The 57,671-nt window shown below is 62.0% G+C and carries 51 protein-coding genes and 2 pseudogenes (2 of these 53 cut by a window edge); 26 read left to right on the top strand and 27 right to left on the bottom strand.

Annotation, left to right across the window (positions count from 1 at the left end):
• The 6 genes in view from PFU01S_RS12095 to PFU01S_RS12070 are tightly spaced (at most 48 nt apart) and all read right to left on the bottom strand, a layout consistent with a single transcriptional unit that may run on beyond the window.
• Positions 1 to 19, bottom strand: partial view of a chemotaxis protein CheW gene (locus PFU01S_RS12095; protein ID WP_028687251.1) — the start only. 464 nt of this gene lie to the left of the window's left edge; only the first 19 of its 483 coding nucleotides appear in the window; its start codon is at positions 17 to 19; the stop codon falls past the left edge of the window.
• Entirely contained in the window at positions 12 to 4,961 is a 4,950-nt protein-coding gene (locus PFU01S_RS12090; RefSeq protein WP_028687252.1) for a hybrid sensor histidine kinase/response regulator, read from the bottom strand. Before PFU01S_RS12090 ends, PFU01S_RS12095 begins: the two co-directional genes overlap by 8 nt.
• Positions 4,962 to 4,970: 9 nt before the next feature.
• Positions 4,971 to 6,995, bottom strand: coding sequence for a methyl-accepting chemotaxis protein (locus tag PFU01S_RS12085; protein WP_225806697.1), 2,025 nt, complete (start codon positions 6,993 to 6,995; stop codon positions 4,971 to 4,973).
• Positions 6,996 to 7,043: 48 nt separating this feature from the next.
• Positions 7,044 to 7,595: a chemotaxis protein CheW gene (locus tag PFU01S_RS12080; protein ID WP_027914034.1), complete on the bottom strand. Its 552-nt coding sequence runs from the start codon at positions 7,593 to 7,595 to the stop codon at positions 7,044 to 7,046.
• On the bottom strand, positions 7,592 to 7,957 hold the full coding sequence (gene pilH / locus PFU01S_RS12075) for a twitching motility response regulator PilH (RefSeq protein WP_027914035.1): 366 nt from the start codon (positions 7,955 to 7,957) through the stop codon (positions 7,592 to 7,594). Before pilH ends, PFU01S_RS12080 begins: the two co-directional genes overlap by 4 nt.
• Before the next feature lie 48 nt (positions 7,958 to 8,005).
• A complete protein-coding gene (locus tag PFU01S_RS12070) occupies positions 8,006 to 8,407 on the bottom strand; it encodes a response regulator (RefSeq protein ID WP_027914036.1) in 402 nt (133 codons plus the stop codon).
• Between the two features lie 239 nt (positions 8,408 to 8,646).
• Here PFU01S_RS12070 and gshB point away from each other — a divergent pair, with 239 nt between their 5' ends.
• The 7 genes from gshB (at position 8,647) to PFU01S_RS12035 (ending at position 14,545) form a co-directional block, all read left to right on the top strand.
• Positions 8,647 to 9,600, top strand: coding sequence for a glutathione synthase (gene gshB / locus PFU01S_RS12065; RefSeq protein ID WP_027914037.1), 954 nt, complete (start codon positions 8,647 to 8,649; stop codon positions 9,598 to 9,600).
• A 139-nt stretch (positions 9,601 to 9,739) separates the two neighbouring features.
• On the top strand, positions 9,740 to 10,639 hold the full coding sequence (locus PFU01S_RS12060; protein ID WP_027914038.1) for an energy transducer TonB: 900 nt from the start codon (positions 9,740 to 9,742) through the stop codon (positions 10,637 to 10,639).
• Positions 10,640 to 10,685: 46 nt separating this feature from the next.
• Positions 10,686 to 11,255, top strand: coding sequence for a YqgE/AlgH family protein (locus PFU01S_RS12055; RefSeq protein ID WP_027914039.1), 570 nt, complete (start codon positions 10,686 to 10,688; stop codon positions 11,253 to 11,255).
• Positions 11,255 to 11,692, top strand: a complete 438-nt coding sequence (gene ruvX / locus PFU01S_RS12050) for a Holliday junction resolvase RuvX (RefSeq protein ID WP_028687253.1) — start codon at positions 11,255 to 11,257, stop codon at positions 11,690 to 11,692. Before PFU01S_RS12055 ends, ruvX begins: the two co-directional genes overlap by 1 nt.
• Positions 11,693 to 11,741: 49 nt before the next feature.
• A complete protein-coding gene (gene pyrR, locus PFU01S_RS12045) occupies positions 11,742 to 12,260 on the top strand; it encodes a bifunctional pyr operon transcriptional regulator/uracil phosphoribosyltransferase PyrR (RefSeq protein ID WP_023533003.1) in 519 nt (172 codons plus the stop codon).
• 12 nt (positions 12,261 to 12,272) lie between these two features.
• Positions 12,273 to 13,277 (top strand): aspartate carbamoyltransferase catalytic subunit, encoded by a 1,005-nt coding sequence (locus PFU01S_RS12040; RefSeq protein ID WP_027914040.1) that lies wholly within the window; start codon positions 12,273 to 12,275, stop codon positions 13,275 to 13,277.
• Positions 13,274 to 14,545, top strand: coding sequence for a dihydroorotase (locus PFU01S_RS12035; protein ID WP_027914041.1), 1,272 nt, complete (start codon positions 13,274 to 13,276; stop codon positions 14,543 to 14,545). Before PFU01S_RS12040 ends, PFU01S_RS12035 begins: the two co-directional genes overlap by 4 nt.
• A gap of 16 nt (positions 14,546 to 14,561) precedes the next feature.
• On the opposite strand, the gene PFU01S_RS21795 is transcribed toward PFU01S_RS12035, so the two are convergent.
• The 9 genes from PFU01S_RS21795 to PFU01S_RS12000 form a co-directional block, all read right to left on the bottom strand.
• Positions 14,562 to 14,804 (bottom strand): rubredoxin, encoded by a 243-nt coding sequence (locus PFU01S_RS21795; protein WP_081783945.1) that lies wholly within the window; start codon positions 14,802 to 14,804, stop codon positions 14,562 to 14,564.
• A 27-nt stretch (positions 14,805 to 14,831) separates the two neighbouring features.
• Positions 14,832 to 15,767, bottom strand: coding sequence for a LysR family transcriptional regulator (locus PFU01S_RS21790; RefSeq protein ID WP_042139519.1), 936 nt, complete (start codon positions 15,765 to 15,767; stop codon positions 14,832 to 14,834).
• A gap of 107 nt (positions 15,768 to 15,874) precedes the next feature.
• A complete protein-coding gene (locus PFU01S_RS12025) occupies positions 15,875 to 16,744 on the bottom strand; it encodes a DMT family transporter (RefSeq protein ID WP_028687255.1) in 870 nt (289 codons plus the stop codon).
• A 65-nt stretch (positions 16,745 to 16,809) separates the two neighbouring features.
• Positions 16,810 to 18,060: a cation:proton antiporter gene (locus PFU01S_RS12020; RefSeq protein ID WP_028687256.1), complete on the bottom strand. Its 1,251-nt coding sequence runs from the start codon at positions 18,058 to 18,060 to the stop codon at positions 16,810 to 16,812.
• A gap of 39 nt (positions 18,061 to 18,099) precedes the next feature.
• Positions 18,100 to 19,332 (bottom strand): ATP-grasp domain-containing protein, encoded by a 1,233-nt coding sequence (locus tag PFU01S_RS12015; protein ID WP_028687257.1) that lies wholly within the window; start codon positions 19,330 to 19,332, stop codon positions 18,100 to 18,102.
• On the bottom strand, positions 19,329 to 20,204 hold the full coding sequence (locus PFU01S_RS12010; protein WP_042139517.1) for an iron-containing redox enzyme family protein: 876 nt from the start codon (positions 20,202 to 20,204) through the stop codon (positions 19,329 to 19,331). The genes PFU01S_RS12015 and PFU01S_RS12010 overlap by 4 nt, the downstream gene beginning before the upstream one ends.
• A gap of 10 nt (positions 20,205 to 20,214) precedes the next feature.
• The gene (locus PFU01S_RS12005) at positions 20,215 to 20,661 is read right to left on the bottom strand and encodes a DUF3291 domain-containing protein (protein ID WP_028687258.1); all 447 of its coding nucleotides are present in this window, start codon (positions 20,659 to 20,661) and stop codon (positions 20,215 to 20,217) included.
• The gene (locus tag PFU01S_RS21785; protein WP_081783947.1) at positions 20,658 to 21,116 is read right to left on the bottom strand and encodes a VOC family protein; all 459 of its coding nucleotides are present in this window, start codon (positions 21,114 to 21,116) and stop codon (positions 20,658 to 20,660) included. The genes PFU01S_RS12005 and PFU01S_RS21785 overlap by 4 nt, the downstream gene beginning before the upstream one ends.
• 16 nt (positions 21,117 to 21,132) lie before the next feature.
• The gene (locus PFU01S_RS12000; RefSeq protein ID WP_028687259.1) at positions 21,133 to 21,882 is read right to left on the bottom strand and encodes a HalD/BesD family halogenase; all 750 of its coding nucleotides are present in this window, start codon (positions 21,880 to 21,882) and stop codon (positions 21,133 to 21,135) included.
• Positions 21,883 to 22,458: 576 nt separating this feature from the next.
• Between PFU01S_RS12000 and hslV the strand changes: the two genes are divergently transcribed.
• The 5 genes from hslV to phaZ all read left to right on the top strand — a co-directional run bounded on the left by hslV (position 22,459) and on the right by phaZ (position 27,731).
• Positions 22,459 to 22,989: an ATP-dependent protease subunit HslV gene (gene hslV, locus PFU01S_RS11995; RefSeq protein ID WP_023533032.1), complete on the top strand. Its 531-nt coding sequence runs from the start codon at positions 22,459 to 22,461 to the stop codon at positions 22,987 to 22,989.
• Between the two features lie 75 nt (positions 22,990 to 23,064).
• Complete coding sequence (gene hslU, locus PFU01S_RS11990) at positions 23,065 to 24,408, top strand: ATP-dependent protease ATPase subunit HslU (RefSeq protein WP_023533050.1); 1,344 nt, start codon at positions 23,065 to 23,067, stop codon at positions 24,406 to 24,408.
• 134 nt (positions 24,409 to 24,542) lie between these two features.
• Complete coding sequence (locus tag PFU01S_RS11985; RefSeq protein ID WP_028687260.1) at positions 24,543 to 24,920, top strand: gamma-butyrobetaine hydroxylase family protein; 378 nt, start codon at positions 24,543 to 24,545, stop codon at positions 24,918 to 24,920.
• A gap of 259 nt (positions 24,921 to 25,179) precedes the next feature.
• Positions 25,180 to 26,856, top strand: a complete 1,677-nt coding sequence (gene phaC / locus PFU01S_RS11980) for a class II poly(R)-hydroxyalkanoic acid synthase (protein WP_027914042.1) — start codon at positions 25,180 to 25,182, stop codon at positions 26,854 to 26,856.
• A 62-nt stretch (positions 26,857 to 26,918) separates the two neighbouring features.
• Complete coding sequence (gene phaZ / locus PFU01S_RS11975; RefSeq protein WP_042139516.1) at positions 26,919 to 27,731, top strand: poly(3-hydroxyalkanoate) depolymerase; 813 nt, start codon at positions 26,919 to 26,921, stop codon at positions 27,729 to 27,731.
• A gap of 54 nt (positions 27,732 to 27,785) precedes the next feature.
• Here the strand turns inward: phaZ and PFU01S_RS11970 are convergent, their stop codons facing one another.
• The gene (locus tag PFU01S_RS11970; RefSeq protein ID WP_023533042.1) at positions 27,786 to 28,061 is read right to left on the bottom strand and encodes a polyhydroxyalkanoic acid system family protein; all 276 of its coding nucleotides are present in this window, start codon (positions 28,059 to 28,061) and stop codon (positions 27,786 to 27,788) included.
• A gap of 124 nt (positions 28,062 to 28,185) precedes the next feature.
• Here PFU01S_RS11970 and ubiE point away from each other — a divergent pair, with 124 nt between their 5' ends.
• The 13 genes and pseudogenes from ubiE (at position 28,186) to PFU01S_RS22905 (ending at position 38,411) form a co-directional block, all read left to right on the top strand.
• Complete coding sequence (gene ubiE / locus PFU01S_RS11965; RefSeq protein WP_027914043.1) at positions 28,186 to 28,956, top strand: bifunctional demethylmenaquinone methyltransferase/2-methoxy-6-polyprenyl-1,4-benzoquinol methylase UbiE; 771 nt, start codon at positions 28,186 to 28,188, stop codon at positions 28,954 to 28,956.
• Entirely contained in the window at positions 28,956 to 29,579 is a 624-nt protein-coding gene (locus PFU01S_RS11960) for a ubiquinone biosynthesis accessory factor UbiJ (protein ID WP_027914044.1), read from the top strand. The genes ubiE and PFU01S_RS11960 overlap by 1 nt, the downstream gene beginning before the upstream one ends.
• Entirely contained in the window at positions 29,576 to 31,192 is a 1,617-nt protein-coding gene (gene ubiB / locus PFU01S_RS11955) for a ubiquinone biosynthesis regulatory protein kinase UbiB (RefSeq protein WP_027914045.1), read from the top strand. Before PFU01S_RS11960 ends, ubiB begins: the two co-directional genes overlap by 4 nt.
• 72 nt (positions 31,193 to 31,264) lie before the next feature.
• Positions 31,265 to 31,657, top strand: a complete 393-nt coding sequence (gene hisI, locus PFU01S_RS11950; RefSeq protein WP_023533064.1) for a phosphoribosyl-AMP cyclohydrolase — start codon at positions 31,265 to 31,267, stop codon at positions 31,655 to 31,657.
• A 1-nt stretch (position 31,658) separates the two neighbouring features.
• On the top strand, positions 31,659 to 31,994 hold the full coding sequence (locus tag PFU01S_RS11945) for a phosphoribosyl-ATP diphosphatase (RefSeq protein WP_023532983.1): 336 nt from the start codon (positions 31,659 to 31,661) through the stop codon (positions 31,992 to 31,994).
• A 54-nt stretch (positions 31,995 to 32,048) separates the two neighbouring features.
• A complete protein-coding gene (locus tag PFU01S_RS11940) occupies positions 32,049 to 32,330 on the top strand; it encodes a twin-arginine translocase TatA/TatE family subunit (protein ID WP_027914046.1) in 282 nt (93 codons plus the stop codon).
• A gap of 3 nt (positions 32,331 to 32,333) precedes the next feature.
• The gene (tatB, locus tag PFU01S_RS11935) at positions 32,334 to 32,711 is read left to right on the top strand and encodes a Sec-independent protein translocase protein TatB (protein ID WP_027914047.1); all 378 of its coding nucleotides are present in this window, start codon (positions 32,334 to 32,336) and stop codon (positions 32,709 to 32,711) included.
• Positions 32,708 to 33,493: a twin-arginine translocase subunit TatC gene (gene tatC, locus PFU01S_RS11930; RefSeq protein WP_027914048.1), complete on the top strand. Its 786-nt coding sequence runs from the start codon at positions 32,708 to 32,710 to the stop codon at positions 33,491 to 33,493. Before tatB ends, tatC begins: the two co-directional genes overlap by 4 nt.
• Positions 33,490 to 34,197 (top strand): 16S rRNA (uracil(1498)-N(3))-methyltransferase, encoded by a 708-nt coding sequence (locus PFU01S_RS11925; RefSeq protein WP_028687261.1) that lies wholly within the window; start codon positions 33,490 to 33,492, stop codon positions 34,195 to 34,197. The genes tatC and PFU01S_RS11925 overlap by 4 nt, the downstream gene beginning before the upstream one ends.
• A 97-nt stretch (positions 34,198 to 34,294) precedes the next feature.
• Positions 34,295 to 35,356: pseudogene (locus PFU01S_RS22920) on the top strand (methyl-accepting chemotaxis protein); the annotation flags it as partial.
• Positions 35,339 to 36,211: a methyl-accepting chemotaxis protein gene (locus PFU01S_RS22915; protein WP_371920202.1), complete on the top strand. Its 873-nt coding sequence runs from the start codon at positions 35,339 to 35,341 to the stop codon at positions 36,209 to 36,211. The pseudogene PFU01S_RS22920 and the gene PFU01S_RS22915, both read left to right, overlap by 18 nt.
• 199 nt (positions 36,212 to 36,410) lie before the next feature.
• Positions 36,411 to 37,508, top strand: a pseudogene (locus PFU01S_RS22910) (methyl-accepting chemotaxis protein); the annotation flags it as partial.
• A 9-nt stretch (positions 37,509 to 37,517) separates the two neighbouring features.
• Positions 37,518 to 38,411 (top strand): methyl-accepting chemotaxis protein, encoded by an 894-nt coding sequence (locus PFU01S_RS22905; protein WP_371923610.1) that lies wholly within the window; start codon positions 37,518 to 37,520, stop codon positions 38,409 to 38,411.
• Between the two features lie 69 nt (positions 38,412 to 38,480).
• Here PFU01S_RS22905 and PFU01S_RS11910 read toward each other — a convergent pair whose 3' ends face one another.
• The 7 genes from PFU01S_RS11910 to pip form a co-directional block, all read right to left on the bottom strand.
• On the bottom strand, positions 38,481 to 39,215 hold the full coding sequence (locus PFU01S_RS11910; protein ID WP_027914052.1) for an amino acid ABC transporter ATP-binding protein: 735 nt from the start codon (positions 39,213 to 39,215) through the stop codon (positions 38,481 to 38,483).
• On the bottom strand, positions 39,208 to 40,170 hold the full coding sequence (locus tag PFU01S_RS11905) for an amino acid ABC transporter permease (protein WP_027914053.1): 963 nt from the start codon (positions 40,168 to 40,170) through the stop codon (positions 39,208 to 39,210). The genes PFU01S_RS11910 and PFU01S_RS11905 overlap by 8 nt, the downstream gene beginning before the upstream one ends.
• 111 nt (positions 40,171 to 40,281) lie before the next feature.
• The gene (locus tag PFU01S_RS11900) at positions 40,282 to 41,082 is read right to left on the bottom strand and encodes a transporter substrate-binding domain-containing protein (protein ID WP_028687264.1); all 801 of its coding nucleotides are present in this window, start codon (positions 41,080 to 41,082) and stop codon (positions 40,282 to 40,284) included.
• A gap of 242 nt (positions 41,083 to 41,324) precedes the next feature.
• Positions 41,325 to 43,898: a glucans biosynthesis glucosyltransferase MdoH gene (gene mdoH / locus PFU01S_RS11895; RefSeq protein WP_027914054.1), complete on the bottom strand. Its 2,574-nt coding sequence runs from the start codon at positions 43,896 to 43,898 to the stop codon at positions 41,325 to 41,327.
• Complete coding sequence (locus PFU01S_RS11890) at positions 43,891 to 45,612, bottom strand: glucan biosynthesis protein G (protein ID WP_201870985.1); 1,722 nt, start codon at positions 45,610 to 45,612, stop codon at positions 43,891 to 43,893. The genes mdoH and PFU01S_RS11890 overlap by 8 nt, the downstream gene beginning before the upstream one ends.
• Before the next feature lie 264 nt (positions 45,613 to 45,876).
• Positions 45,877 to 46,314: a D-aminoacyl-tRNA deacylase gene (dtd, locus tag PFU01S_RS11885; protein WP_028687265.1), complete on the bottom strand. Its 438-nt coding sequence runs from the start codon at positions 46,312 to 46,314 to the stop codon at positions 45,877 to 45,879.
• A complete protein-coding gene (gene pip / locus PFU01S_RS11880) occupies positions 46,311 to 47,282 on the bottom strand; it encodes a prolyl aminopeptidase (protein WP_027914057.1) in 972 nt (323 codons plus the stop codon). Before pip ends, dtd begins: the two co-directional genes overlap by 4 nt.
• Positions 47,283 to 47,463: 181 nt before the next feature.
• Here pip and PFU01S_RS11875 point away from each other — a divergent pair, with 181 nt between their 5' ends.
• Positions 47,464 to 52,983 (top strand): dermonecrotic toxin domain-containing protein, encoded by a 5,520-nt coding sequence (locus PFU01S_RS11875; RefSeq protein ID WP_028687266.1) that lies wholly within the window; start codon positions 47,464 to 47,466, stop codon positions 52,981 to 52,983.
• Positions 52,984 to 53,031: 48 nt separating this feature from the next.
• Here PFU01S_RS11875 and hutG read toward each other — a convergent pair whose 3' ends face one another.
• The 4 genes from hutG to hutH all read right to left on the bottom strand — a co-directional run.
• Positions 53,032 to 53,835 (bottom strand): N-formylglutamate deformylase, encoded by an 804-nt coding sequence (gene hutG / locus PFU01S_RS11870; RefSeq protein ID WP_027914059.1) that lies wholly within the window; start codon positions 53,833 to 53,835, stop codon positions 53,032 to 53,034.
• Positions 53,836 to 53,845: 10 nt separating this feature from the next.
• The gene (hutI, locus tag PFU01S_RS11865; protein ID WP_028687267.1) at positions 53,846 to 55,051 is read right to left on the bottom strand and encodes an imidazolonepropionase; all 1,206 of its coding nucleotides are present in this window, start codon (positions 55,049 to 55,051) and stop codon (positions 53,846 to 53,848) included.
• Positions 55,052 to 55,066: 15 nt separating this feature from the next.
• Complete coding sequence (locus tag PFU01S_RS11860) at positions 55,067 to 56,470, bottom strand: amino acid permease (RefSeq protein WP_028687268.1); 1,404 nt, start codon at positions 56,468 to 56,470, stop codon at positions 55,067 to 55,069.
• Positions 56,471 to 56,537: 67 nt separating this feature from the next.
• On the bottom strand, positions 56,538 to 57,671 hold the 3' portion of the coding sequence (gene hutH, locus PFU01S_RS11855) for a histidine ammonia-lyase (RefSeq protein WP_028687269.1). Its footprint extends 399 nt past the window's final position; only the last 1,134 of its 1,533 coding nucleotides appear in the window; its start codon lies off the right edge, out of view; the stop codon is at positions 56,538 to 56,540.

The raw sequence follows: 57,671 nt of genomic DNA, 5'->3' as shown, positions 1-57,671 counted from the left end.
CGGCTATCAGTTCAAGCATGGGACTGGCTCCACCGGAGGATGCTGTGCAGCAAGACCGACTCCTGATAAGGCTTGCCGAGGTATTCGTTGACCCCGATGGCCATGGCTCGGTCGCGGTGCTTGTGCCCCGTACGCGAGGTGATCATGATGATGGGCAGCGCCTTGAGGCGGGCGTCCTGGCGAATGCGGGTCGCCACTTCGAAACCGTCCATGCGCGGCATTTCGATATCCAGCAGCAACACATCGGGCCGGTGCCCTTCCAGCACCGCCATGGCATCCACCCCGTCCTTGGCGGTGATCACGCTCATGCCATGGCGCTCAAGCAGGCGGCTGGTGACCTTGCGCACCGTGACCGAATCGTCTACCACCATCACCAGCAAGGTGCGGTCCGGGGTCGCTGCCGGCAGCAACCCACGCGGCGTGCCTCCAGGCAAACGAGCAAGCCGCCGTTGCTGGCCACGCAATTGCCCCAACAGGTCGAGAATCAACACGACGCGCCCATCCCCCAGCAGCGTTGCACCCGACAGGCCGGCAACGGCCGCAAACTGCGGGCCCAGGCTTTTGACCACGATCTCCCGGCTGGGCGACAGGCTGTCGACCTGAATGGCGAACGACTGCTCCTGTGAATGCACCAGCAACAAGGGCAGCGGCACGCTCTGGCCCAGCAGCGTAGGACGCGGCGCGCCCTGCACCAGCTCGCCCAGGTAGCGCAGCTGGTACTGATGGCCTCCGTAGGTGTAGCGCGGCGGCTCCTGCTCGTAGCAACCTGCCAGCTCAGCGGGCGGTACCCTCACGATGCCTTCGATGGTGTTGAGCGGGATGGCGTACTGCTCGTCGCCCAGGTGCACCATCAGCGCGCGGTTGATCGACACCGTGAACGGCAGGCGAATCTGAAAACGCGCCCCTTTGCCCTGGGCCGACTCGATGGTCATCGAGCCGCCCAACTGCTTGACCTCCTCGTGGACCACGTCCATGCCCAGGCCTCGCCCTGAGATCTGCGTGATCTTTTCGGCCGTGGAAAAGCCCGGCCTGAGGATGAACTGCAGTATCTCGTGGTCGCTCAGCTGTGCCTGCGGGTCGAGCAGGCCGCGCTTGATCGCCTTGAGTCGGACGGCTTGTAGGGGTACGCCGGCGCCATCGTCGGTCATCTCGATGACGATGTCCGCCCCCTCGTGCAGCAGGTTTAGGTGGATCGTGCCCTGCTCAGGCTTACCCGCAGCCAATCGGGCTTCGCGGCTTTCCAGGCCATGGTCGACGGCATTGCGCAACATGTGTTCAAGCGGCGCCACCATGCGTTCCAGCACACTGCGGTCCAGCTCGCCCTCGGCGTTGCCCACCACCAGCTCGACCTGCTTGCCCAGCTCGCTCGCCACCTGCCGCACCACGCGCTGCAAGCGCGGCACCAGGCGTTCGAAAGGCACCATCAACGTTGCCGTCAGGCCCTCCTGCAACTGGCTGTTGACCCGCGCCTGCTGCTGGAGCAGGCCGTAGGCTTCCTGGGCGCGCTGGGCCATGGTTTCCTTCAGGTCCAGCAGGTCCGAGGCCGACTCGAACAGCGCCCGCGACAACTGCTGCAGCTGGGAGTGACGGTCCATTTCCAGTGGGTCGAAGTCTTCATAGACATCGCCCTCCAGCTGCTGGCGGCTGGAGATCCGCCCCTGAGTTTCGATATCCAGGCGCAGCAGCTGGTCACGCATGCGCTCGAGCGTGGTTTCCATTTCGTTGAGGGTGAACTGGGCGTCATTGACCTGCTGCTCGATGCGTCCACGGATGATCGAGTGCTCACCGGCCAGGTTGCCCAGGTCGTCCAGCAATTCGGCATCGACCTTGACCATGTCCCCCGGCACTCGCTCGGGGGTTACTGCCGGACCTTCGCTGGCGGCAGTTTCGACCGGGCTGGTGCCGGCCGCGCTGTCGGTCAGGCCTGCGCTGCTGAAGTTGCGGATGTAATCGATCAGCGCCGTGGCGGCGTGCAGCGGTTGCCCCAGGCGCACCGCATCGAGCATGTGCGCCAGGCGGTCGTGGCAGTTCTGCAACAGCGAGAACAGGGCCCCGCTCGGTGGCAGGCGCCCTGCCGCGAGCAACTCGTACAAAAATTCCAGCTCATGGGCCAGGTCACCGATGGGGCCGATTTCGACCATGCGTGCCACCCCTTTGAGGGTGTGCAGGTCGCGCATCAGGTTGTCCACCTCCACCGTGCTGCGCGGGTCGGCCTGCCATCGCGCCAGCGCTGCAGCGGCGCTCTCGACGATGTCCGAGCTTTCTTCGAGGAAAACCTCCATCAGCTCTTCCCCGGCGCTTTCCGGAGCTTGTGACGGCGGCACTGGCGCGGGGTCGAGGGCCAGGTCTGGGGCTGGCGTGTCGATCAGTGGCACGTCCATGTCCGGGTGCAGCGGTGTGACGCTGTCGAGGCCCACGCGCCCGGTGGCATCGGGTGCAAGCCCTTGCCCCTGAAGTTCGCGCAGGCGAGCCACCAGCGGCGTACGCGGGACGACGTCCTGGCCGGCGGCCAGCTCGTCGAGCATGTCCAGCAGCGCCTCGTGGGCGTGCTGGGCATGGGTGAAGAACTGCGCATCGGCAGGCAGGCTGCCCTCCTCCACGGCACCGTACAGGTCCAGCAAGGCTTCGCACACCTCATCGACCTGCCACAGATCGGCCGAATGGGCGGCATGGGCAAGCTCGGTCATGTCATCGAGCAGTGTCTCCAAGGCCGCCCGTTGAGCCGGGCGCCGCTGCCAGTCGGCCAGCAACGACTCGGCGTCCAGCAAACGATCCATGGCTTGCGACAGGAAAGCTGCGACCTGTTGCGGGTCGCGGGCGTTGCCGGTCGAGGCATGCGCATCGCCGCCCAGGGCGGCGATGCGCATATCGATGGCCAACTCGACCTGCTCGATCAATTGGGCCGCACCAGGCAGTGGCTCGAACGGGGTGGTGGATAACTGCGCCAGGCCCTGCCCGAACATCGAGGCGGCGGACTTGAGCCAGTGCAGCTCCGTTTCATCGAGCAGCAGGTCGTGCGCCTTGTACTCGCGCACCAGTCGGTCGAACACGGTGGCAAGTTCGGCGATGGGCACAACTCCGGCCATGGCCGCACTGCCCTTGAGGGTGTGCAAGGCCCGCTGCAGGGCGTCGTCTACAGGGACGCCGTGCTGGGCATTTGCCAGGAACCCGTCGAGGCTGGCCAGGTGGCCTTGGGCCTCGCCACGGAAGATGTCCAGTAACTGCGGGTCGAGCCCCTGCGCGCTGGCCGCGGCTGGCAGGTCGCGCTCGGCAAGGGCATGCAGGTGGCCCACCAGTTGCTGTACAGCGCTCACATGCGGCAGGTGCCCCGCGGCGAAGTCGGCGAGCACCTCGGGCAGTTGCGCGAACGCTTGCTCAAGCGCCATCTGCCCGTCCGCACCAAGCACGTTGCGGCCGGCAAGCACACGGTTGAGCAAGTGCTCGGCGGCCCAGGCCAGCTCTGCCAACGCCTGGGCATGCACCAGGCGGCCTGCGCCCTTGAGCGTATGCAATGCCCTATGCACTTCGATCAGCGCGTTGTGCTGCTGGTGGTCGGCACGCCAAGTCAACCAGTGCCGCTCAATGTCCTGAAGCAATGCTTGGGCTTCTTCGATGAATACGCCACGCAATTCGTCCTGAAGGCCGTCCGCCTCTTCCAGATCGGCATGCTCTTCAACGGTGGAACAGTGCACGCCCAACGCCCCCAGGCGCTCGCGAGCCATGACGATGAAGCGCTGAGCGTCGGCCAGCGGGTCGGCCACGCGCCATTGCAGATAGCATTCGCCAGCGCTCAAGGCTTCGGCCAGCAGCGTCAGTTCCTCGGACGAGGGGTCGGCCTGCGCCTGTTGTACCCAGCCCTGGACAAACACCGTGCAGCGCGCGAACACCTCGGCAGCGGCCGGCAACATCAGCATGGCCAGGGCGCCGCGCACCTGCTGGAGCAAGCCTGGCAAGGCCTGCAGGTGCTGACGGGGCCAGCCCGACTCCAGGCAATCGCCCATCAGGTCCTTGGCCTGCTGCAACACGTTCAGCGACTCTCGCAGCACGACCAGGCGAATCTCGGCGACATCGGCGCCCGGCAGGCCTGGCTCCCCCCCTTCTTCGAGTGGTCCGACCATGCCGTTGAGCGTGGCTTCCACGTACAACAAGGCCCCCGCCACATCCATCAGCACCGCGTCATCCACGGCCCGATCGCCCTCGGCCAGCCCTTGCAGCGTCATCACTTGATCGATGATGACCCGACGCGGCTGCTGGAAACCCAGCACGGCCAGGGTATCGGCCACGTGGCGCAGGGGCGCGAGCAACACCTCCAGTTGTTCATTGTGCTGCCGGTCGCTGCGCACGAACTGGTCCAGGCGGTCCTTGATGCGCATGAGGTCGTCACACAATGCCGCCACTACCGACCTTAGCGCGTCGCGGCCCTCCCCAGCCTGCAACTGCTCGCGCCAGTTGCCCAATGACACGTCAAGGTTCGCCAGGTCCTGGGCACCTGCCAGACGCTGGCCTGCATTGCCGAGCAGGCGGCCATGAACCACCGGTTCCGCGCCCCGGCAGGCACGTAGCTGGTTCAGGAGCGGCAACATCACCAGTGGCAAGTCATGGCGTGCACCGCGCAGACGTTCCAGGTAGGAAGGCAACAGCTCCAGGCCCTTGAACAACGCGCCCAGGCAGTCGCCTCGCGGGGTGACCTTACCGTTGGCCAGGTCGGTCACGAGCATCTCCAGCTCCTGGGCAAGGCGCGTTGCCCCAGGCAACTCCAGCATCACCAGGCAACCGTGCACCTGGTGCAGGTTGTCCGCCACGAAGGTGAGTAGCGACAGGTCTTCAGGCTCGCCAGCAAAGCGTTCCAGCGCCTGGCGCCCCTGCCCCAGGCAATCGAGCAGGGCAGCCTTGGTCCAGGCCAGGCCCACGGTATCGTGGCGGGCGGGGCCAGCAATGGGGCCGGGCATGGGCGTGGACATGGGCATTTCTCAATGGGGCTCGGCAGGTGCCGGCAGGGTGAATCCGGAGACCGAGCGGCGCATCTCGCTGGCCATGCGCGCCAGGTGACGAATGCTGTCGGCGGTGGCGCTGGAGCCTGCGGACGTCTGGGCGGTGATCTGCTGGATGACGGCCATGGTGTGTGAGATCTGGCCCGCCGAGGACGTCTGCAATTGGGCCGCATCGGAAATGCTGTGGATAAGGTCGGCAAGGTTCTGCGAAACCCCTTCGATCTCAGCCAGCGCCACGCCGGCGTCCTGCGCCAGCCTGGCGCCGCGCACGACTTCGGCCGTGGTCTGTTCCATGGAAATGACCGCTTCGTTGGTGTCGGCCTGAATGGTCCGCACCAGGGCTTCGATCTGCCGCGTGGCAGAGGACGAGCGCTCGGCCAGGCGCTGGACCTCGTCCGCGACCACGGCGAACCCCCGCCCTGCCTCACCGGCCAGCGAGGCCTGGATCGCGGCGTTCAAGGCCAGGATATTGGTCTGGTCGGCAATGTCGTCGATCAGGCTCACGATATCGCCGATCTCCTGGGACGATTCGCCCAGGCGCTTGATGCGCTTGGCGGTGTCCTGGATCTGCTCGCGAATGTTGTTCATGCCGTCGATGGTGTTGTGCACCACCTCATTGCCTTTGTTGGCAATGGCCACGGACCGCTCGGCGACCTTGGCCGACTCGTAGGCATGGGCCGAAACACGGTCGATCGACTCGACCATGTCCCCGACTGCCTCGGAGGCCTCGCTGATCTGCTCGGCCTGTTGCTCGGATGCCTTGGCCAACTGGCGGGCCGTGTTCTGCGTATCCTGCACCGCCGAGGCGACCTGCACCGCGCTGTGGTTGATGGTGGCGACCAGGTCGCGCAATTGGTCGACGGAATAGTTGATGGAGTCGGCAATGGCGCCGGTGAAGTCTTCGGTCACCGACACGGTCACCGTCAGGTCGCCATCTGCCAACTCTTCGATTTCATCGAGCAGGCGCATGATCGCCTGCTGGTTGCGTTCGTTCTTTTCGGCGGTCTCACGCAACTGACGGTTGGTGGTGCGCACCATGACCAGGCCGATGAGGATGATCGAGGCCAGCGCCAACAAGCCCAGTGCATACCCCCCAACGGTATCGAGCGTGCGCCCGCTGGCCAGGTTTTCGAACCCGTTGGCCAGGTGCGAGGCTTCCTCGAGCAAGGTCTGCGACAGGCTGAAGATGCTGCCGGCCGCCTCCCGCACCCGGAACAGCTCCGGCGAGGTTTCGAGAATTTCATCGACCGAGCCGGCCACGAACTGGAACAGCTCGGCGATTTCCGCCAGCCGCGCCCTGGCATCGGCGTCCTCGACACGGGTAACGCCAATGCCAGCGTCGCCCTTGAGCATGCCCTCGAGCACCTGGCCGAAGCGGCCGGCATCACGGCCGAAGGCATCGGCGGCCTGCGCCGCCGCCGCATCGCCGGCCAGTACGGTATTGACCGACCCCAGGATACGTTCGGCCAACAGCAGTTGGCGCTGAGCCACGGCGACCTGGCTGGCCGGGGCGCCACTTTGCAGCAGAATTTCGACCACTTTTTCGTATTCGACCTGCAACTGCGGGACGGTTTCGGCCAGGGTTGCCGCCACCTGGTGCAAGGACAGCACGGTCTGTTCGCTGGCCAGGATGGTGTCGGTGCTCTTGCGCAGGCTCTCCCAGTCATCGCGCACCGCTTCCATTTCTTCGCGCACCGAGGGTGGCGCTGCGGGCAGGCCAGTGGCCTTGTCGCCTTCGCGCAGGTAGCCCCAGCGACGCTCGAAGTCGTTGCGCGCATCGGACAGCAGCCTGAAGGCCACACCCTTGCCGGCAGCCGCTTCAGTGGCGTTCTTGGCAATGCGCTGGGACAGCACGCGCAGCTCGCCGGCATGGCCGATGTACTGCTTGTCGTAGTTGGACTGGGTGTTGAGGTAGGCGAAATTGGCGAACAGCAGAATGATCGAGAGGATCAGGATCAGGAACAGCACGGTGATCTGCGCAATGCTGCGGGTGCGGGGGCTCACGGTGGTGGCGGTGACGGGGGGAGCAGGCTGGTTCACGTTTGCAAGGTCCTATAACGCCACATCGAGAAAGCCCGGTGCCTGGGCCAGGGCAAAGGGGCTGAAGATCGCCCAGTAGTCGTGGTCGCGTTCGAAGCGCCCCTGAACGAAGGGCCCGGCAGCATCGGTCACTGGCAGCGCAGGTTGCAGGCTGTCGATAGCAAAGTGCTGCAGGCCCACCACTTCGTCCACCAGCAGACCAACGAAAAGCGCCTCGTGATCGAGCACCAGGACGCGGCGCTGCTTGCCTGGCACGGCACTGCCCAGGCCGAGGAAACGGCCCAGGTCCATCACGGGCAGTAGCCGGCCACGCAGATTGGCCACCCCGCATACCCAGGGTTGTACACCGGGTACTCGGCTACTGCGGGGCTCACGCAGCACTTCGGCCACCTCGCCCATGGGGGCGACGAACCATTGCCCGGCTACACGAAAACCGATGCCGCTCCACTGCTGCAACCTGTCACCCGAAGCTGGCTGGTCGGCCACCAGCAGCCGGCAGCGGCGATCGATATCCAGCAACAGTTCGAAGGCGGTCAGCGACGCCCCCTGCGGGCGTGTGGTCAAGCCCCCAGCACCTCTTGGAGCTTTTGCACCAGCGCATCTTCTTCCACGGGCTTGGTCAGGAAGTCACGTGCGCCCTGGCGCGTCGCCCAGATGCGGTCGGTCTCCTGGTCCTTGGTGGTCACCACAATGACCGGAATGGCCTTGGTCTCCGGGTCCTTGCTGAGCTGGCGAGTGGCCTGGAAGCCGTTCATGCCTGGCATCACGATGTCCATGAGCACTGCATCCGGCTTCTCTTGCCGGGCAAGGGCCACGCCATCGGCGCCGTTATTGGCCTTGAGTACCTCGTGCCCGTGCTTTTCCAGCCATTGGGTCAACTTATACATTTCTGTCGGCGAATCGTCGACAATCAGAACGCGGGCCATACTGGTTCCCCATCAGGATTCGTAAGACCGTGCCAGGGCAGGGCACGGTCAGGGTGCTGTTTGTTGGGCTGTGGCAAACCCAGGCACATGGGCCTGTATTGCCTCGATCAGTTCTTCCTTGGTAAACGGCTTGGTCAGAAACTGATCAGAACCGACCACACGCCCGCGGGCCTTGTCGAACAAACCGTCGCGCGACGACAACAGAATCACCGGGACGTCCTTGAAGGTGCTGTTCTGCTTGATCACCGCGCACGTCTGGTAGCCGTCCAGGCGCGGCATCAAGACATCGACGAAGATCACGGCCGGGTTGTGATCGACGATCTTGGCCAGGGCATCGAAGCCATCGCTGGCAGTGATGACCTCGCAGCCCACCTCACTGAGCAGCATCTGCGCCGTGCGGCGAATGGTGCGTGAATCGTCGATCACCATCACTTTCAGGGGTTGTTCCATAGACGCCTACCCGGGGGAATTGAGCTGCATGGTGCAAGCGGCACGCGACAGGAAAGCCCCATGGGCCCATGGCCGCTTTTCGCTTGAGGCGTGTAGCCAAAGGCTTGAAGCTGCATTTTTAGCACAGTCCGGGTAGCCATTCCATCTGCCGCGCCCCTTGACCGGCGGCGTTGGCGGCGCCACCCTGAGCCACTTTTCTTTCGATCCATCGCGGCCACGCCGCCAAGAGGAACCACCCCATGAGCGTTCGCCTCGGCATTGTCATGGACCCTATTGCGTCCATCTCCTACAAGAAGGACAGTTCGCTGGCCATGCTGCTGGCTGCCCAGGCACGCGGCTGGAGCCTGTTCTACATGGAGCAGCGCGACCTGTATCAAGGCGAAGGCAAGGCCCGTGCGCGCATGCGCCCATTGACGGTGTTCGCAGACCCGGCCCGCTGGTTCGAGCTGGGCGAGGAGCAGGACAGCGCCCTGGCCGAACTGGACGTGATCCTGATGCGCAAGGACCCGCCTTTCGACCTGGAATTCGTCTACAGCACCTACCTGCTCGAACAGGCCGAAAGCGAAGGCGTGCTGGTGGTCAACCGCCCCCAGAGCCTGCGTGACTGCAACGAAAAGCTGTTCGCCACGCTGTTCCCGCAGTGCACCCCGCCTACCCTGGTCAGCCGCCGCCCGGACATCATCCGCGCATTCGCCGCCGAGCATGGCGATGTGATCCTCAAGCCCCTGGATGGCATGGGCGGCACGTCGATCTTCCGTCACCGGGCGGGCGACCCAAACCTGTCGGTGATCCTCGAAACCCTGACCCTGCTGGGCACTCAACAGATCATGGCCCAGGCCTACCTGCCGGCGATCAAGGACGGTGACAAACGCATCCTGATGATCGACGGCGAGCCGATCGACTACTGCCTGGCCCGTATTCCGGCCAGCGGCGAAACCCGTGGCAACCTGGCAGCCGGTGGTCGCGGCGAGGCACGCCCCTTGAGCGAGCGCGACCGCTGGATCGCGGCCCAGGTGGGCCCGACACTGCGCGAGAAAGGCCTGCTGTTCGTCGGCCTGGACGTGATCGGCGACTACCTCACCGAAATCAACGTGACCAGCCCCACCTGCATCCGCGAAATCGACGCCGCCTACGGCACCGACATCGGCGGCCAGCTGATGGATGCCATTGATCGCCAGCTCAAGGCGCGTTGACCACGGACATTCGGTAACGGGCTGGCGTGGGGTATCATGCTCACCCGCAAGCGACAGGCTGCAAGCCCGGCACGGCCGCCCCGTGCTTCTGCTGACTGTCGCGTGCCGTTTGTAGCTCGACGATGCCCCTGGATACCTGATGACGCTGCCCGCTGACATCCCCGCCGACCTGTTGCCGCCCCGCGTTCGCCCGGTGGACAGGCTGGGCTTCACGCTGTTTCTGGCGGCGCTGGTGCACCTGGCGTTGATCCTCGGAGTGGGCTTTACCGTGGTCAAGCCGGCGCAGATCAGCCGCACCATGGACATCACCCTGGCCACGTTCAAGAGCGAAAAGCCGCCGGAAAAGGCTGATTTCCAGGCGCAGGACAACCAGCAAGGCAGCGGCACCCTGGACAAGAAGGCCGTGCCCAAGACCACCGAGCTTGCGCCTTTCCAGGACACCAAGATCAACAAGATCACGCCGCCTCCTGCCGCCAGGCCCGAGGTACCGCCGCCTCCACAGAAGTCGGCGGTCGCGACCAAGGCCCCCAAGGCCCAGAAGGTCGAGCCCAAGCCCCGGGAAAGCAAGCCCCAGCCCAAGCCGAGCACGCCCGTGCGGGAGTTCGACAGCTCGCAGCTGTCCAGCCAGATCGCCAGCCTTGAAGCCGAGCTTGCCAATGAGCAGCAGCAATATGCCAAGCGCCCGCGTATCCATCGCCTGAATGCGGCCTCGACCATGCGCGACAAGGGCGCCTGGTACAAGGAGGAGTGGCGCAAGAAAGTCGAACGCGTGGGCAACCTGAACTACCCGGACGAGGCACGCCGGCAGCAGATCTACGGCAACCTGCGCATGATGGTCTCGATCAACCGCGACGGGTCACTCTACGAAGTGCTGGTGCTCGAATCCTCCGGTCAGCCCGTGCTGGACCAGGCGGCCCAGCGCATTGTGCGCCTGGCTGCACCGTTCGCACCGTTCACCGGTGACCTGGCCGAGTACGACCGGTTGGAAATCATCCGCACCTGGCGCTTCGCCAGAGGCGATCGGTTGTCCAGCAACTGAGCCGGCACGCTTGCAGCTGTGGCCGGGTGGCGCCACACTATCCCCCATGAAGAACCTCACGCCGAGCTACCTCAAGCACCAGTTCCTGATCGCCATGCCGCACATGGCCGACCCGAACTTCGCCCAGACCCTCACGTACATCGTCGAGCACAATGCTCATGGCGCGATGGGGCTTGTGGTGAACAAGCCGCAGGAACTGAACCTGGCCGACATCCTCGAGCAGTTGCGCCCGGACGAAACCCCGTCGGCCAGCACCCTGCAGGTGCCCATCTACCAAGGCGGCCCGGTGCAGACCGACCGCGGCTTCGTGCTGCACACCAGCGAGTGCAGCTACCAGGCCACGGTGGAACTCCAGGGCCTCTCGCTCTCCACGTCCCAGGACGTGCTGTTCGCCATCGCGGAAGGCGTGGGCCCGGAAAAGAGCCTGATCACCTTGGGCTACGCCGGCTGGGAAGCGGGCCAGCTGGAGGCCGAACTGGCCGATAACGCCTGGCTCAACTGTGCGTTCGACCCGGATATCCTGTTTGCCATGACCAGCGAGCTGCGCCTGGAAGCGGCGGCCGCAAGCCTTGGCATCAACCTTCACCTGCTGACCAGCCAAGCGGGCCACGCCTGATGGCCGACGCACTTGCCGCACCCCGGCTGCTGCTGGGCTTCGACTATGGCACCAAGCAGATTGGCGTTGCCGTCGGCCAGGCGGTCACCGGCCAGGCCCGTGAACTGTGTACGCTGCGCGCCCAGAATGGCGTGCCGGATTGGGCCCAGGTCGAGCGCCTGATCGCCGAATGGAAACCTGACGCCATTGTCGTCGGCCTGCCGCTGAACATGGACGGCACCCCCAGCGACATGAGCGCCCGCGCCGAAAAATTCGCCCGCCGCCTCAATGGGCGCTTCAACCTGCCGGTGCATACCCATGACGAACGCCTGACCACGTTCGAGGCCAAGGGTGAGCGCATGGCCCGTGGCGGCCAGCGCGGCACGTACCGGGACAACCCGGTCGACGCTATCGCCGCCGCCCTGCTGCTGCAAAGCTGGCTGGAGGCCAATACCTGATCATCTTCGCGGCCGGATGCCTCCGGCGCACCCTTCCGAGGAACCTGCAATGAGCCTACCTGATCCTGCCGCGCTGATCCGGCAGATGGCTGTCGACCTTCGCGCCCATCTGGCCCGCCGCGCCATCGCCGAGCCACGCTACATCGGCATTCGCACCGGCGGTGTGTGGGTGGCCCAGGCGTTGCAACAGGCCATGGACGACACCAGCCCCATGGGTACGCTTGACGTGTCGTTCTATCGAGACGACTTCAGCCAGAATGGCCTGCACCCGCAGGTGCGCCCCTCGGAGCTGCCGTTCGAAATCGAAGGCCAGCACCTGGTGCTGGTAGACGACGTGCTGATGAGCGGTCGAACCATTCGTGCCGCCCTCAACGAACTGTTCGACTATGGCCGTCCGGCCAGCGTCACCCTGGTCTGCCTGCTGGACCTGGATGCAGGCGAGCTGCCCATCCGCCCGAATGTGCTCGGCGCCACCTTGTCATTGGCGGCCCATGAACGGGTAAAATTGACCGGACCCACGCCGCTCGCCCTCGAGCGCCAGGACCTCGCCCCCGCTACCGCCCTTTAAGAGTCCCCCGCGATGACGCCAATCGACGCCAAGCGCCCGCTGCAGCTCAATGATCAGGGCCAGCTGCGCCATTTCCTTTCGCTTGACGGTTTGCCCCGCGAACTGCTGACCGAAATTCTCGACACTGCCGATTCCTTCCTGGAAGTCGGCGCCCGCGCCGTGAAGAAAGTGCCGCTGCTGCGTGGCAAGACGGTGTGCAACGTCTTCTTCGAGAACTCGACCCGAACCCGGACCACGTTCGAGCTGGCCGCCCAGCGCCTGTCGGCCGACGTGATCAGCCTGAACGTGTCGACCTCCTCGACCAGCAAGGGCGAGACGCTGTTCGATACCTTGCGCAACCTTGAAGCCATGGCGGCCGACATGTTCGTGGTGCGCCACTCGGATTCGGGCGCGGCGCACTTCATTGCCGAGCACGTGTGCCCGGAGGTTGCCGTGATCAACGGCGGTGATGGCCGCCATGCGCACCCGACCCAGGGCATGCTCGACATGCTCACCATTCGCCGTCACAAGGGCGGCTTCGAGAACCTATCGGTTGCCATCGTCGGCGATATCCTTCATTCGCGCGTGGCGCGTTCGGACATGCTGGCGCTCAAGGCGCTGGGTTGCCCGGACATTCGCGTGATCGGCCCCAAAACCCTGATCCCCGTCGGCATCGAGCAGTATGGCGTGAAGGTGTACACCGACCTGGCAGAAGGCCTCAAGGATGTGGACGTGGTGATCATGCTACGCCTGCAACGTGAGCGCATGACCGGTGGCCTGCTGCCCAGCGAAGGCGAGTTCTACCGTCTGTTCGGCCTGACCACCGCCCGCCTGGCAGGCGCCAAGCCGGACGCCATCGTCATGCATCCCGGCCCGATCAACCGTGGGGTGGAAATCGAATCGGCCGTGGCCGATGGCAAGCATTCGGTGATCCTGAACCAGGTTACCTACGGGATCGCCGTGCGCATGGCCGTGTTGTCCATGGCCATGAGCGGGCAAAACGTACAACGTCAACTCGACCAGGAGATCGCCCAGTGAGCATCAGCATTCTTGGCGCCCGGGTCATCGACCCTCAAAGCGGCCTTGACCAGGTCACCGACCTGCACCTGGAGGGTGGCCGCATTGCCGCCATGGGCGCCGCGCCCGCTGGCTTTGCTGCTAGCCGCACCCTTCAGGCCGATGGCCTGGTCGTCGCCCCTGGCCTGGTGGACCTGGGCGTGTCGCTGCGCGAGCCCGGCTACAGCCGCAAAGGCACCATCGCCAGCGAGACCCGCGCGGCCGTGGCCGGTGGCGTGACCAGCCTGTGCTGCCCGCCGCAGACCCGCCCGGCCCTGGACACTTCGGCAGTGGCCGAGCTGATCCTGGACCGCGCCCGCGAGGCGGGCAACAGCAAGGTCTACCCGATCGGTGCGCTGACCAAGGGCCTGGAGGGGGAGCAGCTGGCCGAACTGGTAGGCCTGCGCGACACCGGCTGCGTCGCTTTTGGCAATGGCCTTAAGGAAATACCCAACAACCGCACTTTGGCCCGTGCGCTGGAGTACGCCGCCACGTTCGACCTGACGGTGGTGTTCCACTCCCAGGACCGCGACCTGGCCCAGGGCGGCCTTGCCCACGAAGGGGCCATGGCCAGCTTCCTGGGTTTGCCCGGCATCCCTGAAACTGCCGAAACCGTGGCCTTGGCGCGCAACCTGCTGCTGGTGGAGCAGACAGGTGTTCGCGCTCACTTCACCCAGATCACCAGCGCCCGTGGCGCCCGGTTGATCGCCCAGGCGCAAAGCCTTGGCCTGCCGGTGACTGCCGATGTCGCGTTGTACCAGCTGATCCTGACCGACGAATCGCTGCGTGAATTTTCCAGCCTGTACCACGTGCAACCGCCACTGCGTAGCGCTGCCGACCGCGATGGCCTGCGCGAGGCGGTGAAAACCGGCGTGATCCAGGCGATCGCCAGCCATCACCAGCCTCATGAGCGCGATGCCAAGCTGGCCCCGTTCGGCGCCACGGAGCCGGGTATCAGCAGCGTGGAAGTGTTGCTGCCATTGGCCATGACGCTGGTACAGGATGGCTTGCTCGACCTGCCCACGTTGCTGGCGCGCCTGACCTGCGGTCCTGCTGGAGCGATGCGGCTGCCGGCTGGCCAGTTGCAGGTGGGGGCAGCGGCTGACCTGGTGGTATTCGATCCACAGGCCTCGACCGTGGCGGGTGAGCATTGGTACTCCCGTGGCGACAACTGCCCGTTCATCGGGCACTGCCTGCCGGGTGCTGTGCGCTATACGTTGGTCGATGGGCGCGTCTGTCACGAGGCGTGAGCCAGGGGCCGGCCGATCAATGAGTTGTGTAGCGGTTTAGGGTTTCAGCTTTACAGCTTGTAGCGTTGGGGCCGCTGTGCGGCCCATCGCTCCTGAGGACGAAAGCCTCCTTGCTCAGGCCACAATCGGGACAGCGCCACTGCTGCGGAATGTCTTCGAATACCGTACCCGGCTTGATGCCATGTTCCGGATCGCCTTGTGCAGGATCGTATACATACCAACATTTTTCACAATAGTATCCGGCTATCGTTGTCGTCATCACGCCCCCTCCAAACCCTGTGATCCCTTATGCTCGACCTGTACTTCGTAATGCGCCGACCAAGTAATCGACCATCACCTTGATCTTCTGTGATACATGCCGCCCAGGTTGATGGAGGATCCAAGCCATCCCCTGCAACGCCCCCACGTACTTCCACTCGGGCAGCACTTCCACCAGGTCGTTGGCGGCAATTGCTTCACCGGCAAGGCTGGCAGGCAGACAGGAAATACCAAGACCCGAGAGGGTGGCATTCAGCACAGCTTCTGGACTGTCTGAAACGTAGCGTCCTGAAACACTGACTTCATAAACCCCTTGCACCGATGCCAACTTCCAGGTTTGGATCTCGCTGGTATCGGAAAAAGGTATACAACTGTGCTCCACCAACGCTGAAGGGTGGACCGGACGACCGTACTTTTCCAGGTAGCTATCTGCAGCGCAGACCACAAAGTCGACAGGGAACAACTTACGCGCTACCAACCCCAGCGGTGGAGCGTCGGTAATCCTGATGCCGATGTCGATGCTTTCCGCGATGAAGTCCAACGCACCCTCATTGGAAATGAGCTGAACATTGATATCCGGATATTGCTCTAGAAAACCTGGGATTAGTTGATGACATCTTCCATACAATGAGCGCGGCACCGCGATACGAATAAGCCCTTGCGGGCTTTCGAGAAAGCTTTCCTTCAACCTAAATACATTGGCCGAAGATTCCAGCAACTCTTTACAGTGCGAATATATTTGCGCGCCCTCGGCATTAACCTTCAACCTACGCGTACTGCGTTCCAGCAATCGAATCGAAAGGGCGCTCTCAAGCTTGGACACTTGTTTGCTGACTGCTGACGCGGTCAAACCTAGACGGGCTGATGCATGAACAAAACTCCCCGTTTCTACAACAACTGCAAAAGCCGCCATGCAGGGCAACATATCCACATGGCTTTTCGGAAGGTAGCCTCGATAGTCCATTATTATGACCACTCATATCTACAGACCAACAACGAAAACATAAGCCCTTGGCATTGGGCCCCCAAAAGTCCAAAAATCGCCGCAATCGTCTGTATCGTCGAAAAATCTCAACCATAAAGATGTAGAAGCACAGCCCCTAACAACACCAGACTGATCCCGCCAAGCTGAATGGCCGACAGCCGCTCGCGGTAAAAGAAATACCCCAGAACCGCGGCAATCCCGCCCGACAGGGTGCTGATCACGGTAACAACAGAAACCGAACCACTGAGTGCTCCCCAGGAAAAAGCGGAGAATCCCCCTAGGTTGAACAGGCTGGCGCCACATAGGGAGCCAAAGGTCTTGAACCTGATCGTTGCGCGGTGCCGCAGCAGCCTGAAAGCCTCAGGAATGAGGAACATGACCCCCACTGCATAGCCCAGCGCCAGCATGTTCACAGGGCCCAGAACCGGCAAGGCGAACTTGCCCTGAATCCAGAAGCTCATGCCGTAAAGCATGGCCGCCAGCAAAGCGAACCCTACTGAGGTCGTGCTGGTGGTCTTGCGTTCGAAATCACCTCCATGATCACTGCGACTGGCCAGTAAAACCCCAAAGAAGCAAACGAAGATACCACTCACCTGCCAGACTGACAGGGCATCACCGCTCAGCCACGCCAACAGTGTGGTGAAAACGCCATAGGAGGTGACCAAAGGTGCTACAACCGCAGTTTTGCCGATAGCAAAAGATTTCGACAGCGCGAGTGCTCCCACCACAGTACACAAAGAAGCAACTACCCCCATCCCTATCGCACGCCAGGGCGCAGAAATGAGCTTCTCCCACTGACTGGCTGAAATTACAACAATCATGCCCATTAATAAAAGCCCTAAACACTGCCCGAAAAACACCGCCCGCTTTACCCCAACCGCTCGAGCGTTAACGCCAACCAAAAAGTCTGTCGCCCCCCAACATACCGCCGCTAACAAACCCATTAATACGTCCAAAGCAGCCTTCCTTATTATGAGTGCTCCTACGCTGCTCCAGACGATAATCGGACTCACGCCAAAAATCAAACACCTCTACGCGACGGCGCTTTATCCACGACGGCATTCTTGCCAGAACACTTACTCAAAAGCGAAATTAACGGATTAGTTAACACTGTCGAAGCAAGGGCCAGCATCAACAGAACACTGTAGGAACTTTCAGACAACACTCCCACCTGAAGTCCTACACCAAGCAGTACTAATTCCACGAGGCCTTTCGTGTTCATCAACACCCCAACCTCAATGGAATCAATTGATTTCAATCCATATATTCTTGCACCGATATATGAGCCCAGCACCTTGCCAACCGTACCCCCCAGCAGGAACCACAACAGCCACTGCCAGAGGGTTGGCTCATTCAAAGCGCTCAGCGAAACCTGGATACCCGAGCAGGCAAAGAAGATCGGAGTAAGAAACAGATGAGCAAATCTGCCGATCCATCGACGCCATGCATGCTCCATCGAGAACAGATCGTGAAACACGTACGCCGCCATGACCGCACCGATAGCCTGGTGGAAACCGAGCATCGCGGTAACCTGCGCTGATAGCAGACAGTAAAAAAAGGCAGTCGCGACACGGGAGCGTTCACTCAGCGCAGTGTGGCTAATCCGGTTTCTCAGCCAAGGACGGAGAACCAGGACCGTCAGGCTGGCATAAACCGCGAGACCGCTTAGCCTGAACAGACTCTTGAACGGGCCTGCCGCACCACTGATGTGCAAAGTCAGGACCAGCGCCAGTGCACACCAGGCGAACACATCGGTGTACACCGCCGCCGAGAGCGCCAATCGACTCGCTTGCTCATCAATGCCTCCATGCTCCTGGATAATCCTCACCAAGACAGGCAGTGCAGTCACTGACATTGCGACACCACAGAAGATCACGTACGGCCAATAAGGCTGCGTTGGTGCGATGGACGCCTTTGACCAAGCGCCCACGACACACCCCAGAAAAAACGACAACACAATTCCACAGCTTGCGATCAAGGCCGACGCACGCTGCTCTCCGGGGTGTTTTCCGCCTCCTGCGGCATGCCAAGGCACCTCAACCATCAGCATAATCAGCCCCAATTCGGCAAGCGCTCGAACAACATCCATCGATTCGGGTGTCAGCACTCTTGCCGACACTTGTGGAAACCAAGTTCCCAGCAACGTGGGGCCCAGCACTATACCGGCAACGATCTCCCCAATTACTCGACTCTGACCAAGCATCGTTGCCAGACGCCCGCAGACTGCACAGGCAAGCAAAATCAGACACACCAGCACTATCCAGTTCGACATGGCTTTCCCCTCACCTAAGACCTGCCATCAATCCTTTGGCTAGGAAAGCGCCAGCTTCATACACTCATGGACAGTTTCCGCATGCCTACGCAGGACGTCAGGATCCTTATGGATGAGGTAGACAAAACCCCAGGTCGATAGGAAGTCCTGTGTCGCCTCAATGACTTCGCCTTTCGCCACGAGAAAGGCAAGCTCATGAAATGACTCGAGCTCCTTGACCAACTCAATGCCTTCAATCTCCGTCACCTTGCCGCTCTGTTCAGAAATCAGGCAACAGATACAAAAATGCCTGTTGTAGTGCGGAACTGCCAAGGTGAGTGGCGCATGCCCCAGGTAGATATCGATGTTGAGGTCGTAGCAATTCAACCCGGTGCACAACTCAATCAGTGAAGGTACATTCGCCCCAGGCAGGCGACCGTTCTGTTCAATGATGAAGTGTCCTGACGAGTTGATCTTGAACTCAATATCGTTGATGCCAATGTTGGCCTCGATAGCAGAGTTGACCTCGCATAGGTAGGCAAATGCCTGGCGCGCCTGATCGCTTACGGGCGAAAGGGATCGAATATTGCGATAAACGCTAGGGCAGTCGCCGATTCGGATCTTTTCGTACTCTGCAAAGCAGAGAATCTGTCGCGCCGCCACTCCCAGATTCGCCGTAACGATGAAGTATTCAGGGCCGTCGATATACGCTTCCACCAGTGCATGCCTCTCCTCCTGCCCTCCAGGCTCGTCATCACTTTCGATAGCCGCCAGTGCCCTGTAAATGTCGCCCAAGGACTCACAGACCCTCACATTCTTCGCTCCCGTACCCTGAGTTGGTTTGACCACCACGGGGAACGCAACACCCGGATCATATCCGTTGGCCAATTCATCCATAGTCAGCTTGAACGCAGGTATTACCGGAACGCCTTCGTGTTGCAATCGAAGCTTCATCTCAAACTTATTCATCCGGGCCATACAGGTTTGGACAGGGTTCCCGACCAACCCCAGATGAGCGGCCAAACGGTCACTGATTCGCAATGCCGAATCGGAACCAGGGATGACCGCATGCACCTCCCTTCCTGCCATGCTGGCCTTAGCCTGCTTTGAGCTCTCTACATGCACCACCTCGTCGAAACCATCGACGCCATGCAGCTTATGCAGACGTCCCGGAAATTGCTTGCGAGTAACCAGCGCCAACGCTCGGTATCCCTTGTTGCGAATATTCAGTCCATAACGCCGACCCGAACTGATCGGGTCGATGACGACCACCGTTTGTCGTTGAGCACTCATCCCAGACTCCGCATGGTTTTGTACATGAAGTGGTAATACCGCAGCGCGACGTTGTAGCGAATCATCACGCCCAACGAGAGCTCGCGCACCACATCCTCGCCACCCGTCGCGTAGTGCTCTAACACTGTTCCGTACCAGGCAGCGCTATGTCGCGTATCGATGCTGATATGGGCCTTGTGATAGGCGATCACATCCTTCGGCAAGCCCAAGCGCTCCATCGCCGCAGTGGTGGCACCGAAGCGTACCGGCGCCGACCCCTCCACTAGGCCCATCGCTCCAATAAGGCGCATGTTGTACTCACGGCGTATGGCCCACATAAGCAAGATGTTGCCGTTCATCAAGCATTCGAGAGGAGGTGCCTCAACATTGATTCCCGCATTGACCAACACATCCCGCATGTAGCTAGACGAGGTGCGAAACATCGTGGTATGCACGGCGGCGAAGTCGCCATTACCCATTTCATCCCAATAGTTTTCCGCAGCGATCATCTTGCAACGAATTGGCATACCCAGCTGGGCCAAGGCCATCAGATCGTCGAATGAGCCATCGACCATTTCCTCCATGCAGATGTAGTAAGCGACTTGTTCCACACTGGCCTGAAAGCGTAGGAAGTCTACGAAGAAGCGAATATCTTCATTGATCTTCTTTTCGCACATCAGGTACCACGGAAGAAACGCCTCTCGCGTGGCGGGCAGCTCGCGCCGATCAACCAGACGCTCCTCGGCAACGGTCCACTCATCTTCCAGAAACTCCACGATCTTGCGGGATGACCTCACTGATTGTTGCGCGGCCACAAGCTGTGCCGGATCGCCGAGAAAGCAGCGGTAATAGTCGGCGAGTTGCTGTTGCGTATCACGAGCCAATTGGGTCATGTGCACTTCCTCAGTACAGAACGGTTGGTAACCCACTGGAGCGCAGGTCGAAAGCATGCAGAGACGGACCAACTTCGTACAAGCGTGTGAGACGCCCATGGGCCTCCCGCAGGGTCGGGACATGGCCCTCTTCGACCCACCACAACACCACACGGGGTCGGGAGATGGGGTCGAACCACTCCCCCCCACGGCGCATGAGCGTCTTATGCGGAGTGTTATAGAGAAAGTCCTTGAGCGATTCGACATCTCGCCAAAGCGAGAGCGTGTACAAGTAGCCCTCACCCCACAGTTGATCCAGCAGCGGCTGGTCCTCATCGCTCTCGCGCCAAATGAATCCCGGATGCTGTTCCGCTAGGCGGTTCACATACCCGACAGAGGAATAGAACTCTTCCATTCTGGCGTCCCCCTTGGCGAACTTGGGTTTTACCAAATCGAACTGTGCAAGTTTGCGTGTCATGGTGTCTCCCAGCCTTGGACTTCGATAATGTTCCGATCAGGGTCACGAACATATACAAACGTGCAAACCCCCACTCCCTCGACAGGTTGACTCGCCAATCTTCCTAGCAGCCACCCACCTGCGCTGATTACTTTGGCGCAAGCAGTCTCCAAATCAGAAACTTCAAATGCGATATGGGTAAATCCACATGAATTGGCAAATTTTTCCGGTTCGTCACGGCAGCGGCGATACTGGAAGACTTCCAGTGTCGGACCGCCCTCCTCGTAGCCGGGTAACCGAAGATGAACACCTTCGATCTCCGGCTCGATCAAGCCGGTGCCATCTGCCACCGCCTGCCCTGAAAGTCGACGAACGGGGCCAACTGGAACACAGCCAAAGACATCAATGTAAAATTTTGCTATCTTTTTCCAATCGGAGGCAACCAGGTTTGTGTGGGAATACTTGAACTTGGTCATGCACAGACTCTCACACTCAGTCCCGGAAGACAAACGTCTCATGCTCGACTTTCCGATCCTTGTCTCTCGCTCTTTCCCACGTAGTGTTGAGAATGATACGGCTAACATCTTGGGTCAGTGGTTTGACTCGATGCAGTGTGGTGTCAGCTTTGAGTAGGTAGACATCACCAGTGAGATGGAAGTATGAATCGATCTTGTTTTCCACCAGCAGATTTTCTACGCGGGGGTTCTGCTTATCCCAATTGGTGTGGGGCACACACTCCAGCAAGCCACCAGCCTCGAGTGCCGGTGCATCGACAATCCAGATGATCGTGTAGGGGTAATCTCCCCAATGCCAGCCGTGCGTATCGCCTGACTTGTGCTGGTTGTTGATGATAAAGTTATCCCATTTCCATGGTGTCGGGATGACTTCCTCCTTGACTATATGAGCAATCAAGCTCATCAGGTAACGAGACCGATAGGCACGCGGAATGTATCGCCCATGAGCCTCGATCTTTTCTTGAGGTACATTGCTCAAGTAACGCGGTGTATTACCTGTCGACTCGATTAGAAAATCTCGGCGCTTGGAGAAGTTTGCCAATAAGAACTTTACATCTTCAGCAATACGGTCACGCACACCTGCGTCAACCAGATGATTGATCTTCAAATATCCATCCCTGGCAAACCTATGCTGTTCCCAGAAGAAATCTCGACCTGCGAAAGGGTCTGAGTCGAGTATATCCTTGGCTTGTTCCAGATCTTGTTTAACAGCAGCGAGCTCTGACATGTTAACACTCCGTGCTTATCAAGGGATCATGTACTTGCTGACACATTCAAATCCTAACCCCTCGTCCCGCCCAGATATACCCCATATGCAGACCTGCACTCGTTCCTCAAACCATGCAATCTTCTGGCAAGGTATTGCTACTTAATTATTTAATTATCGCGTACTGGCGTTTTGCCCTTAAATATTCGTTAGGGAGTTTTCAACCTGAAAACTTCCTCATCGATTAGATGCCGACCAGCTTTCACGGGCAGGGTTTGCGAAGAGCGTTCGGAGGAGCTGCTCAGTCGTTTTACTTCATGGCTTCGAGCTTGCTGACCTGATTGAGTGGCATCTGTGTGTGGGGTAGGAATACCGCGGCCCCAACCTACGGGTTGCGAAGCCAGGATCCTGGGCTGCCGCTTACCGCATCGAGGTGTTTCGCCATACGGTGTTTCGCCATACCTGGCACAAAAACCTCGTCACCCATTCTGAACCCCCACTCCTCGAACCGTTCATCCCCCGCGGTTGAAATCCCGTCCTGCACCCCCATATGAGTTTGCAACAGGCATTTTCGCCCCGCTGCGTGGAGACTCTCCCTTGACCACCATCGTTTCAGTCCGCCGCAATGGCAAAGTCGTCATGGGCGGCGACGGCCAGGTATCCCTCGGCAACACCGTGATGAAAGGCAACGCCAAGAAAGTGCGTCGCCTGTACCACGGTCAGGTCATCGCGGGCTTTGCCGGCGCCACTGCCGATGCCTTCACCCTGTTCGAACGCTTCGAAGGCCAACTGGAGAAACACCAGGGCCACCTGATCCGCGCGGCCGTGGAACTGGCCAAGGAATGGCGTACCGACCGCTCCCTGAGCCGCCTCGAAGCCATGCTGGCGGTGGCCAACAAGGATGCCTCGCTGATCATCACCGGCAACGGTGACGTGGTCGAGCCCGAAGACGGCCTGATCGCCATGGGTTCCGGCGGCGCCTACGCCCAGGCCGCAGCCCGTGCACTGCTGAACAAGACCGACCTCTCGGCCCGCGAAATCGCCGAGACCGCGCTGAACATCGCCGGTGACATCTGCGTGTTCACCAACCACAACCTGACCATCGAGGAGCAGGACCTGGCCGAGTGATCAGCTGCTTTGGCGCCCCGTCTCGGTGACGGGGCTTTTCCACGCTGAATCATTCGTACGAGGACCCTATTGATCATGTCCATGACCCCCCGCGAGATCGTCCACGAGCTCAACCGTCACATCATCGGCCAGGACGACGCCAAGCGCGCCGTGGCCATCGCCCTGCGCAACCGCTGGCGCCGTATGCAGCTCCCTGCCGAGCTGCGCGCCGAAGTGACGCCCAAGAACATCCTGATGATCGGCCCCACCGGCGTGGGCAAGACCGAGATCGCCCGGCGCCTGGCCAAGCTGGCCAATGCCCCGTTCCTCAAGGTCGAAGCCACCAAGTTCACTGAAGTGGGCTATGTGGGCCGCGATGTGGAATCCATCATCCGCGACCTGGCCGACGCTGCTCTGAAGATGCTGCGTGAGCAGGAAATCATCCGTGTGCGCCACCGCGCCGAGGATGCCGCCGAAGAGCGCATCCTCGACGCCCTGCTGCCACCGGCACGGGCCAGCAGCTTCAGCGAGGAAGCCGCCCAGACCAGTTCCGATTCCAATACCCGCCAGCTGTTCCGCAAGCGCCTGCGCGAAGGCCAGCTGGACGACAAGGAAATCGAAATCGAGGTGGCCGATGCCGTGGGCGTCGAAATCGCCGCCCCCCCTGGCATGGAAGAAATGACCAACCAGTTGCAGAGCCTGTTCGCCAATATGGGCAAGGGCAAACGCAAGTCGCGCAAGCTGAAGGTTCGCGAAGCGCTGAAAATGGTGCGCGACGAAGAAGCCGGTCGCCTGGTCAATGAAGAAGAGCTCAAGGCCAAGGCGCTGGAAGCGGTCGAACAGCACGGCATCGTGTTCATCGATGAGATCGACAAGGTCGCCAAGCGCGGCAATGTCGGCGGCGCCGATGTCTCCCGTGAGGGTGTACAGCGCGACCTGCTGCCGCTAATCGAAGGCTGCACGGTCAACACCAAGCTGGGCATGGTCAAGACCGACCACATCCTGTTCATCGCCTCGGGCGCGTTCCACTTGAGCAAGCCGAGCGACCTGGTGCCTGAGCTGCAAGGTCGTCTGCCGATCCGCGTGGAACTCAAGGCCCTGACCCCGGAAGACTTCCAGCGCATCCTGCGCGAGCCGCATGCCTCGCTGACCGAACAGTACCAGGCACTGCTCAAGACCGAAGGGCTGAACATCGAGTTCGTCGAGGATGGCATCAAGCGTTTGGCCGAAATCGCCTACCAGGTCAACGAGAAAACCGAGAACATCGGTGCCCGTCGCCTGCACACCTTGCTTGAGCGCCTGCTCGAAGAGGTGTCGTTCAGCGCCGGCGACCTGGCCAGTGCCCATGACGAAGCGCCGATCCAGATCGACGCAGCCTATGTGAACAGCCACCTGGGCGAGCTGGCCCAGAACGAAGACCTGTCCCGCTACATCCTGTAACGGGCCCGCGCCAGGCTGCAAGCGCCCCGTGCGACGCTTGCAGCCTGGCGAAACAGGTTTTTTGCTCAAGAAGCTGGCGAGCATTTCGTGCAGCGGGTAGCGTGCGGTGTGTAACTCAAACAGAGATCACGCCCATGGCTCGCATGCCTACCGCCATCAACCTGCACAAAGCCTCCAAGACCCTGCGCCTCACCTATGGGCCCGATGAGGTCTACCACCTGCCCGCCGAATTCCTGCGCGTGCACTCCCCCTCGGCCGAAGTCCAGGGGCACGGCAACCCCATCCTGCAGTTTGGCAAGGCCAACGTCGGCCTCGTCGGGCTGGAACCGGCTGGGCAATACGCCCTGAAACTCACCTTCGACGATGGCCATGACAGTGGTCTGTTCACCTGGGAATACCTGGAACAGTTGTGTCTGCGTCAGGACGTCTTGTGGGCCGAATACCTTGAGGCACTGCACAAGGCCGGCAAGACGCGAGACCCTTCGGAATCCGTGGTCAAGCTGATGCTTTAACTGTTCTCCTGGCAAACGCCTTCGCCCGCCATGCCGACCCAACTGACAGTGATAAGGAACATACGACAGCGCCAGGTTGCTTCGCGCCTGAAACTCGGGTAACCAGTAGAGGTGGCCATTTACCAGCATGGCGCGGCAGGCGCCTGATCGCCCGTAGCAGTGCAGGACGTGGTCACGGATTACCCGAGTAGCGGTATCGGGGACACGTCGGTGCACCCCTCGGCAGCCGGTACTCGTCTCAGACAACGGAGCGTCGCGGATGAGTAACAAAAACAATGAAGATCAGCAGCAGGCCCCGCAACGCGCCGCGGGCCTGAACCCGATGGTCGGCGTTCAACGCAAGGACCTGTTGGGCACGGCCCAGACCGTGCTGCGCCAGGCCGTACGCCAGCCCTTGCACAGTGCCAAGCACGCGCTTGCCTTCGGGCTCGAACTGAAGAATGTGGTGCTGGGCAAATCGAGCCTCGCCCCTGCCAGCGATGACCGCCGCTTCAGCGACCCGACCTGGTCACAGAACCCGCTTTACCGACGCTACCTGCAAGGCTACCTGGCATGGCGTAACGAACTCCAGGCGTGGATCAGCAGCAGTGACCTGCCCCCTGAGGACATCAGCCGTGGGCAGTTCGTCATCCAGCTCATGACCGAAGCATTGGCGCCTACCAACAACCTGTCCAATCCTGCCGCACTCAAGCGTTTCTTCGAGACCGGCGGCAAAAGCGTGCTTGATGGCCTGTCGAACCTGGCAAGGGATGTGGTCCACAACGGCGGCATGCCCCGCCAGGTGAACATGGATGCTTTCGAGGTGGGCAAGGACCTGGGCAGCAGTCGCGGCGCGGTCGTGTACCGTAACGAGGTGCTGGAATTGATCCAGTACAGCCCCCTCACCGAGCAGGTGCATGAACGGCCATTACTGGTGGTGCCCCCACAGATCAACAAGTTCTACATCTTTGATCTGTGCCCGCAAAAAAGCCTGATGCGCTTCTGCCTGGACGCCCGCCAACAGACCTTCATGGTCAGCTGGCGCAACCCGACCAGGGCGCAGCGCGATTGGGACTTGTCCACCTATGTGCGAGCACTGGGCGAGGCAGTGGACGCCGTGCTGAGCATCACCGGCAGTGCGACCCTGAACATGCTCGGTGCATGCTCAGGGGGCATCACCTGCACCGCGCTGCTGGGCCACCTTGCGGCGCGCCATGAAACCAAGGTCAATGCCTTGACCTTGCTGGTCAGCGTGCTGGACGCCACGCTCGACAACGCGCTGGCGTTGTTCGTCGACGACCAGGCGCTGGATGCGGCCAAGCGTCAATCCCAGCAGGCGGGGGTGCTCGAGGGCAGCGATCTGGCCCGGCTGTTTGCCTGGATGCGTCCCAACGACCTGATCTGGAACTACTGGGTCAACAATTACCTGCTCGGCAACGAGCCGCCAGCGTTCGACATCCTGTACTGGAACAACGACACCACGCGCTTGCCCGCCGCATTCCATGCCGACCTGATCGAGATGTACAGGGGCAATCCGCTCACCCGTCCCGGTGGCATCACCGTTTGCGGTACCGCCATCGACCTCAAGCAGGTCAAGTGCGATCTCTTCAGCGTGGCGGGCAATGCCGACCATATTACGCCCTGGCAGGCTTGCTACCGCTCGGCGCGACTGTTCGGCGGCAAGGTCGAGTTCGTGCTCTCCAACAGCGGGCACATCCAGAGCATCATCAACCCGCCAGGCAACCCGAAGGCGCGCTTTCAGGCCGGCGGTGGCCAGCATGACGATCCGCTGGCGTGGCAAGAGGACGCCGTCAGGCATGTCGATTCATGGTGGCTGCACTGGCAGGGCTGGCTGGTCGAGCGGGCCGGGGCATTGATCGAGGCGCCGGGCCACCTGGGGTGCCCCAGTCATCCTGCAGCCGAGTCTGCGCCAGGCCGCTACGTGCACCAGCGTTGAACCCCTGCGCCGTGGCCACCTGCGCGGTGCCAAGGCGTCTACCTGCTCCAGGAGCCATGCGCATGCCGTCACCCTACGTGTTCAAAACGGTCGAGCTCGATGGCCTGTCCATCCGTACCGTCGTGCGGCCAGGTCAGTCGACCCTGGCGCCCTTGCTGATCTTCAACGGCATCGGGGCCAACTTCGAGCTGATATTTCCGTTCATCGAGGCACTGGACCCCGACCTGCAGGTCATCGCCTTCGATGCCCCGGGTGTGGGCGGTTCATCCACGCCGCAGCGGCCCTATCGGTTTTCAGGGCTTGCCCGGCTCGCCGCTCGGCTGCTCGACGCGCTAAATTACGGCCAGGTCAACGTCATCGGTGTGTCGTGGGGAGGTGGGCTGGCTCAGCAATTCGCCCATGACTACCCGCAGCGCTGCCGAAAACTCATCCTGGCCGCCACGGCGGCAGGGGCGGTGATGGTGCCTGGCAAGCCCAAGGTGCTGTGGAGCATGGCCAGCCCCCGCCGGTACGTAGACCCGGCGCATGTCATGCGCATCGCGCCGCTGGTGTATGGCGGCGGGTTTCGCCGGGATCCGCACCTGGCGCTAAAGCACGCGGCCACGGCACGCTCGGCTGGCAAGCTGGGTTATTACTGGCAACTGTTCGCAGCAGTTGGCTGGACCAGCATTCACTGGCTGCACAAGCTCCGCCAGCCCACCCTGGTGCTGGCCGGGGATGACGATCCGTTGATTCCGCTGGTGAACATGCGTCTGCTGGCCTGGCGTATTCCCAACGCGCAGTTGCACATCATCGATGATGGTCATCTGTTTCTGATCACCCGGCCGCACGCCATCGCGCCGGTCATCATGAAATTTCTTGCCGAGCCCACCTGAAACGCCCCGTTCGCCATCACCCGGCGAACCGGGCCGAATGGCCGGTGTCCAGATTCAGGCAAGCGCCTTGTCCAGCGCCCGTTCGATTTCGCCCTTGATGGTGCCGCTCATCATCGACATCATCATGCCGAGCTTGAGATCGACACGGATGCTGTCCTGGCCGATGTGGACGCTGCCGTTCGCACCGCTGCGTGCCACATCGACGCGGTCGCCATCCCATGAGGCCTTGAGGTCATACTCGCGGCTAAGGCGATCCACCAGCGCCTGGGCCTTGGCACGGGCGGCGTCGCGCCCAAGGGTGTGTTTGCGTTCGACGCTGATCTGGGTCATGCGGGTGTTCCTGAACATGTAGACATAATCGACATTATGCCCGCCCCCGCCTGGCGGTACACCCCGCCAAGACAAATCCGCTCGTTCGCCCTAGAATGGCGTCAATTAATTTCGGTGAAGCGATATGAACGACCAGCGCAAAGGCGACCACGCCGAACCCACGACCCATTTTGGCTACCAGGACGTGCCTGAGAGCCAGAAGGCGCGCAAAGTCGCCGAAGTGTTCCACTCGGTGGCGGCCAAATACGACCTGATGAACGACGTGCTGTCCGGCGGCATGCACCGCCTGTGGAAGCGCTTCACCATCGAGCTGTCGGGCGTTCGCAGCGGCAACCGTGTGCTCGACATCGCCGGCGGTACGGGCGACCTGGCAGCCAAGTTCGCGCGCCTGGTGGGCCCGACCGGGCACGTGGTGCTGGCCGACATCAACGAGTCCATGCTCAAGGTCGGCCGCGACCGCCTGCTGGACCGTGGCGTGGCCGGCAACATCGAGTTCGTCCAGGCCGACGCTGAGAAGCTGCCGTTTCCGGACAACCATTTCGATTGCGTGACCATCGCCTTCGGCCTGCGCAACGTCACCCACAAGGAAGACGCCATTCGTTCCATGCTGCGCGTGCTCAAGCCGGGCGGCCGCCTGCTGGTGCTGGAGTTCTCCAAGCCGACCAACAAGCTGATGTCCAAGGCCTACGACGCCTATTCGTTCGCCTTCATGCCCCTGGCCGGCAAGCTCATCACCAACGACTCCGAGAGCTACCGCTACCTGGCCGAATCGATCCGCATGCACCCTGACCAGGAAACCCTCAAGGCCATGATGGTGCAAGCCGGGTTCGACCGGGTGACCTACCACAACATGACCAGCGGCATCGTGGCCGTGCACCGGGGGATCAAGCCCTGATGCTCATGGCCGGTCTGCTCGCCAGCGCCGAACATGGCCTGAACCGCGTCCTGCGCATGGACAGCACGGCATTGCCAAGGCTGGCGGCGCTGGAAGGCAAGGTCATCGAGATCGACTGCCGCCAACCGGCCATGCAGGTCTTCATCCTGCCCGACGAACAGGGCCTGATGCTGGCCAGTGCCTGGGAAGGCGAGGTCGACTGTCGGCTGCGTGCACCGGCAGCGAGCCTGGCGCACCTGGCGTTATCGCGGGACAAGACAGCAGTCCTGCACAGCCCACAGGTGCAATTGCATGGCGACACCGCGGCCCTGCTCGATCTGTTCGGCATTCTCCAGGACCTCGAGCTGGACTGGGAGCATGAGCTGCAGAAGTGGCTGGGCCCGGTGCCCACGTCCCTGATCGCAGGGCACATTCGCCTGCGCACCCGCTGGACCCGCCAAGGCCTGGCGCGCTTGAGCCAGAGCCTGTCCGAGTACCTGGCGGAAGAATCGCGTACGCTGGTAGGCAAGCGCGAAGCCGAGGCCGCCTTCAGCGAACTCGATGCCATGAAGGTCGATACAGAACGCCTCGAGGCGCGCATCCTGCGCCTTTCCCGATCCCTTGATTCCAGCGATAACGCATGAAGCTGCTCGCCTTCCGCCGCCTTTTCCGCATCCAGCGCGTCGTCATCCGCTACCGGCTCGATGACCTGCTGTTCGACTACCCTCTGCCCTGGTGGTTGATGAGCCTGCGCCTGCTGTTGCCGTGGCGCTGGCTGCCGCGTCGGGCCTCCGAGCTGAGCCGCGGTGCGCGGTTGCGCATGGCGCTGCAGGACCTGGGGCCTATCTTCATCAAGTTCGGCCAGCTGCTGTCTACCCGGCGCGACTTGCTGCCCACCGATATTGCCGACGAACTGATGCTGCTGCAGGACCGCGTACCGCCGTTCGATCCGCAGAAGGCCGTGGCGCTGATCGAAGCCCAGCTTGGGGCCAAGGTGAGTGAGGTGTTCAGCCGCTTCGACGTGGAGCCCCTGGCATCCGCATCGGTGGCGCAAGTGCACGCTGCACGCCTGAAAAGCGGTGAAGAAGTGGTGGTCAAGGTGGTCCGACCGGGGCTCAAACCGATCATCGCTGCCGACATCGCCTGGCTGTTCCTGATCGCCAAGGGCGCCGAACGCATCTCTGCCGATGCACGCCGCCTGCACCCGGTGGACGTTGTCGGCGATTACGAAAAAACCATCTACGACGAACTCGACCTGCTTCGCGAGGCGGCCAATGCCAGCCAGCTGCGGCGCAATTTCGAGGATTCCGAGCTGATGTACGTGCCCCAGGTCTACTGGGACTGGTGCCGGCCGAAAGTGCTGGTGATGGAGCGTATCTATGGCGTACCGGTGACCGACATGGCCACCCTCGCCGATCAGCGCACCGACATGAAGATGCTGGCCGAACGCGGCGTCGAAGTGTTCTTCATGCAGGTGTTTCGCGACAGCTTCTTCCACGCCGACATGCACCCGGGCAACATCTTCGTGAGCACGGTCAAGCCGTGGAGCCCCAAATACATTGCCATCGACTGCGGCATCGTCGGCAGCCTTACCGATGAAGACCAGGATTACCTCGCGCGCAACCTGATTGCCTTCTTCAAGCGCGACTATCGCCGCGTCGCCCAGCTGCACATCGACTCGGGCTGGGTGCCGGCCAATACCAAGGTCAATGAGTTCGAAGCGGCCATTCGCACCGTGTGCGAGCCGATCTTCGAAAAACCCCTCAAGGACATTTCCTTCGGCCAGGTGCTGATGCGCCTGTTCCAGACCGCGCGCCGCTTCAACATGGAAGTGCAACCTCAACTGGTGCTGCTGCAGAAGACCCTGCTCAACATCGAAGGCCTGGGGCGTCAGCTGTACCCCGAGCTGGACCTGTGGAGCACGGCCAAGCCTTATCTTGAGCGCTGGATGCGTCAGCGCATGAGCCCCAAGGCGTTGCTGGGCAACCTGCACAGCCAGGCTGAGCAGTTGCCTCACCTGGCCAACATGACCCGGGACTTGCTCGAACGCCTGTCGCAACCGCACCTGCACGACCCCAAGATGCCCGAGCGCCGACATGGCGATCATTGGGCCCTGCGCCTGCTCGGTGCCGGCTTGCTGGGCGGGGGCGTGATCCTGGGCGGTGTCGCCCTGCAGGCCGGTAGCCTGGCGGCAGCTACTGCGTGGCCGGCCTGGTTGATGCTGGCCGCAGGCCTTTACCTGATCGTGCGCCAATAGCCAGCCGCGCCCGTGGCTGGCACACTAGCGCAAAAGGCCCGCGACGCAGACGGGCCCGTTTTGGAGTCGACGATGAAAGACTGGCTGGACGAGATCAAGTGGAACAGCGATGGCCTGGTGCCTGCCATCGCCCAGGACCACAAGACCGGACGCGTGCTGATGATGGCGTGGATGAACCGTGAAGCACTGGCGTTGACCGCTGCTGAGCAACGCGCCATCTATTGGTCGCGCTCGCGTGGCAAACTGTGGCGCAAGGGCGAAGAGTCGGGCCATGTGCAAAAGCTTCACGAAATGCGCCTGGACTGCGACGCCGACGTGATCATCCTCATGGTCGAACAGGTGGGCCACATTGCCTGCCATACCGGCCGGGAAAGCTGCTTCTACCGCGTCTATTCGAATGGCCAATGGGCCACCGTCGACCCGGTTCTGAAAGACCCGCACGCCATCTACGACGCAGGACACTGACATGAGCGACACCCTCAACCGGCTGGCCGCCGTGCTCGAAGAACGCAAGCAGGCAGCGCCGGACAGCTCCTATGTGGCCAGTCTGTACCACAAGGGCCTCAACAAGATTCTGGAAAAGCTCGGCGAAGAGTCGGTCGAAACCATCATTGCCGCCAAGGATGCTGCGCTTAGCAAGGACTGCAGCGACGTCATCTATGAGACGGCCGACCTGTGGTTTCACAGCCTGGTGATGCTCAGCGCCCTGGGTCAGCACCCGCAGGCCGTGCTCGATGAACTCGACCGGCGCTTCGGGTTGTCGGGCCATGACGAAAAAGCCGCCCGCCAGCCTTCGGCCTGATGTATGTTCAGGGCTGACGCCCGGTGACCTTCACACAATTTTCGGGAGTACGAAATGGGTATCTTTGACTGGAAACACTGGATCGTCCTGCTGGTCGTGGTCGTGCTGGTGTTCGGCACCAAGAAGCTGAAGAACCTGGGCAGCGACCTGGGCGAATCGATCAAGGGCTTTCGCAAGGCCATGAACGAAGAGGAAACCAAGCCAGCTGAACCTACCCCTCCTCCGGCCCAGCCCGTACCCCCTGTGCAACCGGTGCACACCACCGCCCAAGCCAGCCAGGGCCACACCATCGAAGGCCAGGCCCAACCGGTCCAAGAGCCGCAGCGGAAAGACTGACTTATGTTCGGCATCAGTTTCAGCGAGCTGCTGCTCGTCGGCCTCGTCGCCCTGCTGGTGCTCGGCCCCGAGCGCCTGCCGGGCGCCGCCCGCACGGCAGGCTTGTGGATCGGTCGGCTCAAACGCAGCTTCAACAGCATCAAGATGGAAGTCGAGCGTGAAATCGGCGCCGATGACATCCGCCGCCAGCTGCACAACGAGCACATCATGCACATGGAAGAGCAGGCCAAGCGCATCCTCAACCCCAATGCGCCGCCTGCCCAGCCTCCGGTGACCACGGCAACCGTGCAGCCGCCTGCCGGCCTGCCAGCCACATCAGCCGAAACCGATGCCACTGCGCACCCTACTCCCGTACCGCCCGAGCCGCCGCGAGCCCCATGAGCGAGAATCCGGAACACGACCAGCCCATGCCGCTGGTTTCGCACTTGACCGAACTGCGCACCCGCTTGCTGCGTTGCGTTGCCGTCATTTTCCTGATCTTTGCCGGGCTGTTTTCCTTCGCCCAGCAGATCTACACCCTGGTCTCGGCGCCGCTGCGTGATCATCTGCCCGCCAATGCGACCATGATTGCCACCGACGTGGCCTCGCCCTTCCTGACGCCGTTCAAGCTGACCATGATCGTTTCGCTGTTCCTGGCGATCCCCTTCATTCTGCAGCAGATCTGGGGTTTCATCGCGCCGGGCCTGTACCGCCATGAAAAGCGCATCGCCATACCGCTGCTGATGTCGAGCATCGTGCTGTTCTACGCCGGCATGGCCTTTGCCTATTTCCTGGTCTTCCCGTTGATCTTCGGCTTCTTCGCCAGCGCAACGCCCGAGGGCGTCTCGATGATGACCGACATCGCCAGCTACCTGGACTTCGTGATGACGCTGTTCTTCGCCTTCGGCGTGGCCTTCGAGATTCCGGTGGCCGTGGTGCTGTTGGTCTGGATTGGCGTGGTCGATGTGAAGTACCTGAAGAAGATCCGCCCCTACGTGATCATTGGCTGCTTCGTGGTCGGCATGGTGCTGACGCCTCCGGACATCTTCTCCCAGACCCTGTTGGCCGTCCCCATGTGGCTGCTGTTCGAGGTCGGCGTGCTGTGCGGCAGCCTGATTCGCAAGCGTGGCAGCGACGAACAGCCTGCCGATGATCAAGACCAACCACCCGCGACGCAGTCGTGAACCTGCTGCTGCTGGAGGAGGCCGATTTCATCGCGGCCGACCGTGTCGTATTGGCTGATCGGCGCTTCGTCCATATGCAGGATGTGCACGGGGTCGCCGTCGGCGACACCCTGCGCGTAGGCCGCATCAACGGCCTGATGGGCCTGGCGACGGTGCAGCGCCTGGAGCGTCATGAAGCCGAGCTTCACGTCAGCTTCGACCAGGCGCCACCGGCCAAGCTGCCGTTGACCCTGGTGCTGGCGGTGCCACGGCCCAAGATGCTGCGCAGGCTGTTCCAGACCGTCGCCACCCTTGGGGTGCCTCGCCTGATCCTGCTCAACAGCTACAAGGTGGAAAAGAGCTTCTGGCAGACCCCCTTCCTTCAGCCCGACGTCATCCGTGAAAACCTGATATTGGGGCTGGAGCAGGCACGTGACACGGTGCTGCCGGAAGTCATCATCGAAAAACGCTTCAAGCCGTTCGTCGAGGACCGTCTGCCCGCCATCGCTGAAGGCACCCTTGGGCTGGTTGGTCACCCAGGTGATTATCCTGCCTGCCCTCGCGCTGTAGAACAGCCAGTCACCCTGGCCATTGGCCCGGAAGGCGGGTGGATCCCCTACGAGGTCGATCTGCTGGGCAAGGCGGGTTTGGCCCCGGTGCAGCTCGGTGCGCGCATCCTGCGTGTGGAAACGGCCGTCACGGCCTTGCTCTCACGCATATTCTGACGAACTGGTCAGCTTTCCCCCATCAAGTTTCCGCTTCCCTGGCCGATGGCATTGGCAACAACAACGAATCGTGCTGCCAAGCCGCCAGGGAGTTTCTATGAATCGATGGTTAGCCCAGCTTTTGGGCAACGTGAGTGTAACCCGCAAACTGGCGCTGGGCTTTGGCCTGGTACTGCTGCTGACGCTGATCATCACCCTGACCGGTTGGCACGGCATGAACAGCATCACAGCCAGGGGTGACAAGCTGGGCAATATCTCGGTCATCCAGCAGTACGCCCAGGAGCTGCGCATTGCACGTCAGCATTATGAACGCCAGCGCGACGACGCCTCGATCGGTGAGATGGAGAAGGCGCTTGGCACCCTGGATCGTCAGGTTCAGCTGATGCTCGGCCAGATCGACGAACCCGCCGATCACCAGCGACTCGAACAGCAGCGCGATGCAGTAGCGGCCTACCAGCAGGCCTTCGCGCAGCTCAAGCAGGCGAATGTGCGACGCGAGGCCAGCCGCGGCGTGCTGGGGGACAGCGCGGACAAGGCAGTCGAACTGGTAGGACGCGTTCAGCAGCGCCTGCTTCAAGCGGGCGATATCACCCAGTACCAATATGCCGTCACCGTCAACAGCCTGCTCCAGCAAGCGCGATTCCAGGTGCGTGGTTACACCTACAGCGGTAATGCCGATTATCAGCAGACCGCACTCAAGGCCATCGACCAGGCGCTGGACGAGTTGCGAGGGCTGCCCGCCAAGCTGCCTGCCGAATTCGCTGCCGGCCTGACCGACGCCAGTACCGCCATGGGCGGCTACCGCGACGCCGTGATGCAGTTCGGCGAAGCGCAGAGCGCCAGCGCCCAGGCGTTGCAGCAAATGGCCGATCAAGGCGTGACCTTGATGCAGACCAGCCAGGCCATGACCACATCGCAGACCCAGGTGCGTGACACCGCCGCTGCCCAGGCAAAAGCGTTGCTGGGGTTGGCCACTGGCCTGGCCGTCTTGCTGGGCCTGCTGGCGGCCTGGTTGATCACCCGTCAGATCATCCTGCCGCTGCGCGAGGCGCTGCGTGGAGCCGAACGGGTGGCCAACGGCGACCTCACCCTGCATGAACCTTCGTTGCGTAGAGACGAGCTTGGCCAGTTGCAGGCCAGCATGCAGCGCATGACCCAAGGCCTGCGCGAGCTGATTGGCGGCATCGGCGATGGTGTAACCCAGATTGCCAGTGCCGCCGAAGAGCTCTCGGCGGTGACCGAGCAGACCAGCGCAGGCGTTACCAACCAGAAAGTCGAGACAGACCAGGTTGCCACGGCGATGAACCAGATGACAGCGACCGTTCACGACGTGGCACGCAACGCCGAGCAGGCCTCGGAAGCAGCCGTCATGGCCGACCAGCAGGCCCGTGAGGGCGATCGTGTGGTCAGCGAAGCGGTGGCGCAGATTGAGCGGCTGGCCAGCGAGGTGGCCAACTCCAGCGAGGCCATGAGCCAGCTCAAGGGTGAAAGCGACAAGATCGGCAGCGTACTGGATGTGATCAAGTCGGTGGCCCAGCAGACCAACCTGCTGGCGCTCAACGCGGCGATCGAAGCGGCCCGTGCAGGCGAAGCCGGGCGCGGGTTTGCAGTGGTGGCTGACGAGGTGCGCAGCCTGGCACAACGCACACAGCAATCCACCGAGGAGATCGAGGAACTGATCGCCGGTTTGCAAAGCGGCACACAGCGCGCAGCGAGCGTGATGGACAGCAGCCGGCAACTCACCGACAGCACCGTCGAACTGACCCGCCGTGCAGGTAGTTCGCTGGAAAACATCACCCGCACCGTCTCCTCCATCCAGGCGATGAACCAGCAGATCGCCACGGCAGCCGAGGAGCAGACGGCGGTGGCCGAAGAGATCAACCGCAGCGTGATCAACGTACGGGACATTTCCGACCAGACCTCGGCGGCCAGCGAACAGACTGCCAGCTCCAGTGTTGAGCTGGCACGCCTAGGCACTCATTTGCAGGGTTTGGTGAGGCGTTTCAAGCTCTGACGGGCAGGCCTGTCGACACGACCAATGACAGTGCCGGTCAATCGGCGCATTCAGACTGAGGCTGCCACGCAGCCTCTTTGAAAGACGTGCGGTTGCGCTCGAAAGGCTTATGTAACCGTAAAAGATCTGACCATATGGTCCGAATTTTCCTACGCGGGTTTCAGGTCAAGTCCTACAGGTCCTCCGCCGATGGGCAGGGATGGCTTGCACGCATTGCGCGTGCTCTTCATTCCTTCCACTTGCACGGAGAATCCCCATGCTCGGTTACCTCAACCGCAAGCTCGGCAACATCAGCGTCGCCGCCAAGTTGGCCCTCGGTTTCGCCGTGGTCCTGCTGCTCACGCTGGTCACCACGATCAGTGGCTGGCGCGCCCTGGACGGCGCCATCGTTCGTTCGCAGCAACTGAGTGAAATTGGCGAAATCAATGACCTGACCAAGGACCTGCGCGCTGAGCGCATCACGTACCGTGTGCTCGACGATGAGCAGAGCAAAACGCGGATCGGCCGCATCCTCGAGCAATTGAGCAACATGCTGACTACGCTGCAGCAGCGCAGCAATGTCGAAGAGTCACGGCAGATGCTGACCGAAAAACTGGGTTTGCTGCAGCAATTGCGCGATGACTTCGCCGAACTGCAGCGCACTGCCAACAGCCGCACCACCTTGCGCCAGGCCCTGCTCGTTCAGGGGCAGAAACTCAGCACGGCCATCGATGAACTTGAAACCCAGGCCCTGTTGAAGATGCCTGCCGATGGGCAGCAGACCAACGTGCTGGGCATGATGGACACACTGAGCCGGCATGTGGAGAGCGCCAACCAGCAAAGCCTGGTACCGGCCTACACCTTCTCCCCTGTCGAAGACTTCGCCAAAGTCGGTGAAAGCGCCTTGGAGGCCGCAAGTACCAGCCTGGCTCAACTGGTCAAGGGCCTGGCGCCTCTCGGGCTGCCGCGCACGGTGATCGAGCAACCAGGCACCGAATTGGCCCGATACCGCGCGACCCTGGACCAGTACCGCCAGGTCGCCGTCAAGGCCGAGCAACTGCAAAACACGATGGAGCGCCGCGGCGACGAGTTGCGCTCGGTGAGCCTGGAGCTTGGCAAGCGCAAAGTCGAACAACGCGACAGGGAAGCACTGGCCGCCCGCTCGCTGTTGACCACCGTGGCGCTGCTGGCACTAGTGGTCGGTGTGATCGCCGGGTGGCTGATCACATTGCAGATCACCCAACCGCTGCGCCAGACCCTGGATGTGGCGGCACGTATCGCCAAAGGGGACCTGAGCCAGGTCGAACCGGTGCAGCGCCGCGACGAGATGGGCAAGCTCCAGGCCAGCATGCGTGAGATGACGATAAGTTTGCGCGAACTGATCGGCGGCATCGACCACGGTGTCGGGCAACTCTCGCAAGCCGCGTCGCAACTGGCCTCCAGCAGCGAAGACACCAAGGTGCGCATCAGCCAGCAGCGAGAAGAAACCGACCAGGTTGCCACTGCCATGAACCAGATGAGCGCCACGGTCCAGGAGGTGGCGCAGAACGCAGAGCAGGCATCGATGGCCGCCACCAATGCCGACCAACAGGCGCAGGTGGGCGATCAGGTGGTGACCGAAGCGATTGGCCGCATTGAACAGTTGTCCGGGCAGATGGACCATTGCCTGGCAGCCATGCAGCATCTGGCCGGCGAGAGTCAGCGCATCGGCAGTATTCTGGACGTGATCAAGTCGGTCTCCGAACAGACCAACCTGCTGGCACTCAACGCCGCGATCGAGGCGGCGCGGGCGGGTGAAGCCGGGCGGGGCTTCGCGGTAGTGGCCGATGAAGTGCGCGGCCTGGCCCAGCGCACCTCCACCGCCACGGAAGAAATCGGTCAACTGATCGACAGCCTGCACAACGGCACCGACGAAGTCACGCGCTTGTTGGACAGCAGCAAGAACCTCACAGAGCAAAGCGTGGAGTTAAGCCGCAGGGCAGGCGATGCGCTGAGCCAGATCACAGGGACGGTCTCGAGCATCCAAGGCATGAACCAGCAGATTGCCACGGCCAGCGAACAGCAGAGCGTGGTGGCCGAACAGATCAATCGCAGCGTGCTGAATGTGCGTGATGCGTCCGATCAGACCAGTGCAGCCAGCGAACAGACTGCAGCATCGAGTGGTGAGCTGGAGCAGTTGGGGCAGCAACTGCGGGGGATGGTAAGGCGGTTCAACATCTGAGCGCTTGGTTTGGGAGCCCTGTAGCGCACAATCCGAAGGCTACCCACTGCGCGAGGGTAGCCTTCACTTTCAGAGCACTTGCCGCAAAAACGCCTGCGCACGTGGGTCTTTCGGTGCGGCAAAGAATTCTGCGGGCGGCGAGTCTTCCAGCAGCTTGCCATGGTCGAAGAACAGCACGCGGTCGGCCACTTCTCGTGCAAAGCCCATTTCATGGGTGACGCAGACCATGGTCATGCCTTCCAGGGCCAGGGTCTTCATCACATCCAGCACCTCCCCTACCATTTCCGGGTCCAGCGCCGAGGTGGGCTCGTCGAACAGCATCACTTTCGGGTCCATGGCCAACGCGCGGGCAATCGCGACCCGTTGCTGCTGACCGCCCGACAACCGTGACGGATACTCGTTGGCTTTCTCCGCGATCCCCACCTTTTGCAACAAGGCCCGAGCCTTGGCCTCGCGGTCGGCCTTGCTGCGCTTGCGCACTACCTTCTGCGCCAGGCACAGGTTTTCCAGCACGGTCATGTGCGGGAACAGGTTGAAATGCTGGAACACCATGCCGACTTCGCGGCGATAGGCGTTGATGTCGGTCTTGGGGTGCGCCAGATCCAGGCCGGCGATGGCCACATGGCCCTCGTCGAAATGCTCCAGGCCGTTGAGGCAACGCAAGAAGGTCGACTTGCCAGAGCCCGAAGGGCCGAGGACCACGACCACTTCGCCTTTTGCCACGTGCGTGGTGACGTTGTCGACCGCCCGTACCACATGGCCACGGGTGTCGAATACCTTGAGCAGGTCACGGACTTCAATCACTTTGCGCAAGCCTCCGCTCGAGCCGGCTGGCAATGTGCGACAGCGGCAGGTTGATCAGCAGGTACAAACCAGCCACGCAGAACCAGATCTCGAAGGTCGAGAACGAGGTGGTGATGGCTTCCCGTCCGCTTTTCGTCAGTTCGGTAATGGCGATCACCGACACCAGCGACGTGTCCTTGACCAGGCTGATGAACTGACCGGCCAGCGGCGGTAGTACACGCTTGAATGCCTGGGGCAGTATCACGTGACGCATCGACTGGCCGGCATTGAGGCCCAGCGAGCGCGCCGCTTCGTTCTGCCCCTTGGCGATGGACTGCACGCCAGCACGCACGATTTCGGCCACATAGGCGCCTGTGAACAGCGCCAGGGCGGCGACACCGGCGAACTCGCGGGACAGGTTCAGGACCGTGCCGATGAAGAAGTAGAAGATGAAGATCTGAACCAGCAACGGCGTACCGCGCACCAGTTCGACATACACGGTCGACAGGTCATGCAGCGTCGGGTTGGTCGACAACCGGCACAGGCCGGCCACCAGCCCGATCACCAGCCCCAGCGCACCGGACACCACCGAAATCCACAGGGTGGTCCACAACCCCCAGGCCAGCGGACCTGCGGCCCAGTGCCGGGTCACGCCAATCTGGTCCCCTTCGGCCACATCGTCGCCGCGGCTCAGTTGCAGGCTGTCCTTGGCCACGTCCAGGACCTGAAGCTCCCCGCTTTCATCCTTCAGGGTGACGCGGGCTTCATCACCGGAGATGACGATTTCCTGCACGGTGCCATAGTCGGTCGCGCGCTGTACGTCTTCGGCTTGGTAAGCGAAATACTGAGGGACGCGGTTCCAGCGCCACTCGTAGGAAATCATCGAGGTCGCCATGTACAGGCTGACGGCCAGGCCTACCAGGACCAGTGCAGTCAGCCCATGCCAGGGCCACTGGGCCTTCTTGTGTTTGATCACTTTGGATACTCCGGAAAACGGCAGGCCGCAAGCCACAAGCCGCAGCCTGTAGCCGACCCCACAAGGTCGGTCACTGGCTACGGCCTGCAGCTTGCGGCCTGAAGTTGCCTTTTATTCCATGTCCTTGAGCCAGTCCTTGTTCTTGAACCACTTGTCGTGAATACGATCGTAGGTCCCGTCATGCTTGATCTGGTGCAGGAAATTGTTGATGAAGTTGATGCTGTCGTAGTCGCCTTTCTTCAGGCCGAAGGCCAGCGGCTCGTAGGTGAAGGGTTCTTCGAGGAACAGCAGCTTGCCAGCACCGGCCTTCTCAACGGCCACTACGTTGTACGGCGCGTCATAGACAAAGGCGTCTGCCTTGCCGTTGACCACATCCATGACCGCTTCCTGCTCATTGTCATAGCCGTGGTACTTGGCTTTGCCGATCAGCTTCTTGGACACCATCTCGCCGGTGGTACCCAGCTTGGAGGTCAGGCGGTACTTCTCGTTGTTCAGGTCCTTGTACGACTTGATCTCGCCGGCCAGGTCCTTGCGGATCAGCAGGGTCTGGCCCACGACGATGAAAGGCTCGCTGAAGTTCAGGCGCAGGTTGCGCTCCTGGGTCAAGGTCATGCCGCTGCCGATCATGTCGAACTTGTCAGTCAGCAGGGCGGGGATGATGCCGTCGTAGGCGGTGGATACCGCTTCGAACTTGACGCCCATCGACTTGGCCATGGCCTTGAGGATGTCGACCTCAAAACCAATGATCTCGCCACGCTTGTTGGTCATCTGGAACGGCATGTAGGTCGGGTCCATGCCCACACGCAGCGTGCCACGCTTGACGGCCTCGTCGATGGCCCTGGCCTGGGCGGCGGACACCGCCACCAGAGCGGTCATGCCCACCAGCAGCCGCGAAAGGTATTTCTTGAACATCACCAAGTCCCCTGAAAGTAGAAGTAGCGCGTTTTCTTATTGGTACGGCCGTGCGGGCCGCCATGAGCTATCGGAGAGGGATGCTAACGCATGGCGCGCTGGCGATATAGCATCGGGGGGGACTTTGTTGGCCTAAATCGGCCCGAGGGGCAAAAGCGTCGCGGGCCAACCCGGTCCGGCGCTACCCTGCAAACGTCGGCTGCAGGGTAGGTCGGAACGGGCTGGCCCGCTAATGGCGCAGGTCAGGAGCCTGCGAGTGCCGGTTGACCCTCATGTTCAGGATGCAGCGGCAACAACGGTGAATGCGGGTCGCCCTTGATCGAGGCGCGCCAGGCATCGATCCATGCCGCGTGCTGCTGCGACCATACCTGCTCGTGCAGGCGGGTCAGCGCCACGGGGTCGCTCAGCAATGCCAGGCGCGTGCCCAGGTCGAGTCCATGGGGGCCAACTTCCAGAGCTTTGACGATGCGTTCGGCACGCATGGCCTCGATGGGCGCTGCCTGACCGTGCCGGGCAGTGGCCATGGCACACGCCAGAGCATTCTGCCGCGGGTCCACTACCGCGCGCACAAAACCGTCGCGCAGGGCGTGCCAGCGATTCTCGTGGGTGTACTGGTCCGTGGCCAGCAGCTCCTGCGGTGTGGCGTATTCCTCAGGAATCAGGAACAGCTTCTCGTCCTTGGCGGCCAGACCCAGGCGGGTACGGCTGGAAATGACCGAGACCGGAATGGACAGCATCAACGAGCCCACGATCGGCGTCAGCCACCACAGGAAACTGGGGTTCAGCCAGGCTACCAGACCTGCCCATGCCACGCCCAGCAAGGTCTGCGGACCATGACGCTTGACCGCTTCGCTCCAGGGTGTGGAATCGTCGTCGCGCTGCGGGGAATTCCAGGTGGCGGCCCAGCCCAGGAACGCGGCCAGCACGAAGCGGGTGTGGAAGATCATGCGCACCGGCGCCAGCAACATGGAGAACAGCATTTCCATGAGCATCGACAAGGTGACCTTGATCCGCCCGCCGTACTCAACGGCGCCCTTGGCCCAGATCAGGATGACGCTGAGCAATTTGGGCAGGAACAGCAGCACGATGGTGGTGGAGAACAACGCCACGGCTTTTTCCGGGTGCCATTGAGGCCACAGCGGATACAGCTGGTACGGCTCGATGAAGTACTGGGGCTCCATCAGGGTGTTGGTCGCCAGCAACGCCGTGGACAGCACCAGGAACAGGAACCACAACGGCGCAGACAGGTAGGACATGACACCCGTCAGGAACACGGCACGGTGCACCGGGTGCATGCCCTTGACCAGGAACAGCCGGAAGTTCATCAGGTTGCCATGGCACCAGCGACGGTCGCGCTTGAGTTCGTCGAGCAGGTTGGGCGGCAGTTCTTCGTAGCTGCCCGGCAAGTCATAGGCGATCCATACGCCCCAACCGGCGCGGCGCATGAGCGCGGCTTCGACGAAGTCGTGGGAAAGAATGGCCCCAGCGAACGCACCCTTGCCTGGCAATGGCGCCAATGCGCAATGTTCGATGAACGGCTTCATGCGAATGATCGCATTGTGCCCCCAGTAGTGCGACTCACCCAGCTGCCAGAAGTGCAGGCCGGCCGTGAACAATGGGCCGTATACGCGCGTGGCGAACTGCTGCATGCGCGCATACAGGGTATCCATGCCCGACGCCTTGGGCCCGGTCTGGATGATGCCGGCATCGGGGTTGGCCTCCATCAGGCGCACCAGGCTGCTCAGGCATTCGCCGCTCATGACGCTGTCGGCGTCCAGCACCACCATGTACTTGTATTCGCTGCCCCAGCGGCGGCAGAAGTCGTCGAGGTTACCACTCTTGCGCTTCACCCGACGCCGGCGACGGCGGTAGAAGATACGGCCGAACCCCTTGGTTTCACGGCACACGTCCAGCCATGCCTGCTGCTCGGCAACGGCAATGTCGGTGTCGTTGGTGTCGCTGAGCACAAAGAAGTCGAAACGGTCCAGGTTACCGCTGGCTGCTACCGACTCGAACGTTGCACGCAGGCCTGCAAACACCCGCGGCACGTCTTCGTTGCAGATCGGCATGACCAGCGCAGTACGTGCATCGGGCGCGATGGGTTCGTTGCCGGCACTGCTGCCGGAAATCTTGTACTTGTCGCGCCCGGTCAGCAGCTCAAGGAAGCCCATCAGGGCAGTCCAGAAGCCGGCCGACACCCAGCAGAACAGAATCCCGAAGAGAATCAGGATGGACGTCTGCAAGGCGTACGGCCATACCTGCACCACCGTATCCCAGATCGGCTGAGCGAAGATTTCGTCCAGATCGACGAACGACCAGCCCTGATAGGGCAGGATGCTCTTCATGTACCAGCCAGCGACCAGTGTCTGCCCGATCATCAGCGCCAGCAGGATGTATCGGCGGATCGAGCCGACAGTGCGCCAGCGGGCCGCCGGCAACTCACGCTTGGGTGGCTGCGGTGCGTTGGTACGCCCGGTCAGGCGCCGCCATACCCGCACCAGCAGGTTGGTACGCCATGGCTCGGGAACGACCTTGGTACGCGTGATGGGCGGCGCGATCTTCAGGCACAGGCGCCCGTTACCGTCCACCCCGAGCATCTCGGCCTCTTCCAGTTCACCCGCGGTGCCGACCGTCAGGCGCGAGCCCACCGAGGCCTGCACGGCCTCGGCTGGGCTGGCGTGCGAGTTGGCCGCCAGGCGCTGGTGCAGCTCACTGAACGATGCGCAATTGGCCAGTTCCGCGCGCTGCTCATCACTCATTGGAAGGTGGGCCAGGTACTCGCCAAGCGATACCGGCTTTGGGCTCGAGTTACTCATCGGCAGGCAACTGATAGGTCCAGGTTTCGGTCAGCACCTTTTCGGTGGTGGCCGCAGCCTCGGCGGTGGGCGCCGCGTCGGCGGCAGGTTGTTCGGCCTTGGCGGTTTTCTCGGCCTTGGCATGCTTGGCAGACGCCTTGTCCTGCTTGGCGTCCGTGGCAGGCGCTGGAGCCTCTACGGGCACATCGCGCACCAGCGCTGCACGCATTTCGGTCGACTTGTTGGCTTCTTTGACCTTCAGACGCAGCGTCAGGCGCCAGCCCTTGGTTTCAGGGTTGTAGCGCAGGTTGTTCTCGACCACCTCACCGTTGTCGCCCACGCTGATCTGGCTGCGCACCGGGGTGTCTTCAGGCAGGGCGGCAAGTGCCGGGCCCGCGAAGTCGACCAGGAAAGCCACGCTGCCATCAGGCTGGCGGATCAGGTTGGACTGCTTGACGTCGCCAGTGGAGCGCAGGGTCTGCTTGACCCAGCCCAACTCAGGCGCCTGGAACTTGGGTTCGTCGATGGTCCAATGCAGGCGGTAGGCGAACTCGGCCGCCTCGCCAGGCTCGGGCAGCTTTTCCGGGCTCCAGAAAGCAACGATGTTGTCGTTGGTTTCGTCGGCCGTCGGGATTTCCACCAGGTCGACGGAGCCCTTGCCCCAGTCGCCTTTGGGTTCGATCCAGGCACTTGGGCGCTTCTGGTAGTTATCATCCAGGTCTTCATAGTCGCTGAAGGCGCGCTGGCGCTGCATCAGACCGAAGCCGCGCGGGTTCTCGACGCTGAAATTGCTGACCGACAGGTGCTTGGGGTTATTCAGCGGGCGCCACAGCCACTCGCCGTTGCCGGCATGGATGGACAGGCCTTCGGAATCGTGCAGCGCAGGACGGTAGTTGAGGACCTTGGACGGCTGGTTCGGGCCGAACAGGTACATGCTGGTCAGCGGCGCGACGCCCAGGCGGCTGACATGATCGCGCAGGTACACGCGCGACTGCACGTCAACGACCGTGTCGTTGCCCGGACGCAGGGTGAGCTTGTAGGCGCCGGTTGAGCGCGGGGAGTCCAGCAGCGCGTAGATCACCAGGTGCTTGTCGGCCGGCTGCGGCTTCTCGACCCAGAACTCGGTGAACCGTGGGAATTCTTCGCCCGAAGGCAGCGCCGTGTCGATGGCCAGGCCACGGGCCGACAGGCCATACACATGGCCCTTGCCCACGACGCGGAAATAACTGGCGCCAAGCAGGGTCATGATTTCGTCCTGCTTGTCGGCCTTGTTGATCGGGTACAGCACGCGGAAGCCCGCATAGCCCAGGTTCTTGGTGGCATCGGCATCATGCGGCACGTCGCCGAACTCGAAGCGGCTCGGGTCGTACTTGATTTCCTGGACCTTGGTGGCGGTGACTTCGTTGATTTTCACCGGCGTATCGAAGTGCATGCCCTGGTGGTAGAACGACAGCTTGAACGGTGTCTTGTCGTTGGCCCACTCGGCCTTTTCCTGCAGGAAGTGGATCTTCTGGTAGTCCGCGAACTTCATGTCGCGGAACACGGCCGGCAGGTTGCTTTTGGGCGCTTCGTACTTCTGGCCGGCCAGATCCTTTGCCTTGGCTGCAACATCGTCAAGATTGAATGCCCACAGCTGGCCCGCGCTCATCAGGCCAACGATTGCCATGCTGGCCATCAGCGCCTTGCGCAGCCTGACGCCGGGGATTCTTGATGCTTTTTGGGGACTAACAATCACGAGCAACCCTCGCCGAAAACAGATCATGAAACCAACGGCCAGCGACAAATGCCGGGTTGGCGAGCACTGTTCGGACCCCGTAAGGGCGTAATGATTCCCCAAACGGCTACGGACAATGCTCGAGTCAGAGTGAAACGGACCTGCGAACGCAGGCCTCATGCAGCGCGCGATTATCCAGCAGGTCGCGTGACAACGCATCAGGCTGCAACAACTATTTATGGTATAGAACCGCTTATTTATTCAAGAAAGCGGCTTTTTTTAACCTTAAATTTGTAACAGCAATGTTACAGGGCCATCATTGACCAGGTGGACCTGCATGTCGGCACCGAACTGACCGGTAGCGACGTCGGCGTGGCGGTCTCTGGCTTGCGTCACCAGGTAGTCGAACAGCTCGGCGCCCAAGGCCGGCGGCGCCGCCGTGGAAAAGCTGGGGCGCATGCCGTTGCGGGTGTCGGCCGCCAATGTGAACTGCGAGACCAGCAGCAGCCCGCCCCCCACTTCTTTCAACGACAGGTTCATCTTGCCCTGCTCATCGCTGAACACGCGGTAGTTCAACAGCTTGTGCAGCAGCTTGTCAGCATGCTCGCGGGTGTCGTCCGGCTCCACGGCCACCAGCACCAGCAGGCCTTGCTCGACAGCGCCGATGACCTGGCCCTGCACTTCCACCCGCGCGTTGCGCACCCGTTGCAGCAGGCCCTTCATGCTTCTTCCAGTGGCAAGTCGAGCAGGCGCCTGGCCATCTGGTCGGCTGCGCGCACCAGAGCATCGGTAATGCCCGGCTCGGATGCGGCATGCCCGGCATCGCGAATGACCTTCAGTTCACTGTTCGGCCACGCCTGGTGCAGTTCCCAAGCGTTGTCCAGTGGGCAGATCACGTCGTAGCGCCCGTGCACGATCACCGCCGGCAGGTGGGCGATGCTGGGCAGGTCGCGCACCAGCTGGTTCGGCTCCAGGAAGGCGTTGTTCATGAAGTAGTGGCATTCGATGCGGGCGATGGACAAGGCCCGCTGCGGCTCGGAGAACCGGTCCACTACCAGGGGGTTGGGCCGCAGTGTGGCCGTGCGGCCCTCCCAAGTGGACCATGCTTTGGCCGCGTGCATCTGGGCAATCTGGTCGGAGCCGGTCAGGCGCTTGTGGAACGCGCTGACCATATCGCCGCGCTCCTCCGGTGGGATGGGCGCAATGTAGTCCTGCCAGTAGTCGGGGAACAGGCGGCTGGCACCTTCCTGGTAGAACCACTGTATCTCCTGGGGCCTGCACAGGAAGATGCCGCGCAGGATCAGACCATGCACGCGTTCGGGGTGAGTCTGGGCATAGGCCAGCGCGAGCGTGGAGCCCCATGAGCCGCCGAACAGTACCCACTTGTCGATACCCAGGTGTTCACGGATGCGCTCCATGTCCTCCACCAGGTGCCAGGTGGTGTTGTTTTCCAGGCTGGCATGGGGGGTGGAGCGGCCACAGCCGCGCTGGTCGAAGGTGATAATGCGGTACAGGGTGGGATCGAAATAGCACCGGCTCTGGGCGTCGCAGCCTGCACCCGGGCCGCCGTGAATGAAGACCACTGGCAAACCTTCGGGTGAGCCGCTTTCATCGACGTACAGCACGTGTGGCGCTTCCACGGCCAGATCGTGCCGGGCGTAGGGTTTGATCTGCGGGTAGAGGGTCTGCATTGCGCACTCCGTGTGAAGGTTGTTCGACCGTGAGCCATCATAAACCTGAATTGAGCGCAGAGCATGCTTGTACATCAACTCCATGCCTGGCCCGGTACAGTTGCCGGGCAGATATATCTACCTCCTTTCTCCTTCCCCGGCCCTACAGAGTCCTTCACCTCATCGTGCAGAGGACTGCTAAATGCCAACACCCACCAGCGACACCCTACCCTCACAAGGTGTCCATTACTCCACCATTGCCAAGCGCATCCCCCAGTGGCTGAAAAAAAGCCCGACCCACACGCACCAGGCCATGCGCAATTGGCGGCAGGCACCTGCCTGGCTGGCGTCAGCGATCACGGAGCAACCGGCCGTCGCGCGTGCCTGGAGCATCGAACACGCACAGCACCGTCAGCACCAAGCGCAGGTCGCGGCGCTGTTCGAGCAGGTTGCAGAGCTGGAGATCTATGCCAGAAAGGCGTTGACCGAAGCCATTGCCGAACGCTTTGGTCTACAGGTCGATGTCGACAAGAGCTACCTGGTGGACGCGCGCCTGATCGAGGAGCACGACGCCCTGGACGGGCGGCAGGCCGTGGAGCGGGCGACCCGTTCACTGCTTCAGGCAGCCCTGCATAACTTCGAGGCGTCCGCCGCCGTTGAAGGTGGCATGGATGCACCCGATGGGCTCCTGAAAAAATCGGTGATTCTCGACCACCGGCGTTTCATGGGCACCGTGCCTATCACCAATGCACTGGACATCCCGGCAGAAGCCTTCGCCGACCTGTGTCGGACGTTGGACATTGGTGGGAAATATCACGACCTGATACACGCGATCTACTACCCGGCCGCAACGGCTGACCGCAGTGCGGACGAGGTGGCCCTGGAGGTGTATCAAACACTGGGGCGGGCGGAGGAATCGGCTTGGCGACAGTCCCTGCACTACGCTCGCTTGAAGGGCGATATCAGCGAGACGTTCTACACCGCCGCGCTGGAAGTACCGCTCGATCAAAAGCTGGATCCTCTCGCATCGGGGTTCAGGTTCAGCGAGCTGCAACTCTGGGGCTGCGTACTGACGGGAGTAGTGGTCATCGAGAGGCAATCGGGTGCCGATAGCCGCATTGCGCTGTATATCCCCGACGACGAGGAAACACCCCTCAAGGCGTTCGCCGATACGCAGGCCATGCATGACGCACTGCGGGATCGGCTCCAGGCTGACATGGGCTACCTGGACAAGCATGTGCCCGAGCGCGACAAGGGGATGGTTAGACAGCGCCTGCAAGCGCGTCTGACACCACCGGGCTGGAGTACCCGCGGCCTGCACGAGCCCGTACGCGATCCACATGCCAGGCTCTACCCCGTTCAAACGCCTTTCACCCACGCGTTCCAGGGGCTCATGGCCTTTCGCAAGGTGGAACGTCATGAACAGGACGTGCTCTTCCACGCTGTCCCAACCCAGATCGTGGACCGGCGTACGGCCCAGGCTCACCGCGAGCTCATTGCCGGGCGCGCGTTGCTGGCATTGAACATCGCCGGCTTCTTCGTGCCTGGCCTTGGGGAGGCCATGCTTTTGGTGGGCATCGTCCAGCTGGCCCATGAGGTGTATGAGGGGATCGAAGCCTGGGAGGCAGACGAGCGCGACACAGCTTACGACTACCTGATCGATGTCGTCGAGAACGTGGCGGTCATGGCTGCGCTGACAGCTGCCGGCCATGCGCTCAAAGGCGCGCCGCAAATCCCAGGGGGCGACGAACCCATCGTCGAAGAACCCGACGACGAATCGGGTGATGCGCGCATTCCCGTCGAGACCCCGTCATTCATCGAAGAGCTGGAAGACGTGGACATGCCTGATGGGCAGGTAAGCCTGTGGAAACCTGATCTGACGCCCTATCAAATCCAGGACCCACTGCCACAGTCATTGGCACCGGATGAGCAGGGCCTGTTGTTGCATGAGGGTCAGCAACGGCTGGTGCTGCAGGGTCGCCAGTATCAGGTCGTGTCAGACGCCGACACTGGCCAATACCGGCTGCAGCACCCACAGGGCGAGCATCGCTATCAGCCACCGCTGCGCTACAACGGCGCTGGCGCGTGGATACAGGTCACCGACCGCCCCGCTACCTGGACAGGTTCGACCTTGTTGCAACGAATGGGGCACCTGAGTGCTGACTTCGATGAGCCGACGCTGCAACGGATGCTGCAGATCAGTGACACGGACGAAGATACCTTGCGCAGGGCGCTGGTGGAGAGCGAGCGATTGCCGGCGTTGCTGCAAGACACCCTCCAGCGGTTCAAGCTTGACCAGTCGATCAGCCAGTTGCCCGTCACGGCAGACCGCTCAACCGAATTTTTCAGAGCCTACAGGCGCATGGCATCGGCCCAGCTGCCCGACGCCGAACCGGTCATGCGGGCATACCCCGGTCTTCCAGCCGCCATTGCCGACGAGCTGGTACGCAGCGCGACTGCCAACGAACGGGGCCTGCTGGCAAGCGGTAGGGTACCGTTACGCCTGAGCGAGGAAATTCGTGTTTATCTGCAACAGGTCCGTCTGGCGCGGGCTTACGAGGGGCTGTTTCTGGTAGGGGCTCAGAGCTGGGACAGCGATCGACTCGTGCTGCATACCTTGCCGACACTCAGGCAATGGCCTACCGGTACCAGGCTACAAATCCTGCGAGGTGGGTTCTGGCCCACTCAAGCCGAGGCAATCGGCCCCAAGCAAGGTAACCCCTGCGTAACCATCATCCATGCCCCTGCAGGGTACATCGTCCAGGATCAAGCCGAGTCACCTAGGTTGGTAACGGCACACCCGGACCTCTTTACCGCGCTTCACGAGGCGCTGCCAGACGTCATGGCACAACTCGGCGCGGCTGACGCTGCGGCCCTGCGGCACCTGATGCAGGAAAGTCCGTTGCTGCCTCGCCCAGCCTTGCGCAGGGCCCTGGGCATGCGGCCGGTGCGCCCCGGCTATCGGTCACCCATGCGCCTTGCCGAGGGCCGCCTGGGGTATCCGCTGAGCGGCGGTGGCCCGCAAGCCCATGCGGTCTCTTATTCGCAGCTCCTTGCAGAGGTCGAGGCATTGGAGTTGGCGCAGCGTACCGGCCGCTCTGCCGATCAGGTGATCAATACGCTGGCCAGCAGTGGCCGCACGCGCCTGCAGATTTTCGAACACCTGCAACGTTTGGCCGAGCAGCGCACCGAACTGCAAAGCAGGCTCGATGACTGGAGCGAGGCCATTTCGCCGTCGACCGATGCAGCAGCACGCAACTACGATGCGTTGCGCGAGGCTATCGTGCAGTTCTGGTATGACACGGCGTTGGACGAAGGCGACCGGAGCACGTCCGTGTTACGCCTGGCGCTGATCTCTCTGGCCGATATTCCGTTGAACTTACCCGAGTTCTTCTACCAGCGAGTGCGCAGCCTGACCCTCTATGACCTGCCCTCAGGCGCGATGGCCAGCTGGGCGCAGAACGAGCGTTTGCTGCAACGCCTGCTCCGTCAGATGCCGCAACTCCAGGCATTGGAAATTGACCGGCCCTACACACCACGGGCAACACCCTCGGCATTCATATTCAGCATTCCCACCATTCTGGAAAACCTGCCACAGCTGCAGCGCTTGGTACTGACCAACCAGAACATTGCCTTGTCCTCCAGTGACCTGCACATGCTGACCGGTGCCCGGCAGCTGCGTCATCTGGACCTTTCCGGAAATCGCTTGGCACAAGGCAACCGTCCGAGCTTCCACGCGCTCACACTCGATTACCTCGGGCTCGACCGCATGCATCTGTCGCAATGGCCGATGGGCATCGACAGCGATGCCTTGAGCCGCATCGGTGAGCTGTCCCTGCGCGCCAATAACCTGCTCACGCTGCCATCGTTCCTGCTGCACGAAGCCGAATCACTGCGACTCCCGCCGGTCATCAACCTTGAAGGCAACCCGATCAACGAAATTCACGTGCAGCGTTTGCTCATGAACGAGCAGCTGGACAATTCTGGTATTCGCGTGGACCAGCCGCCGTCGCTTATCGAGGGAATCACGCGCCTGCGCACCGAGCGCTCGCAGGTACGAGAAGCGCTGGAGGGCTGGGCGCAGGCATCGAGTTCCAGCAACCCCCTGACACAAACCGCCCTGGCCGAGCGTCAACGCATTGAAACGGCGATCAATGATTTCTGGACATATCAGGAACAGGGCCATCGATACCTCAGGCTGCATCTGGAAGACGTGTCGATCGAGCACTTCCCGAGGCGCCTGCCCCCCTTCTTTGGCGAGCGTGTTCGCGCCCTGGCCTTGACCCGCTTGCGAGGCACGACTGCGCAGCTTGATGAGCTGCTCAGTCGGTTTCCGGGTATCACGCGCCTGACCATAGACGGTCATCAAGCGCCGCAATCGACACTGCCTACCGCCTTGCTGCGCTTGCCGGAGCTGGAGTACCTGGAGTTGCGCAACATGGGTTTGGAAATCGATGAGCCTATGTTCGAGATTTTTGGCCGCCTGAACCACCTTACTTCGCTGGACCTTTCGGGCAACCGGGTGGGCACCATCAATCGTGTTCCTGCACAGCTTGCAGCGAATCTCCAGTCCCTGGTGCTGAGCAACATGGAGCTGCAGGGCTGGCCGCACTGGTGCGACCTGTTGCTGCCGCTCGAGTTGCTCGACCTCAGTTCGAACAACATCACCGAACTGCCGGACCGTGTCCTGTCGAACCTGGATAGCACCATTCCGATTTCTTCTGTGTCCCTGTTGGACAACCCGCTGCCAGCCGAAACCATCCAGCGGGTCCGCACGTTTTCCGACAGCCATCACAGCTTCTCCTTCGCCTTGGACATTCCCAACGACCTGCTCACCGATGGTTCCAGTGATGGCTCTCTGGACCACCCGCACTTTCCGGTGTCCGGTGACGATACCCCACGGATGGAATCGTGGATGTTGGGAAATGCACTGCAAAATGAATCCCTGCAGGTATGCTGGGATGCGCTTGCAGGCAGTGACTTGCTGCGCCTGGTGGGCCGTCTGCAAAACGCAGCCCCTTACGTGGAGCCCGCTACTCGGGGCAGGTTTTGCGAACGGGTGCGACTGATGCTGGTCGCGGCGGTCAGCAACCCGACCGAGCGGCCATTGCTGGAAAGCATCGCTGTAGCGGCGCTGCCTGACGAAAATGGCGCACAAACCTGTCATGACGGCGCGCTTCAGGCGTTCAACAACATCGAGTTGTACCTGATGCATCAACGTGTCGTGATCGATGCAGGAGATAGCCTGCAGCAGATGCGCCAAAGGCTGTTGCAGCTGTTCCGGGTAGAGGAACTCGAACACCTTGCCCAGCACCGCTCGATACCGGGGGATCTGGTTTCGGTGCGCCTGGCTTATCGCCGCGAACTGGCCAAGGAACTCGAGCTGCCCATCGCCGACCGCATGCGTTTCCGAAGTGCTGCCAACCTGGCGGCCGATGAGCTTTCGAGCGTGCTCGAACACGTGCGCAAGCGCGAACACAGCGAAGCGTTCATCGACTATCTGCTGTCCAACCAGGACTGGACCCAGCGCCTTCGCGGTGAATACGCCGAGCGGTTCGAGGAGGTTGAAAACCGGTACCGCCAGCGGGTACTGGAACTGGCCAACACCAGCCATCCGCTGCAGGAAGAGGTGATCTTGCAACAAGGCTTGCAGATGGATCGGGAACTCGAGGAGCAGGCACTGCTGCGCGAACTCACGCTCAAGGAGGTCGCCAAAGGCTGACGATTGACCGGGCGGCGCGCATACCCCGCGCTGCCTGGCCGATTGCCTTCAGTTGCGATAATGCGCCTGGCCCCAGGCTAGCAGTGCTTGCAGAAGCTGCTTGAGCACCGTCTGGGTGGGGCCTGCCAAATCTTCACGGTAGCTAAAAGGCTCACGCTCTAGCATGTAGGTGCTTTGCGCAAGCTCGAGCTGGACGGCGTGAACATGCGCGGCTGGGTTGCCGTAATGACGGGTGATGTGCCCGCCCTTGAAGCGCCCATTGAGCGCATGATCGTAACCGTGCGCCTGTTGGCAGACGTGCGTCAGCCGCTGGGCCAGGCTGGGGTCGCAACTCGCATCATTGAAGGTCCCGAGGTTGAAGTCCGGTAGCTTGCCGTCGAACAACCGAGGAATGTGCGAGCGGATGGAATGGGCGTCCCAGAGCAGGGCATAGCCGAACGTCTCACGCAAACGTGCCAGCTCATGCCTGATTGCCCTGTGATAAGGGTGCCAGATGTGCTCAAGGTAGTGCTTGCGCTCTGCCGGGCTTGGCGCCAGCCCCTCCTTGAACAAAGGTTCACCTTCAAAGAGCGTGTCCGGATAAAGCCCCGTGGTGGCGCCGGCATACAGCGGCTTGTCGTCCTCTGGGCGATTGAGGTCGATGACGAAGCGCGAATACTCGGCCGTCAGTACACTGGCGCCCAGCGCCTGGGCGAAATCGTACAGACGGGGAATGTGCCAGTCCGTGTCGGGCAAGCTGCGCGCCTGATCGACCAGGCCATCGGCCACTGCCGGGGTCAGCTTCAGGCCCGCATGGGGAATGCTGATCAACAGCGGCAATTGACCCTGGTGAAAGCTCAGTACCTTGTCCATCTCGCCTCGCTCAGATATCCAGTTCATGGCCGCCGCGCACGACGCGCTTGGGCAGGTCGCCGCCAAGCCAGTAGGCCAGGTCGGCAGGGCGTTCTATTTGCCAGGCAACGAAGTCGGCGGCCTTGCCCGCTTCAAGGGTGCCATGGCTGCTTCCCATGCCCAGCGCTTGCGCCGCATGGGTGGTGACACCGGCGAGGGCCTCTTCCGGCGTCATGCGGAACAAGGTGCAGCCCATGTTCAGCATCAGCCGCAGTGACAGGCCCGGTGAGGTGCCCGGGTTCAGGTCGCTGGCCAGGGCGATTTTCACGCCGTGCCGACGCAGGGCCTCCATCGGCGGAACTTGGGTCTCGCGCAGAAAGTAGAACGCGCCGGGCAGCAAGACGGCCACGGTGCCAGCCGTTGCCATGGCCACGGCATCTTCTTCTGTCATGAATTCCAGGTGATCGGCCGACAGTGCCTGGTAGCGGGCGGCCAAGCTGGAGCCGTGCAAGGAAGACAATTGTTCAGCGTGCAGCTTGACCGGCAAACCCAGTTGCTGTGCCTTGATGAACAGGCGTTCAACCTGGACGGGTGAGAAGGCCAGGTGTTCGCAGAAGGCATCCACCGCATCCACCAGCCCTTCTGCTGCCAATGCCGGCAGCATGTCATCACAGATGTGGGCAATGAAGTCGTCGCTGCGTTCGGCGTATTCCGGCGGCAAGGCGTGAGCCGCCAGGCACGTGGCCCGAACCGTGATACCCAGATCGTCACCCAGACGCCGGGCTACACGCAGCATCTTGCGCTCGTTGATCAAGTCCAGGCCGTAACCGGACTTGATCTCCAGGGTGGTCACGCCGTCGCGCATCAACGCCCGGACGCGCTGCCGGGCGCTGGCGAACAGCATGTCTTCACTGGCAGCGCGGGTGGCCCTCACGGTGCTGGCAATGCCCCCGCCCTGCGCGGCGATCTCGGCATAGCTCACACCTTGCAGCCGCTGTTCGAACTCGCCGCTGCGGTTGCCGCCGAATACCGCGTGCGTGTGGCAATCGATCAGCCCGGGGGTCACCCAAGTGCCGCCCAGGTCCACCGTCTGCTCGGTCCCTTCGACTTGCCAGTCGGCACGTGGGCCGATCCACAGGATCCGCCCATCACCGGTCACGATGGCGGCGTCTTCGATGATCGAATAACGGCCTTGGGCCATGGTTGCCACGTGGCAGTGTTGCCAGAGGGTTTTCATGCAGGTTCTCCTTTGCTAGCGATGCAACTCGGCGGCTTCGGCCACCGACGCGCCCTGCCCTGTGCGCGGCTTGCACCACAACAGGTAGGACGCCACCAGAAAGACCAGCCAGACCATGCCGACCAACAACGCCGCCTGGGTGTCCGGGAAATAGCCAAGCACACCGAAGACGAAGACCATGAAGGCGATGGCCAATGCCGGGCCCCAGGGCCAGAACGGTACCGGGAACTTGAGCTCGGCCATCTGCTCACGGCTCATGCGCCGCCGCATCGCCACCTGAGTGATGAGGATCATCAGCCAGACCCAGACGGTGGCGAAGGTAGCGATCGAGGCGATCAGCAGAAACACGTTTTCAGGGATCAGGTAATTGAGCAGTACCCCAACCAGCAGTGCTGCCCCCATCACCACCACCGTCATCCACGGCACGCCATGCCTGGACAGCCGGCTGAAGCCCTTGGGGGCATGCCCCTGCTGGGCCAGACCATACATCATGCGGCCCGCACCGAAGATATCGCTGTTGATGGCAGAAACGGCCGCAGAGATCACCACCACGTTCAGCACCGCAGCCGCAGAGCCGATCCCCAGATTGCTGAATATCTGCACGAAGGGGCTGCCCTGGCTGCCAATCTGCGGCCAGGGGTACAGGCACATCAGCACGAACAGGGTGAGCACATAGAACAGCAGGATGCGCAGGGGCACGGCGTTGATCGCCTTGGGAATTACCCGTTGCGGATCCTTGGCCTCGCCTGCGGTCACCCCGATGATCTCGATGCCGCCAAAGGCGAACATGACCACGGCAAACGAGGCGATCAACCCGGCGACACCGTTAGGCATGAAACCGCCATGCTCGAACAGGTTGCCCACGCCCACGGCCTGCCCGCTGCCCACCTGGCTGAAGCCGAAGACCATGATGCCAAGGCCCGCCAGGATCATGGCCACGATCGCGCCCACCTTGAGCAAGGACAGCCAGAATTCCAGTTCGCCGAATACCTTGACGTTGCACAGGTTGAGCGCACCGATGACCAAGACGATGCCCAGCACCCATGTCCAACGGGCGACCTCTGGGAACCAGAAGCCCATGTAGATGCCGAACGCCGTCACATCGGCGATGGCGACGATGACCATCTCGAACGCATAGGTCCAGCCGAGGATAAAGCCGGCCATGGGGCCCAGGTAGGTGCTGGCGTAGTGACCGAATGAGCCGGCCACGGGGTTGTGTACGGCCATTTCGCCCAATGCCCGCATGACCATGAATACCGCAGCGCCGCCGATCAGATAGGCCAGCAATACCGCCGGGCCGGCCATCTGGATGGCCGATGCCGAGCCGTAGAACAGGCCGGTACCGATGGCAGAGCCGAGGGCCATGAAACGAATGTGGCGGGCAGTCAGCCCGCGCTTGAGACCTTGTGCAGGTTGCATGTCACGTCCTTGAATTGTTTTTGTGGTCGTGAGATACGGGGGCCGCCACCAAAGGCCCCCGAGCGCATTACAGACTTGGTAGCACGCCCGCTGGCAATAGCGCGGTCAGACTGCCTTCGGCCAGCAGGTGCACGGCCTTTTCGATGTCCGGTGCAAAGAACCGGTCGCGGTCGTAGTGCGGCACTTCACGGCGTAATGCCTGGCGCGCCTGTTCGAGCCTGGCGGAGGTCTTGAGCCCCTTGCGCAGGTCCAGGCCCTGGCAGGCGCCCAACCACTCGATCGCCAGCACGCCCCGGGTATTTTCAGCCATTTCCCATAGGCGCTTGCCGGCAGCCGGGGCCATTGAGACATGGTCCTCCTGGTTGGCGGAGGTCGGCAGGCTGTCGACGCTGTGCGGGTGGGACAGGGCCTTGTTCTCGCTGGCCAGTGCGGCGGCGGTGACCTGGGCGATCATGAAGCCCGAGTTGACCCCACCGTTCTCCACCAGGAAGGGCGGCAACTGGGACATGTGCTTGTCCATCATCAGCGAGATGCGGCGCTCGCTCAACGCGCCCATTTCGGCGATGGCCAGGGCGATGTTGTCGGCGGCCATCGCCACCGGCTCGGCATGGAAGTTACCGCCGGAAACCACATCGCCTTCGGCGGCGAACACCAAAGGGTTGTCCGACACGGCGTTGGCCTCGACGCCGAGTACCTCGGCAGCCTGACGCAGTTGGGTGAGGCAGGCGCCCATCACTTGTGGCTGGCAGCGCAGCGAGTAAGGATCCTGGACCTTGTCGCAGTTCTGGTGCGAAAGCGATACCTCGCTGGTGTCCCCCAGCAGGGCCCTGAAGCAGGCAGCGGTGTCGATCTGTCCGCGCTGGCCGCGCACTGCATGGATACGGGCATCGAAGGGCGAGCGCGAACCAAGGGCGGCTTCCACGCTGAGCGCGCCGCAGGTGACCGCGGCGGCGAACAGGTCTTCGCCATGGAACAGCCCGCGCAGGGCATAGGCTGTGGAGGCCTGGGTACCATTGAGCAGGGCGAGCCCCTCTTTGGCGGCCAGGATCAACGGCTCAAGACCGGCGATGGCCAGGGCCTCGGTAGCCGCAAGCCACTGGCCCTTGTAGCGCGCCTTGCCCTCGCCCAGCAGTACCAGGGACATGTGGGCCAGCGGCGCGAGGTCACCGGAGGCGCCGACCGAGCCTTTGAGGGGGATGTG

The organism is Pseudomonas fulva NBRC 16637 = DSM 17717 (assembly GCF_000730565.1).
Classification (GTDB): Bacteria; Pseudomonadota; Gammaproteobacteria; order Pseudomonadales; family Pseudomonadaceae; genus Aquipseudomonas; species Aquipseudomonas fulva.
Note: the sequence above shows the minus strand (reverse complement) of the source record. Positions and strands in the feature narration are given on the sequence as shown.

Excerpts from the sequence above, each read along its gene's own strand:
- PFU01S_RS12090 (WP_028687252.1), bottom strand. The coding sequence starts at position 4,961 with ATGTCCACGCCCATGCCCGGCCCCATTGCTGGCCCCGCCCGCCACGAT.
- PFU01S_RS11875 (WP_028687266.1), top strand. The coding sequence starts at position 47,464 with ATGCCAACACCCACCAGCGACACCCTACCCTCACAAGGTGTCCATTAC.
- gshB (WP_027914037.1), top strand. The coding sequence starts at position 8,647 with ATGAGCGTTCGCCTCGGCATTGTCATGGACCCTATTGCGTCCATCTCC.
- PFU01S_RS11940 (WP_027914046.1), top strand. The coding sequence starts at position 32,049 with ATGGGTATCTTTGACTGGAAACACTGGATCGTCCTGCTGGTCGTGGTC.
- PFU01S_RS12005 (WP_028687258.1), bottom strand. The coding sequence starts at position 20,661 with ATGACACGCAAACTTGCACAGTTCGATTTGGTAAAACCCAAGTTCGCC.
- PFU01S_RS21795 (WP_081783945.1), bottom strand. The coding sequence starts at position 14,804 with ATGACGACAACGATAGCCGGATACTATTGTGAAAAATGTTGGTATGTA.
- ruvX (WP_028687253.1), top strand. The coding sequence starts at position 11,255 with ATGGCCGACGCACTTGCCGCACCCCGGCTGCTGCTGGGCTTCGACTAT.
- pyrR (WP_023533003.1), top strand. The coding sequence starts at position 11,742 with ATGAGCCTACCTGATCCTGCCGCGCTGATCCGGCAGATGGCTGTCGAC.
- pip (WP_027914057.1), bottom strand. The coding sequence starts at position 47,282 with ATGCAGACCCTCTACCCGCAGATCAAACCCTACGCCCGGCACGATCTG.
- tatB (WP_027914047.1), top strand. The coding sequence starts at position 32,334 with ATGTTCGGCATCAGTTTCAGCGAGCTGCTGCTCGTCGGCCTCGTCGCC.
- PFU01S_RS21790 (WP_042139519.1), bottom strand. The coding sequence starts at position 15,767 with ATGGACTATCGAGGCTACCTTCCGAAAAGCCATGTGGATATGTTGCCC.
- phaZ (WP_042139516.1), top strand. The coding sequence starts at position 26,919 with ATGCCGTCACCCTACGTGTTCAAAACGGTCGAGCTCGATGGCCTGTCC.
- pilH (WP_027914035.1), bottom strand. The coding sequence starts at position 7,957 with ATGGCCCGCGTTCTGATTGTCGACGATTCGCCGACAGAAATGTATAAG.
- PFU01S_RS22905 (WP_371923610.1), top strand. The coding sequence starts at position 37,518 with ATGGGCAAGCTCCAGGCCAGCATGCGTGAGATGACGATAAGTTTGCGC.
- PFU01S_RS12015 (WP_028687257.1), bottom strand. The coding sequence starts at position 19,332 with ATGAGTGCTCAACGACAAACGGTGGTCGTCATCGACCCGATCAGTTCG.
- ubiE (WP_027914043.1), top strand. The coding sequence starts at position 28,186 with ATGAACGACCAGCGCAAAGGCGACCACGCCGAACCCACGACCCATTTT.
- mdoH (WP_027914054.1), bottom strand. The coding sequence starts at position 43,898 with ATGAGTAACTCGAGCCCAAAGCCGGTATCGCTTGGCGAGTACCTGGCC.
- PFU01S_RS12070 (WP_027914036.1), bottom strand. The coding sequence starts at position 8,407 with ATGGAACAACCCCTGAAAGTGATGGTGATCGACGATTCACGCACCATT.
- hslU (WP_023533050.1), top strand. The coding sequence starts at position 23,065 with ATGTCCATGACCCCCCGCGAGATCGTCCACGAGCTCAACCGTCACATC.
- PFU01S_RS11970 (WP_023533042.1), bottom strand. The coding sequence starts at position 28,061 with ATGACCCAGATCAGCGTCGAACGCAAACACACCCTTGGGCGCGACGCC.
- dtd (WP_028687265.1), bottom strand. The coding sequence starts at position 46,314 with ATGAAGGGCCTGCTGCAACGGGTGCGCAACGCGCGGGTGGAAGTGCAG.
- PFU01S_RS21785 (WP_081783947.1), bottom strand. The coding sequence starts at position 21,116 with ATGACCAAGTTCAAGTATTCCCACACAAACCTGGTTGCCTCCGATTGG.
- PFU01S_RS11900 (WP_028687264.1), bottom strand. The coding sequence starts at position 41,082 with ATGTTCAAGAAATACCTTTCGCGGCTGCTGGTGGGCATGACCGCTCTG.
- hisI (WP_023533064.1), top strand. The coding sequence starts at position 31,265 with ATGAAAGACTGGCTGGACGAGATCAAGTGGAACAGCGATGGCCTGGTG.
- PFU01S_RS12010 (WP_042139517.1), bottom strand. The coding sequence starts at position 20,204 with ATGACCCAATTGGCTCGTGATACGCAACAGCAACTCGCCGACTATTAC.
- ubiB (WP_027914045.1), top strand. The coding sequence starts at position 29,576 with ATGAAGCTGCTCGCCTTCCGCCGCCTTTTCCGCATCCAGCGCGTCGTC.
- phaC (WP_027914042.1), top strand. The coding sequence starts at position 25,180 with ATGAGTAACAAAAACAATGAAGATCAGCAGCAGGCCCCGCAACGCGCC.
- PFU01S_RS11960 (WP_027914044.1), top strand. The coding sequence starts at position 28,956 with ATGCTCATGGCCGGTCTGCTCGCCAGCGCCGAACATGGCCTGAACCGC.
- PFU01S_RS12000 (WP_028687259.1), bottom strand. The coding sequence starts at position 21,882 with ATGTCAGAGCTCGCTGCTGTTAAACAAGATCTGGAACAAGCCAAGGAT.
- PFU01S_RS12040 (WP_027914040.1), top strand. The coding sequence starts at position 12,273 with ATGACGCCAATCGACGCCAAGCGCCCGCTGCAGCTCAATGATCAGGGC.
- hutG (WP_027914059.1), bottom strand. The coding sequence starts at position 53,835 with ATGGACAAGGTACTGAGCTTTCACCAGGGTCAATTGCCGCTGTTGATC.
- PFU01S_RS11985 (WP_028687260.1), top strand. The coding sequence starts at position 24,543 with ATGGCTCGCATGCCTACCGCCATCAACCTGCACAAAGCCTCCAAGACC.
- PFU01S_RS22915 (WP_371920202.1), top strand. The coding sequence starts at position 35,339 with ATGCAGCGCATGACCCAAGGCCTGCGCGAGCTGATTGGCGGCATCGGC.
- hutI (WP_028687267.1), bottom strand. The coding sequence starts at position 55,051 with ATGAAAACCCTCTGGCAACACTGCCACGTGGCAACCATGGCCCAAGGC.
- tatC (WP_027914048.1), top strand. The coding sequence starts at position 32,708 with ATGAGCGAGAATCCGGAACACGACCAGCCCATGCCGCTGGTTTCGCAC.
- PFU01S_RS11860 (WP_028687268.1), bottom strand. The coding sequence starts at position 56,470 with ATGCAACCTGCACAAGGTCTCAAGCGCGGGCTGACTGCCCGCCACATT.
- PFU01S_RS12055 (WP_027914039.1), top strand. The coding sequence starts at position 10,686 with ATGAAGAACCTCACGCCGAGCTACCTCAAGCACCAGTTCCTGATCGCC.
- PFU01S_RS11945 (WP_023532983.1), top strand. The coding sequence starts at position 31,659 with ATGAGCGACACCCTCAACCGGCTGGCCGCCGTGCTCGAAGAACGCAAG.
- PFU01S_RS12060 (WP_027914038.1), top strand. The coding sequence starts at position 9,740 with ATGACGCTGCCCGCTGACATCCCCGCCGACCTGTTGCCGCCCCGCGTT.
- PFU01S_RS12020 (WP_028687256.1), bottom strand. The coding sequence starts at position 18,060 with ATGTCGAACTGGATAGTGCTGGTGTGTCTGATTTTGCTTGCCTGTGCA.